Annotated in this window: 52 protein-coding genes and 1 pseudogene (2 of these 53 running past the window's edge); 22 read left to right on the forward strand and 31 right to left on the reverse strand. The window is 70.9% G+C overall.

Features of this window, described 5'->3' with window-relative positions; all coding sequences use genetic code 11:
- The 3 genes in view from ACFKCF_RS22095 to ACFKCF_RS22105 are tightly spaced (at most 52 nt apart) and all read right to left on the reverse strand, a layout consistent with a single transcriptional unit that may run on beyond the window.
- Window positions 1-529, reverse strand: the start of a protein-coding gene (locus ACFKCF_RS22095; RefSeq protein ID WP_394496206.1) for a CHAD domain-containing protein. The gene continues 950 nt to the left of window position 1, outside the view; the window shows 529 of its 1,479 coding nt (coding positions 1-529); the start codon lies at window positions 527-529; its stop codon lies off the left edge, out of view.
- A gap of 52 nt (window positions 530-581) precedes the next feature.
- A complete protein-coding gene (locus ACFKCF_RS22100) occupies window positions 582-920 on the reverse strand; it encodes a glyoxalase (protein ID WP_394496207.1) in 339 nt (112 codons plus the stop codon).
- A complete protein-coding gene (locus tag ACFKCF_RS22105; RefSeq protein WP_394496209.1) occupies window positions 917-1,687 on the reverse strand; it encodes a trans-aconitate 2-methyltransferase in 771 nt (256 codons plus the stop codon). Before ACFKCF_RS22105 ends, ACFKCF_RS22100 begins: the two co-directional genes overlap by 4 nt.
- A gap of 57 nt (window positions 1,688-1,744) precedes the next feature.
- Between ACFKCF_RS22105 and ACFKCF_RS22110 the strand changes: the two genes are divergently transcribed.
- Window positions 1,745-2,251 carry a MarR family winged helix-turn-helix transcriptional regulator gene (locus tag ACFKCF_RS22110; protein WP_394496210.1) on the forward strand — a complete coding sequence of 169 codons (507 nt, stop codon included), beginning with the start codon at window positions 1,745-1,747 and terminating at the stop codon, window positions 2,249-2,251.
- A 247-nt stretch (window positions 2,252-2,498) separates the two neighbouring features.
- Here the strand turns inward: ACFKCF_RS22110 and ACFKCF_RS22115 are convergent, their stop codons facing one another.
- On the reverse strand, window positions 2,499-4,319 hold the full coding sequence (locus ACFKCF_RS22115; RefSeq protein WP_394496212.1) for an ABC-F family ATP-binding cassette domain-containing protein: 1,821 nt from the start codon (window positions 4,317-4,319) through the stop codon (window positions 2,499-2,501).
- Between the two features lie 538 nt (window positions 4,320-4,857).
- Here ACFKCF_RS22115 and ACFKCF_RS22120 point away from each other — a divergent pair.
- Both ACFKCF_RS22120 and ACFKCF_RS22125 read left to right on the forward strand, forming a co-directional pair.
- A complete protein-coding gene (locus tag ACFKCF_RS22120) occupies window positions 4,858-5,760 on the forward strand; it encodes a 4-(cytidine 5'-diphospho)-2-C-methyl-D-erythritol kinase (RefSeq protein ID WP_394496213.1) in 903 nt (300 codons plus the stop codon).
- 388 nt (window positions 5,761-6,148) lie between these two features.
- Complete coding sequence (locus ACFKCF_RS22125) at window positions 6,149-6,988, forward strand: arginase family protein (protein WP_394496215.1); 840 nt, start codon at window positions 6,149-6,151, stop codon at window positions 6,986-6,988.
- Here ACFKCF_RS22125 and ACFKCF_RS22130 read toward each other — a convergent pair.
- The gene (locus tag ACFKCF_RS22130; protein ID WP_394496216.1) at window positions 6,961-7,614 is read right to left on the reverse strand and encodes an NlpC/P60 family protein; all 654 of its coding nucleotides are present in this window, start codon (window positions 7,612-7,614) and stop codon (window positions 6,961-6,963) included. The two genes, ACFKCF_RS22125 and ACFKCF_RS22130, sit on opposite strands and share 28 nt — an antisense overlap.
- Window positions 7,615-8,004: 390 nt before the next feature.
- Complete coding sequence (gene rsmA, locus ACFKCF_RS22135; RefSeq protein WP_394496218.1) at window positions 8,005-8,865, reverse strand: 16S rRNA (adenine(1518)-N(6)/adenine(1519)-N(6))-dimethyltransferase RsmA; 861 nt, start codon at window positions 8,863-8,865, stop codon at window positions 8,005-8,007.
- Between the two features lie 46 nt (window positions 8,866-8,911).
- On the opposite strand from rsmA, the gene ACFKCF_RS22140 reads away from it, so the two are divergent.
- Together ACFKCF_RS22140 and ACFKCF_RS22145 are read left to right on the forward strand one after the other, a co-directional pair.
- Complete coding sequence (locus ACFKCF_RS22140) at window positions 8,912-10,879, forward strand: protein kinase (protein ID WP_394496220.1); 1,968 nt, start codon at window positions 8,912-8,914, stop codon at window positions 10,877-10,879.
- Window positions 10,879-12,066, forward strand: coding sequence for a hypothetical protein (locus tag ACFKCF_RS22145; protein ID WP_394496222.1), 1,188 nt, complete (start codon window positions 10,879-10,881; stop codon window positions 12,064-12,066). Before ACFKCF_RS22140 ends, ACFKCF_RS22145 begins: the two co-directional genes overlap by 1 nt.
- A 4-nt stretch (window positions 12,067-12,070) precedes the next feature.
- On the opposite strand, the gene ACFKCF_RS22150 is transcribed toward ACFKCF_RS22145, so the two are convergent.
- The gene (locus tag ACFKCF_RS22150) at window positions 12,071-12,988 is read right to left on the reverse strand and encodes a ubiquitin-like domain-containing protein (protein ID WP_394496224.1); all 918 of its coding nucleotides are present in this window, start codon (window positions 12,986-12,988) and stop codon (window positions 12,071-12,073) included.
- 109 nt (window positions 12,989-13,097) lie between these two features.
- On the reverse strand, window positions 13,098-13,973 hold the full coding sequence (locus ACFKCF_RS22155) for a TatD family hydrolase (protein ID WP_394496225.1): 876 nt from the start codon (window positions 13,971-13,973) through the stop codon (window positions 13,098-13,100).
- On the opposite strand from ACFKCF_RS22155, the gene ACFKCF_RS22160 reads away from it, so the two are divergent.
- Complete coding sequence (locus tag ACFKCF_RS22160; protein WP_394496226.1) at window positions 13,972-17,271, forward strand: BTAD domain-containing putative transcriptional regulator; 3,300 nt, start codon at window positions 13,972-13,974, stop codon at window positions 17,269-17,271. The two genes, ACFKCF_RS22155 and ACFKCF_RS22160, sit on opposite strands and share 2 nt — an antisense overlap.
- 68 nt (window positions 17,272-17,339) lie before the next feature.
- Window positions 17,340-18,575 (forward strand): FAD-dependent monooxygenase, encoded by a 1,236-nt coding sequence (locus ACFKCF_RS22165; protein WP_394496228.1) that lies wholly within the window; start codon window positions 17,340-17,342, stop codon window positions 18,573-18,575.
- On the opposite strand, the gene metG is transcribed toward ACFKCF_RS22165, so the two are convergent.
- Window positions 18,520-20,301 carry a methionine--tRNA ligase gene (metG, locus tag ACFKCF_RS22170; RefSeq protein WP_394496230.1) on the reverse strand — a complete coding sequence of 594 codons (1,782 nt, stop codon included), beginning with the start codon at window positions 20,299-20,301 and terminating at the stop codon, window positions 18,520-18,522. The two genes, ACFKCF_RS22165 and metG, sit on opposite strands and share 56 nt — an antisense overlap.
- 87 nt (window positions 20,302-20,388) lie before the next feature.
- The gene (locus ACFKCF_RS22175) at window positions 20,389-21,609 is read right to left on the reverse strand and encodes a glycosyltransferase family 2 protein (protein WP_394496232.1); all 1,221 of its coding nucleotides are present in this window, start codon (window positions 21,607-21,609) and stop codon (window positions 20,389-20,391) included.
- Between the two features lie 171 nt (window positions 21,610-21,780).
- Between ACFKCF_RS22175 and ACFKCF_RS22180 the strand changes: the two genes are divergently transcribed.
- Complete coding sequence (locus ACFKCF_RS22180; RefSeq protein WP_394496234.1) at window positions 21,781-23,256, forward strand: hypothetical protein; 1,476 nt, start codon at window positions 21,781-21,783, stop codon at window positions 23,254-23,256.
- Here ACFKCF_RS22180 and ACFKCF_RS22185 read toward each other — a convergent pair.
- Complete coding sequence (locus ACFKCF_RS22185) at window positions 23,192-24,778, reverse strand: dolichyl-phosphate-mannose--protein mannosyltransferase (RefSeq protein ID WP_394496236.1); 1,587 nt, start codon at window positions 24,776-24,778, stop codon at window positions 23,192-23,194. The two genes, ACFKCF_RS22180 and ACFKCF_RS22185, sit on opposite strands and share 65 nt — an antisense overlap.
- Window positions 24,779-24,788: 10 nt before the next feature.
- Window positions 24,789-25,658, reverse strand: a complete 870-nt coding sequence (rsmI, locus tag ACFKCF_RS22190) for a 16S rRNA (cytidine(1402)-2'-O)-methyltransferase (protein ID WP_394496238.1) — start codon at window positions 25,656-25,658, stop codon at window positions 24,789-24,791.
- A gap of 56 nt (window positions 25,659-25,714) precedes the next feature.
- On the opposite strand from rsmI, the gene ACFKCF_RS22195 reads away from it, so the two are divergent.
- Window positions 25,715-27,346 (forward strand): dolichyl-phosphate-mannose--protein mannosyltransferase, encoded by a 1,632-nt coding sequence (locus ACFKCF_RS22195; protein ID WP_394496239.1) that lies wholly within the window; start codon window positions 25,715-25,717, stop codon window positions 27,344-27,346.
- A 113-nt stretch (window positions 27,347-27,459) separates the two neighbouring features.
- Window positions 27,460-28,644 carry a hypothetical protein gene (locus ACFKCF_RS22200; protein ID WP_394496241.1) on the forward strand — a complete coding sequence of 395 codons (1,185 nt, stop codon included), beginning with the start codon at window positions 27,460-27,462 and terminating at the stop codon, window positions 28,642-28,644.
- A 9-nt stretch (window positions 28,645-28,653) separates the two neighbouring features.
- Here the strand turns inward: ACFKCF_RS22200 and ACFKCF_RS22205 are convergent, their stop codons facing one another.
- Window positions 28,654-29,052: a MerR family transcriptional regulator gene (locus tag ACFKCF_RS22205; protein ID WP_394496243.1), complete on the reverse strand. Its 399-nt coding sequence runs from the start codon at window positions 29,050-29,052 to the stop codon at window positions 28,654-28,656.
- 49 nt (window positions 29,053-29,101) lie between these two features.
- Here ACFKCF_RS22205 and ACFKCF_RS22210 point away from each other — a divergent pair, with 49 nt between their 5' ends.
- The gene (locus ACFKCF_RS22210) at window positions 29,102-29,893 is read left to right on the forward strand and encodes an MBL fold metallo-hydrolase (protein WP_394496245.1); all 792 of its coding nucleotides are present in this window, start codon (window positions 29,102-29,104) and stop codon (window positions 29,891-29,893) included.
- Window positions 29,894-29,907: 14 nt separating this feature from the next.
- Window positions 29,908-30,840, forward strand: a complete 933-nt coding sequence (locus ACFKCF_RS22215) for a DUF5996 family protein (RefSeq protein ID WP_394496247.1) — start codon at window positions 29,908-29,910, stop codon at window positions 30,838-30,840.
- A gap of 241 nt (window positions 30,841-31,081) precedes the next feature.
- Here the strand turns inward: ACFKCF_RS22215 and ACFKCF_RS22220 are convergent, their stop codons facing one another.
- Together ACFKCF_RS22220 and ACFKCF_RS22225 are read right to left on the reverse strand one after the other, a co-directional pair.
- Window positions 31,082-31,444, reverse strand: coding sequence for a hypothetical protein (locus tag ACFKCF_RS22220; protein WP_394496249.1), 363 nt, complete (start codon window positions 31,442-31,444; stop codon window positions 31,082-31,084).
- Window positions 31,441-32,127, reverse strand: coding sequence for a TetR/AcrR family transcriptional regulator (locus ACFKCF_RS22225; RefSeq protein WP_394496251.1), 687 nt, complete (start codon window positions 32,125-32,127; stop codon window positions 31,441-31,443). The genes ACFKCF_RS22220 and ACFKCF_RS22225 overlap by 4 nt, the downstream gene beginning before the upstream one ends.
- A gap of 58 nt (window positions 32,128-32,185) precedes the next feature.
- Here ACFKCF_RS22225 and ACFKCF_RS22230 point away from each other — a divergent pair, with 58 nt between their 5' ends.
- Window positions 32,186-32,938, forward strand: coding sequence for a PIG-L deacetylase family protein (locus ACFKCF_RS22230; protein ID WP_394496252.1), 753 nt, complete (start codon window positions 32,186-32,188; stop codon window positions 32,936-32,938).
- Here ACFKCF_RS22230 and ACFKCF_RS22235 read toward each other — a convergent pair.
- Together ACFKCF_RS22235 and ACFKCF_RS22240 are read right to left on the reverse strand one after the other, a co-directional pair.
- Window positions 32,935-34,152: an RNA polymerase sigma factor gene (locus ACFKCF_RS22235; RefSeq protein WP_394496253.1), complete on the reverse strand. Its 1,218-nt coding sequence runs from the start codon at window positions 34,150-34,152 to the stop codon at window positions 32,935-32,937. The genes ACFKCF_RS22230 and ACFKCF_RS22235 overlap by 4 nt on opposite strands.
- 8 nt (window positions 34,153-34,160) lie before the next feature.
- Window positions 34,161-34,580, reverse strand: a complete 420-nt coding sequence (locus tag ACFKCF_RS22240) for a YciI family protein (protein ID WP_394496255.1) — start codon at window positions 34,578-34,580, stop codon at window positions 34,161-34,163.
- 83 nt (window positions 34,581-34,663) lie between these two features.
- Between ACFKCF_RS22240 and ACFKCF_RS22245 the strand changes: the two genes are divergently transcribed.
- On the forward strand, window positions 34,664-35,455 hold the full coding sequence (locus ACFKCF_RS22245) for an alpha/beta fold hydrolase (protein WP_394496257.1): 792 nt from the start codon (window positions 34,664-34,666) through the stop codon (window positions 35,453-35,455).
- Between the two features lie 30 nt (window positions 35,456-35,485).
- Window positions 35,486-35,959: a VOC family protein gene (locus ACFKCF_RS22250; protein ID WP_394496258.1), complete on the forward strand. Its 474-nt coding sequence runs from the start codon at window positions 35,486-35,488 to the stop codon at window positions 35,957-35,959.
- Here the strand turns inward: ACFKCF_RS22250 and ACFKCF_RS22255 are convergent.
- Together ACFKCF_RS22255 and ACFKCF_RS22260 are read right to left on the reverse strand one after the other, a co-directional pair.
- Window positions 35,949-36,599 (reverse strand): haloacid dehalogenase type II, encoded by a 651-nt coding sequence (locus ACFKCF_RS22255; RefSeq protein WP_394496260.1) that lies wholly within the window; start codon window positions 36,597-36,599, stop codon window positions 35,949-35,951. The genes ACFKCF_RS22250 and ACFKCF_RS22255 overlap by 11 nt on opposite strands.
- Window positions 36,596-37,183, reverse strand: coding sequence for a TetR/AcrR family transcriptional regulator (locus ACFKCF_RS22260; RefSeq protein ID WP_394496262.1), 588 nt, complete (start codon window positions 37,181-37,183; stop codon window positions 36,596-36,598). The genes ACFKCF_RS22255 and ACFKCF_RS22260 overlap by 4 nt, the downstream gene beginning before the upstream one ends.
- 265 nt (window positions 37,184-37,448) lie before the next feature.
- Here ACFKCF_RS22260 and ACFKCF_RS22265 point away from each other — a divergent pair, with 265 nt between their 5' ends.
- The 3 genes from ACFKCF_RS22265 to ACFKCF_RS22275 are packed head-to-tail and all read left to right on the forward strand — an operon-like array spanning window position 37,449 to window position 39,609.
- On the forward strand, window positions 37,449-38,639 hold the full coding sequence (locus ACFKCF_RS22265; protein WP_394496263.1) for a Cmx/CmrA family chloramphenicol efflux MFS transporter: 1,191 nt from the start codon (window positions 37,449-37,451) through the stop codon (window positions 38,637-38,639).
- Between the two features lie 5 nt (window positions 38,640-38,644).
- The gene (locus ACFKCF_RS22270) at window positions 38,645-39,445 is read left to right on the forward strand and encodes a maleylpyruvate isomerase family mycothiol-dependent enzyme (protein WP_394496265.1); all 801 of its coding nucleotides are present in this window, start codon (window positions 38,645-38,647) and stop codon (window positions 39,443-39,445) included.
- Between the two features lie 14 nt (window positions 39,446-39,459).
- Complete coding sequence (locus tag ACFKCF_RS22275) at window positions 39,460-39,609, forward strand: helix-turn-helix domain-containing protein (RefSeq protein WP_394496266.1); 150 nt, start codon at window positions 39,460-39,462, stop codon at window positions 39,607-39,609.
- A 280-nt stretch (window positions 39,610-39,889) separates the two neighbouring features.
- On the opposite strand, the gene pip is transcribed toward ACFKCF_RS22275, so the two are convergent.
- Together pip and ACFKCF_RS22285 are read right to left on the reverse strand one after the other, a co-directional pair.
- Window positions 39,890-40,849 carry a prolyl aminopeptidase gene (gene pip / locus ACFKCF_RS22280; protein WP_394496268.1) on the reverse strand — a complete coding sequence of 320 codons (960 nt, stop codon included), beginning with the start codon at window positions 40,847-40,849 and terminating at the stop codon, window positions 39,890-39,892.
- A gap of 56 nt (window positions 40,850-40,905) precedes the next feature.
- Window positions 40,906-41,688, reverse strand: coding sequence for a neutral zinc metallopeptidase (locus ACFKCF_RS22285; RefSeq protein WP_394496269.1), 783 nt, complete (start codon window positions 41,686-41,688; stop codon window positions 40,906-40,908).
- A 118-nt stretch (window positions 41,689-41,806) separates the two neighbouring features.
- Here ACFKCF_RS22285 and ACFKCF_RS22290 point away from each other — a divergent pair, with 118 nt between their 5' ends.
- The gene (locus ACFKCF_RS22290) at window positions 41,807-42,382 is read left to right on the forward strand and encodes a hypothetical protein (protein WP_394496271.1); all 576 of its coding nucleotides are present in this window, start codon (window positions 41,807-41,809) and stop codon (window positions 42,380-42,382) included.
- 180 nt (window positions 42,383-42,562) lie between these two features.
- Here ACFKCF_RS22290 and ACFKCF_RS22295 read toward each other — a convergent pair whose 3' ends face one another.
- Genes ACFKCF_RS22295 through ACFKCF_RS22310 form a run of 4 tightly spaced genes read right to left on the reverse strand, consistent with a single transcriptional unit; the run spans window position 42,563 to window position 45,367 of the window.
- Entirely contained in the window at window positions 42,563-43,408 is an 846-nt protein-coding gene (locus ACFKCF_RS22295; RefSeq protein WP_394496273.1) for an NAD(P)H-binding protein, read from the reverse strand.
- On the reverse strand, window positions 43,405-43,749 hold the full coding sequence (locus ACFKCF_RS22300) for a hypothetical protein (RefSeq protein ID WP_394496274.1): 345 nt from the start codon (window positions 43,747-43,749) through the stop codon (window positions 43,405-43,407). The genes ACFKCF_RS22295 and ACFKCF_RS22300 overlap by 4 nt, the downstream gene beginning before the upstream one ends.
- A gap of 18 nt (window positions 43,750-43,767) precedes the next feature.
- Entirely contained in the window at window positions 43,768-44,835 is a 1,068-nt protein-coding gene (locus ACFKCF_RS22305; RefSeq protein WP_394496276.1) for a CU044_5270 family protein, read from the reverse strand.
- Entirely contained in the window at window positions 44,828-45,367 is a 540-nt protein-coding gene (locus ACFKCF_RS22310) for an RNA polymerase sigma factor (protein ID WP_394496278.1), read from the reverse strand. Before ACFKCF_RS22310 ends, ACFKCF_RS22305 begins: the two co-directional genes overlap by 8 nt.
- Window positions 45,368-45,524: 157 nt before the next feature.
- On the opposite strand from ACFKCF_RS22310, the gene ACFKCF_RS22315 reads away from it, so the two are divergent.
- Window positions 45,525-47,084 (forward strand): carbohydrate-binding protein, encoded by a 1,560-nt coding sequence (locus ACFKCF_RS22315; RefSeq protein WP_394496279.1) that lies wholly within the window; start codon window positions 45,525-45,527, stop codon window positions 47,082-47,084.
- A 62-nt stretch (window positions 47,085-47,146) separates the two neighbouring features.
- On the opposite strand, the pseudogene ACFKCF_RS22320 reads toward ACFKCF_RS22315, so the two are convergent.
- From ACFKCF_RS22320 to ACFKCF_RS22335, 4 genes and pseudogenes are all read right to left on the reverse strand, one after another.
- Window positions 47,147-48,754: pseudogene (locus tag ACFKCF_RS22320) on the reverse strand (TlrC/CarA/OleB/SrmB family ABC-F type ribosomal protection protein); the annotation flags it as partial.
- Between the two features lie 52 nt (window positions 48,755-48,806).
- Window positions 48,807-49,628 carry an SDR family NAD(P)-dependent oxidoreductase gene (locus ACFKCF_RS22325; protein WP_394496280.1) on the reverse strand — a complete coding sequence of 274 codons (822 nt, stop codon included), beginning with the start codon at window positions 49,626-49,628 and terminating at the stop codon, window positions 48,807-48,809.
- A 165-nt stretch (window positions 49,629-49,793) separates the two neighbouring features.
- Window positions 49,794-51,011 carry a S8 family serine peptidase gene (locus tag ACFKCF_RS22330; protein WP_394496282.1) on the reverse strand — a complete coding sequence of 406 codons (1,218 nt, stop codon included), beginning with the start codon at window positions 51,009-51,011 and terminating at the stop codon, window positions 49,794-49,796.
- The gene (locus tag ACFKCF_RS22335) at window positions 51,008-51,877 is read right to left on the reverse strand and encodes a hypothetical protein (RefSeq protein WP_394496283.1); all 870 of its coding nucleotides are present in this window, start codon (window positions 51,875-51,877) and stop codon (window positions 51,008-51,010) included. The genes ACFKCF_RS22330 and ACFKCF_RS22335 overlap by 4 nt, the downstream gene beginning before the upstream one ends.
- Window positions 51,878-52,042: 165 nt before the next feature.
- Between ACFKCF_RS22335 and ACFKCF_RS22340 the strand changes: the two genes are divergently transcribed.
- Window positions 52,043-52,855: an NmrA family NAD(P)-binding protein gene (locus ACFKCF_RS22340; RefSeq protein WP_394496285.1), complete on the forward strand. Its 813-nt coding sequence runs from the start codon at window positions 52,043-52,045 to the stop codon at window positions 52,853-52,855.
- Between the two features lie 141 nt (window positions 52,856-52,996).
- A complete protein-coding gene (locus tag ACFKCF_RS22345; protein ID WP_394496287.1) occupies window positions 52,997-53,881 on the forward strand; it encodes a TIGR03619 family F420-dependent LLM class oxidoreductase in 885 nt (294 codons plus the stop codon).
- On the opposite strand, the gene ACFKCF_RS22350 is transcribed toward ACFKCF_RS22345, so the two are convergent.
- Together ACFKCF_RS22350 and ACFKCF_RS22355 are read right to left on the reverse strand one after the other, a co-directional pair.
- Window positions 53,855-55,060, reverse strand: coding sequence for an FAD-dependent monooxygenase (locus ACFKCF_RS22350; RefSeq protein WP_394496289.1), 1,206 nt, complete (start codon window positions 55,058-55,060; stop codon window positions 53,855-53,857). The two genes, ACFKCF_RS22345 and ACFKCF_RS22350, sit on opposite strands and share 27 nt — an antisense overlap.
- A gap of 16 nt (window positions 55,061-55,076) precedes the next feature.
- On the reverse strand, window positions 55,077-55,107 hold the final stretch of the coding sequence (locus ACFKCF_RS22355; RefSeq protein ID WP_394496291.1) for a TetR/AcrR family transcriptional regulator. The gene runs 539 nt beyond the window's last position; 31 of the gene's 570 nt are visible here — the last part of the coding sequence; the start codon falls outside the window, past its right edge; its stop codon occupies window positions 55,077-55,079.

Consider the following 55,107-nt stretch of genomic DNA (forward strand, 5'->3'; position numbering starts at 1 on the left):
CGGCCTTCCTCAGGCGCTTGCCGACCTTGGCGAGGACGGCCTGGCGATCGGGGGCGAGCAGCTCGGCCTCGACCTCGCGCCACCGTACGATCCTGGGCTCCGCCCCGAACACCGTGCCCTTGACGCGGTCGTCGGCGACCTCGACGAGCTTGACGCCGTCGTCGAGCAGGACGGTGACGCTCCTGCGGGTGTCCAGCTCGGCGACCGGCTGGAGTGGCGCGCCGCGGGTGTAGGCGCGGACGAGTTCGGCCAGTTCCTCGGGCACGACCTTGGTGCTGCGGGTCAGGGGATGAGTGATCTCCTGGCGCACGCCCTTGGCCTTGGGAAGCTTCAGGTGCCAGCCGGCATCGTCGCCACCTCGCCGCCGCCTGAGCGTGACGCCTCGGGCCGCCAGCCGCAGGTCGGCGGTGTCGTAATACAGAGCCACCAGCTGATGGCTCTTCGGGCCCATGACCTCGCCCAGACGGCTCAGGTCCGGAATCGCGTAGTCGGGAGGAACGTCGAACTTGTCCTCGATCTCGATGCCCACCACACCTCGCAAGAGTCCGATTTCGGAACATCATGCCACCCTGAGGTGAACATCACACGGCCTGCAGGAGCTCGATTCTGTTGCCGACGGGGTCCGCGAGATAGATCCGCCGGTAGCCGGGGAAGAGCAGGTCGGGCTCCATGCCGGTGGCGTACGCGTCGAGGTCGTCCACCAGGAAGGCAGGATGCGCCTTGCGCGCGGGCCTGAAGTCGTCCTCGATGCCAAGGTGGACCTCCACACCCTCGCCCCTGAACCATACCCCACCGCGTTTGGCCAGCTCCGGCGGCTTGGGCACCTCCCGCAGCCCCAGCACACCCTCGTAGAAGCGCCTCAACTCCGGTTCGCTGCCCCGGGGCGCGGCGAGCTGGACGTGATGCAGCGCTCTGATCATTTCTGCATCACCACGAAGATCCGCCGGAACAGGAAGGGCGTCCCGTAGCTCCTGGCCGGGTACGCCTCGGCGAGCGACTTGGCGAGGTCCTGCTTGAAGCGCCGCTGCTCGTCCGGGTCGAGCCGGTCGAAGAGCGGGCGCAGGGCGGTGCCGGAGACCCAGTCGAGCACCGGATTCTCACCCTGGAGCACGTGCGTGTAGGTCGTCTCCCACGCGTCCACCTGCGAACCACCGTGGTTGAGCAGGTCCAGATAGTCGAGGGGGTCGTCGACGGGTTGTGTCCTGAGGACGCCGTCGAGCTTGTCGGACCAGGCGCGGGAGGCACACAGCTCCCGGATGACGACGTGGCTGGGCGCGTCGAAGTTGCCCGGCACCTGGAACGCCAGCCAGCCTCCCGGGGCCAGATCTTCGACCCAGTGCTCCAGCACGTCGCGATGCTCCGGCACCCACTGCAGGACGGCGTTCGAGACGATCACGTCCATCGGCCGGTCGGGACGCCACGTGGCCACATCCGCCACCGCGAACCGCACCTTGGACCCCAGCCCGCGGGCCTTGGTGATCATCGCGGGCGAGGAGTCGTAACCCTCCACGGTCGCGCGGGGCCAGCGATTGGCCAGCTCAACGGTGAGTTCACCACTGCCGCAGCCCGCGTCCACGACATAATCGGGGTCCACCGCCCCGACTCTGGAGATCAGCTCGATGAACGGCCGCGACCGCTCGTCGGCGTAGACCGCGTACGTCACCGGGTCCCAAATATCTCTTGACATGAAGATAATTGATATCGAGAGAGATATCTCGATGTCAAGACAGTACACTCTTGTGTCATGACGGAGGATGCTAGAGACGAGGTCGACCGCCTCGTCGCGGCTTGGCGCGCGGAGCGCCCCGACCTCGACGTCGAGCCGCTCCAGGTGCTCTCCAGGGTGTCACGGCTGGCCAAGCATCTCGACCGGGCCAGGCGGGCGGCGTTCGCCGAGCACGACCTGGAGCCGTGGGAGTTCGACGTGCTGACGGCGCTGCGGCGGGCCGGCAAGCCGTACGAGCTCAGCCCCGGTGCCCTGCTGCGGGCCACGCTCGTCACCTCGGGGACGATGACCAACCGCATCGACCGGCTCGCCCAGGCCGGCCTGGTGCGCCGCCGCCCCGACCCCGAGGACCGCCGCGGCGTCCTGGTGTCCTTGACGGACCCGGGTCTCGCCCGCGTGGATGCCGCCTTCGCCGACCTGTTGCGGCGGGAACGCGAACTCCTGTCCGGCCTCGGCCCCGACGATCAGCGCACCCTCTCCAGCCTCCTCCGCACCCTCCTCGCCCCCTTCGACTCCCCCCACTAGCCCCGGCGACCCACCCGAGCAGGCATCACGCCCGCGCCGCGGCCCACCCTCCCTGGAGCCCCGCACACCACACCTCCCATCGGGCGGGTGTGCCGCCAAGCGCGCACCCACCCAAGCGGCCGACCACCATGCGCCGGGCGTGACGCAAAGCGCAGACGGTCGACCACCAAGAGCCACTCCGCCTCGCGTGACGTGAAGCGCCAGTCGCCCAAGCGCCCGACCACCACGCCCCGACGGATGCGAAGCGTCAGTCGCCCAGGCGGTCGGCGGCCTCGAGCCACTCCGCTTCGATCGTGTCCTTCTGGGCGGTGATCTCGCGCAGTTGGGCGTCCAGGGACCCCAGCTTCTCGTAGTCGCTGGCCGCATCGGCCATGGCCGCGTGGAGGCGGGACTCCTGGTCGCTCAGCTTGTCGAGCTGGCGTTCGAGGCGGTTGAGCTCCTTGCGCAGCTCGCGCTCTTCCTTGGCCGACAGCGCCGACAGCGCGTCCTTCCCCTGGTCGGGAACGGACGTGATCGCGACGGCGGCAGCGGACGGCTGCCCCACGGTGCCTACGCGGGCGGTCAGGGCCGTCCCGGCCGCGCGGCGTTCGAGGTATTCGTCCACCCCGCCGGGCAGGAACGAGAGCTTGCCGTCACCGAGCAGCGCCACGCAGCGATCGGTCACCCGCTCCAGGAAGTAGCGGTCGTGGCTCACCAGGACCAGCGTGCCCGGCCAGGCGTCCAGCAGGTCCTCGAGCTCGTTGAGCGTCTCGATGTCGAGGTCGTTGGTGGGCTCGTCGAGCAGCAGGACGTTGGGGTCGTCCATGAGGAGCCTGAGCAGCTGCAGCCGCCGCCGCTCACCGCCGGACAGGTCGCCGACGACCTTCCACTGCGCCTCGCCCTTGAACCCCAGGCGTTCGAGCAGCTGAGAGGCCGTCCACTCCCGCTTGCCGACCTGGAGGTACTTGCGTACCTCCTCCACCGACTCCAGCACCCGCCGCGCCGGATCCACCTCGGCCAGCTCCTGGGACAGGTGCGCCAGGCGTACCGTCTTGCCCTTGATCACGCGCCCGGAGTCGGGCACCACCGTGCCGGCGAGCAGGCGCAGCACCGACGACTTGCCGGAGCCGTTCACCCCGATCAGCCCGATGCGGTCGCCCGGGCCGAACTGCCACGTGAGATCGTCGAGCACCAGCGGCCCGCTGTCCGGCCCGCCAGCGTGCAGGGTGACGTCCTCAAGGTCGTAAACGGTCTTGCCGAGGCGGGCCGCGGCGAACTTCATCAGCTCGACGGTCTCGCGCGCCGGAGGCTCGTTCGCGATCAGGGCCTGGGCGGCCTCGATGCGGAACTTCGGCTTGGACGTGCGGGCCGGCGGACCGCGGCGCAGCCAGGCGATCTCCTTGCGCATGAGATTCTGGCGGCGCTCCTCGGCGGCCTGCGCGATCCGCGCCCGTTCGGCCTTCGCGAGCACATAAGCGGCATAGCCGCCCTCATACCGCTCGACCCGCCCGTCCACGACCTCCCACGTACGGCTCGACACGGCGTCGAGGAACCACCGGTCGTGCGTCACGGCCACCAGGGCGCTCTTCCTGGCGGCCAGATGCCCCGCCAGCCAGGCGATGGCCTCGATGTCGAGGTGGTTCGTGGGCTCGTCCAGCATGATCAGGTCGTGGTCGTCGATGAGCAGCCGCGCCAGCGCCGTACGCCTGCGCTCCCCACCGGACAGATCGCCGGCCCTGGCGTCGAGGTCGAGATCGCCGATCAGGTTGGCGAGGATCTCGCGTACGCCCTGATCGCCGGCCCACTCGTGCTCGGCCCTACCGCCGAGGACGAGCTCGCGCACGGCGGCGCCCGCGTCGAGCGTGTCCTGCTGCGACAGGAACCCGACCCGCAGGCCCCGGTTATGCGTGACCCGCCCCTTGTCGGGCCGCACCGCTCCCGCGATCACGGACAGGAGGGTCGTCTTCCCGCCCCCGTTGCGCCCGACGACACCGATGCGCTCGCCCGCCTCGACGCCCAGGGATACGTCGCTGAGGAGCGGCTTGGGCCCGTACGCATGGGAAACCGACTCAAGATTGACCAGATTCATGACCTCCCCAGGGTATCGGCTCCCCGCCCACCCGACGCCCGTTGGGAGGACTGCTTGCGGGCATCCTCGTAGACGGCGATGACCTCGGCGGGGGTCTCTTTGCCGAGTTTCTTCGGCGGCACACCGGCCTGATCGGGGTGATCATGGCGCACTCCCTGCGGGATGGCATAGCCACGTCCGACCGACAACGACCACACAAGGCTGGTCCGCCGACCTGGGCGGCCCCGAGGCGCTACCGCTCACGAAGGTCAACGAGCTCATCGCGGCCTTGCTGGGCCTGCAGATCAAAGGAGAGAACAGGATGCCAGCCGGGATGCTGCGCTTGTTGAGCCCGCTGACCAGGCCGTTCAACGAGGTCCTCGCCCGGCAGATTTCGAGCGGATGGGGGATTCGGGCAAATCTCTACGAACTTGACTCTGCGTGTTGAGGAGTTGGGCGTTCCCTAGGTCATCTTTCGAGAACCGCATGTCAGGGCGGCGTGCCTCGATAACATCGAGTGTCCTTGACCCCGGCAAGTGATGAGAGTGGCAGAAGATCGATGAGTTCGGTGACCGTACGTGTGCCCGCGAAGGTCAACGTACAGCTTTCTGTCGGCCCGCTCAGGGAAGATGGCTACCACGACCTGGTGAACGTCTTCCACGCAGTCTCGATCTTCGATGAGGTGGTAGCGAAGGAGTCCGAGTCGATCACCGTGGCGGTGAGCGGGAAATGGTCCGACCAGGTGCCGACCGATGAGAGCAACCTGGCGATCCGGGCCGCCCGGGCGCTCGCCAAGCACGCGGGTCGCACGTACGGTGCCGATCTGATCATCCAGAAGGACATCCCCGTGGCGGGCGGGATGGCGGGCGGCAGCGCTGACGCCGCCGGTGCGCTGGTGGCCTGCAACGAGCTGTGGGGTCTGGGGCTGCCGTTCGAAGACCTCATGGAGATCGCCGGAGACCTCGGCAGTGACGTCCCGTTCTCCCTGCTCGGGGGCACGGCGGTCGGCACCGGTCGCGGTGAGCAGCTGAGCGAACTGCCCACCGGGGGCACGTTTCACTGGGTGTTCGCGCTGGCGGACGGCGGGCTCTCCACGCCCAGCGTCTACGCCGAGTGCGACCGTCTCAGGGCAGCCGAAGGGGCCGAGGTGCCCTGGCCTCAGCTGGACAACTCCCTGATGGAGGCGCTGGGCATGGGCGACGCGTACTCCCTGGGCGCCCACCTGAGCAACGACCTGCAGTCGGCGGCGCTCAGCCTGAGGCCGGAACTCGCGCTCACCCTGGACGCCGGCCGCCAGCACGGGGCCCTGGGCGCGATCGTCTCGGGGTCGGGCCCGACGTGCGCCTTCCTGGCCATCGACGCCCTCCACGCCCGCGACCTGGCCCTCAGCCTGACCACCACAGGCGCCGCTCAAACAGCCGTAGCCGCCCACGGCCCGGTCCAGGGCGCCACACTGGCCTGACCTCCCCTTCCGGTGAAGCGGTTCTCGACCCACCACGAAGTGGGCGCTGCGCACACGACCGTAGCCGCCGCCCACTGCGCCACCCAGGGCGCCACACTGGTCTGATCCTCCCGCTCCGGCGAAGTGGTTCTCGACCTACCACGAAGTGGGCGCTGTGCACACGGTCGTAGCCGCCCATGGCCCCGCACAGGACACCGCCATGGCCTGACTGTCGACCTCCCGTGAAGTGGGCGCCGCCCACACGGCCGTAGCCGGCTACGGCCCTGTCCAGGGAGCCGCCCTGGGCTGGCTTTCGTCCTTCCGCGTAGCGTTGGTCTGCGGGGGATCGGTCTGACCAGCCGGTTCCCGAGGAAATGATCAATGAGGCATACGTGATTTGGAGGCCGCGGTGGCGGGAGTGACGGTGGTTGAGGTTGGGCAGTGGCGGGGGTCGGGGGCTTTTACGGCAGAGCGGCTGCGGGAAGGGGCGCGGTTGCTGGCCGGGATGGTGGGGGCGGATCAGCGCTTGCGGGTGGAGGTCGATGACGATCTTCGCTCGACGGCTGGGAAGGTTCGGGCGGCGGTCGGGCAGGTTCAAGGTGGGCTCCTGGTCACCGTGGGCGGGGATTGCGGAGTTGAGCTCGAGCCGGTTGCGGCGGCTCGGGAGCGGTACGGGGATCGGCTCGTTGTGGTCTGGTTCGATGCCCACGGGGATCTGAACACGCCTGAGTCGTCGCCTTCCGGGGCCTATCACGGAATGGTGCTGCGGGCGCTCACCGGGGAAGGGCCCGAGGGGCTCGTGGCTCGGGAGCCGGTGGCACCTGGGCGGATCGTGCTTGTGGGGGTACGGGACCTCGATTCGGGTGAGGCCGCCTTTGTCGAGGACCATGGGGTTCGGCATCTTCCGGTGGTGGACGGGGCGGGGCTTGTCGCGGCGATCGAGGGCTGTGGTGCCGGCGCGTTCGGGGATGACGGCTCTGAGGGGCGCGGGCCTGTGGTCTACGTTCATGTCGATTTCGATGTGCTCGATCCTCTGGTCTTCCGGAGTGTGGGGTGTCCTACGCCCGGTGGGCTGCAGCCTGATCAGTTGCTCTCGCTCGTCGCCGCCGTTGCCGAGCGGTTCGAGGTGGCGGGGTTGGGGCTCATGGAGTACGAGCCGTCCAGGCAGGAAGATCAGGAGTTGCTCACCGGGTTGGTCGAAGAGCTGGTGAAGGTCTGCGCTCAGCCTGGGCGTACGACGCCGCGATAGGTGGAGCGGAAGTATGGCGAGGCCAGGAAGTTCGTCTTTCTGACCACGTCGCCGGTCCTGGGGGCGTGGATCATGAGGCCGTCCTGGAGGAACAGGGCCACGTGGGTCGGGTCGCCCGTGCCGCCGCCGAAGAAGAGCAGGTCGCCTGTGCGTCGCGCGCGGAACGGGATCCTGCGGCCCTGGCGGAACTGGGTGCCGGTGTAGTGGGTGAGGGTGATGCCGGCCTTCGACCAGGCGTAGAGGGTCAGGCCGCTGCAGTCGAAGCCCCTCGTGCCGGCGCCCCTTCCGATGCCGATGGTGGGGCCCTTCGCCGAGCCGCCGCCCCAGGAGAAGGAGACTCCCAGTTGGTTCAGGGCGGCCGAGGCGGCGATCTGGCCTCTGGTCAGGCCCTTGGTCCTGCCGCCTGTGGTGCGCAGGAGTGCTTCGAGTTTGGTCGTGGGATCCGTGATCTTTCCCGCTGAAGTGCGTTGAAGGGGCTCGACTTCGGTCGTGAGGGCCGGGGTTCTGCGTTGGGGCGGGGTCGCCGCGGCTTGGGCGGAGGTTGGGAGGGCGGCCAGGACTGCGATGAGACCGCTGAAGAGGCCGCCGCCGAGGGCGAGCCTGAGGAAGGTGGAGAGGGTGATCACGGTGGCCTCCTGACCGGGTGGTGAGTGGGTGTGGAGGCCAGGATCATTCGGTGGCGGGAGGTGGGGGTGGGCCGAGCGTGATTCTGTGGAGAACGGGAGGCGGGGTGGGTGCGGCTGTGGAAAACGGGAGGCGGATGGGTGCGGCTGTGGAAAACAGGAGGCGGGATGGGTGCGGCTGTAGAAAAGGACATCGAGCTGGCGTCGTGACCCACCGGCCGGAAGGGTGAAATGGGGCGTTGACTACGGGGCGGCGCAGGGTACCGGCCGGGAGGGTGGGTTGAGGTACCGGCCGGGAGGGTGGGTTGAGGTACCGGCCGGGAGGGTGGGTTGAGGTACCGGCCGGGAGGGTGGGTTGAGGTACCGGCGGGGAGGGTGGGTTGGGGTGGTGGGTTAGGGTTTGTGTTCGGCTATGCGGGTGAAGGCCGTGATGTCTAGTTGCTCCCCGCGGACCGACGGGTCCACGTCGGCCGCTCTCAGGGCCTGTTCCGCCTGGGCCGCGCTGCCGGCCCATCCCGCCAGGGCCGCGCGCAGGGTCTTTCTGCGCTGGGCGAAGGCGGCGTCCACCACCGCGAACACCTCCTCGCGCGACGCGCTCGTCGTGGGCGGCTCGCGGCGCGACAAGGAGACGAGGCCGGAATCGACGTTGGGGACGGGCCAGAAGACGGTACGGCCGACCGGGCCGGCGCGGCGTACGTCCGCGTACCAGGCGGCCTTGACCGACGGCACCCCGTACACCTTCGAGCCGGGGCCGGCGGCGAGGCGGTCGGCGACCTCCGATTGGACCATGACCAGGCCCTTGCGCAGGGACGGCAGGACCTCGAGAAGGTGGAGCACCACCGGGACCGCCACGTTGTAGGGGAGGTTGGCGACGAGGGCGGTGGGGGCAAAACCGGACAGATCGTCCGGTGTGATCTTCATGGCGTCGGCGTTCACGACCGTGAGCTTGTCGAGCCCGCCGCGGTCTGCCACCGTGATGGGGAGTTGTCCCGCCAGCACCGGGTCGATCTCGACCGCCACCACGTGCGCAGCGGAGGGCAGGAGGGCGAGGGTGAGCGAGCCGAGGCCCGGCCCCACCTCGATGACCACGTCGTTCTCCGAAAGATCGGCCACGCGGACGATGCGCCGGACGGTCCCTGCGTCGATCACGAAGTTCTGGCCTAGCTTTTTTGTCGGACGAAGATCTAGCTTGTCCGCCAAAATACGTATTTCTGCAGGGCCCAACAGCCTCATCATCCAACCAGTCTCTCGCATCGAAGAACCATCGATGGCGCTTGGGGAGACCAAAGGAGAGGATGGCGTGGAACAGGAAGGGACGTCCCTCATGGAGCCAACGGGCGCCGCGCCGCTCCGCCCGACGGACTTGCGGGAAATCGGACCGTACCGGCTGCTCGGCCGGCTCGGCGAGGGCGGTATGGGGACCGTGTTCCTCGCGCGGGCGCCGACGGGTCGATTCGTCGCGCTCAAGGTCGTCAAGGCGGAGTTCGCCAACCAGGAGGGGTTCGCGGCCAGGTTCCATGCGGAGGTCGAGAACGCTCGCCGGGTGGCCTCGTTCTGCACCGCCCAGGTGCTGGACAACGGCAACACGGGGGACGGACGTCCGTACATGGTGACCGAGTACATCGCGGGCACCCCACTCTCGGACCAGATCGCGAAATACGGGGCTCTGGAACCGGGGCCGCTGCACGGCGTCGCGCTGGGGGTCGCGGCGGCGCTGGCGGCGATCCACGTGGCCGGGCTTGTGCACAGAGACCTGAAACCGGCGAACGTGATCCTGTCGTTGTCGGGGCCCAGAGTGATCGACTTCGGCATCGCCAGGGCGCTCGACCGGGAGACCGGGTTCACGCTCTCCGGCGAACTGCTGGGCAGCCCTGGCTGGTGGGCCCCGGAGCAGGTGCGCGGCGAAGTGGTCAGCCCGGCGGCCGACATCTTCGCCTGGGGCTGCCTGGTGGCGTACGCGGGCAACGGGCGGCACCCGTTCGGCCGCGGCGACCCCATCACGCTGGCCACGCGCGTGCTGAACGCCCCGCCCGAACTGGGCGTGCTGCCCGCGCCGCTCAACGAGTTAGTACGGCGGGCCACCTCCATGGACCCCGCCGTGCGCCCGTCGGCGCAGGATCTCCTGATCGCCCTCGTGGGAGGCAGTACGCCGGCGCGCCCCGCCGATCCGCCCACCCTGGTCGCGACCGAGATGCTCAACGAATGGCAGCCGCCGCAGAATGTCGTGGATGAGCCGGACATCACGGCTACATTTACGACGCCCCCGCCGAGCGATGCCACCGGTAGGAGCACAAGTATCTCCAGTGCCCCGAATGTCTCTGGGGCCCCCAACGTCTCCCATGCTCCCGGCGTCTCGGGCGCTCCGAGCGTCTCGAATGCTCCCCCGGTCTCAGGGGCTGGTGGTGTCTCAGGGGCTGCCGGCGGGCCGGGGGTTGCCCCCAGTGTGCCGGGATCGTTCGGGAGCTCGAGCGCGCCCCCTCAGCCGTCCGTCGAGGAGCTGGCGCGCAGGGAGGAGGAGGCCGCCAAGGAGGAGTTCGCGCGCTGGGAGGCGCAGGCGCGGCAGCGGGAGCAGGCTCAGGCCGAAGCCCTGGCCAGGAGGAAGGAGGAGCAGGCCGAGCAGGAGCGGTCTCGCTCGCGCGGGCCGGACGTCCTGGCGCAGCTGCCTCAAGGCGGCCTGCCCGGCACCGACACCCGGCCGCCCGGGACCCTGGCGGGCAACGACGAGCCCGACACCCTCGGCGGCACCAGGACGAAGGGCACCCGGTGGCTCATCGCCGCCGCGGCTGCCGTGCTGGCCATCGTCGTGACGGTGGCCGTACTGATCGTCACTTCTGCCCGCAACCCGGTCACCACCGCCACCCCCGGCACCCCGTCCCAGACGACCGGCACCACCGGCCCGAACGACGTGGGCCGCCGCTTCGCGCTGGGCGCCAACTTCGACGACCCCGTCGCGATCGTCGCGTCGGCGCCGGAGTGCGGGCTGAAGGAGTACGAGGGCAAGACCGCGACCCAGGGCCAGCTCTGCGTGATCCGCTGGACGATGCTCAACCCCGGCGGCGAGCGCAGGCAGCTGGTCCAGCCCGTCGTCACCATGGTCGACGACCGGGGCGGCGAGCACGACCCGGCCGACCTCACCCTGCCCCCGGCCATCCTGCCGGGCGCGCGGGTGGACGGCGCGTTCGTGTTCGACCTGGCCATGTACCGCAAACCCGTGAAGATGACGGCGACCATGCTCGAGAACGGCAAGCAGATCGAGGTCGCGCTGTGATGATCCGATCCGCGCTCATCGCGCTCATGCTCGCGACGGGGACACCGCTCATGCACGCCGGCGCGGCGGCCTGCGCCGGAGCCGCCGACTTCGACGGCGACGGCGTGGACGACGTCGCCGTGGGCGACCCGTTCGCGGACGACCAGAAGGGCTCGGTGAGCGTGCTGTCGGGCGAGAAGGTCGTCCCCGTCACCGTCCCGGACCTGGCCAGGGGCGACGCCTTCGGCTGGTCCGTTCGACTGGCCAAGGTCGACGCCGACGCCTGCGCCGACCTGGTGATCGGCGCGCCGTACGCGGATGTGGACGGCACCGAGGACGCCGGCGCCGCGTACGTCGTCTACGGCGGCGGCGCCACGCCTCCCCAGCGGCTGACCGCGGCCCAGCCCCAGCGGTTCGCTCACTTCGGCTGGTCGCTGGCCGCGCGCGGCGACCTGCTGGCGATCAGCGCGCCGTACGAGGACGAGGGCCGGCTCCCGGACGTGGGAGCGATCTACGTACGCCAGGGCTCCGGCCAGCTGCGCAGGATCAGCCAGGAGTCCGACGACGTACGGGGCAACAGCGAGGTCGGCGACCAGTTCGGCTGGTCGATGGCGTTCGGGCCGAAGAACGAGCTGGTCGTCGGCGTCCCCTACGAGAACGACGACGGCGCCGGCCGCCAGGTGGAGACCGGCAAGATCGACTCGGGGTCGGTGGTCTTCATCGACGACGTGCTGGCACCCAAGATCACGTCGTTCAAGCTGGACTCCCCGACCGACGCCTCCGGTGACAGGTACGGCTACTCGGTGGTGTACGGCGAGGGCTCCGGGTACGCGGTGAGCTCCCCCGGGCCCGGGTACGTCCAGCTGATCGACCCCGGCAGGAAACCGACGCGGAGGGTGACGCAGGGGGGCAAGCAGGCGTTCGGGTTCTCGATGGCGGCGTCGGCGGACGGCAGGCTGGCCATCGGCGCCCCGTACGGTGGCGGGGTCCGGGTCGTCTCCTGGAAGAACGCGGCCGAGGACCGGCAGCTGGGGACCACCGACGGCCTGTTCGGATGGTCGGTGGCCTTCAGCGGCAACAAGCTGTACGTGGGACAGCCGGACGCGCGGCCGTACGGGAAGGTCGCGGTGGCCGGGCGGAACGCCGAGACGCTCCAGCCGATCCAGCCGCCCAAGGGCGCGGACTTCGGGGTGTCCGTATCGGGCTGAACCCCTACCGGGCCGGGTCGAAGAGGCGGTCGGCGCAGTTCGGCCACTGGCTCTGCCAGCGGCTGCCCATCTGCTGGTAGAGGACCTGCGCCCGGTACGTCTGCTCCTCCGCCGGCCACGTGCTGGGGATCCCCATCCCGCCGGCGGCCTGCCACACGGGCAGGCTGAACTGGTACATCCCGTAGTACGGCCCGTCCGGATTGTAGGCCTGGGGATCGCCCTGGGCCGCGCAGGCAGCCAGGGCCGGCCAGTTGAGCCGCAGGACCTCCGGGCGGATCGGTATGGTGTGCGATGGTGTGACCGTGATGACCGTCCCGTCCTTGGGGAAGCTGCCGAGCGGCGGGCTCACCACGTAGCCGCGGCGCAGCGGGACGCGCTTCTGCCTGAGCACCTCGCGTACCGTCCTGGCGGTGGTGCGCGAGGCGATCCGGCTCGTGCCCGCGACCACGTACACCCTGCGCCTGGTGTAGACGGTGAGCTCCATCCCCGACAGTGGCACCGCGTCGTCCGGCGGCGCGGAGAGCTTGCCGGCCGCCGGGGTGAGGTCGAGCTCGGCGAGGGCGTCGCCGACGTTCGTGGCGGTGACCAGGTGCCGGCTGGTGCGGCCGTCCAGGGTCAGGGTGATCGGGCGGGCGTGGCGTACCTCGATGGTGGATCCGTCGGTGACGTCCTCGTGCGCGGGAGGACGTACGAGGTCGCCGTACCCCACCGAGACCCCGGCCTCGGCGAGCACGTCGTGCACGGTCCCCGCGAACGCGCGGACCTGCGACTGCCTGCCATCGACGATCACGATGACCTCTTTGACCAGGGACGACACCGCCACGAGCGCCCCCAGCGCCACCATGCCCGCCAGGCACACGACCGGCGTCCACGGTGAACGCCACGGGATCGGGGGACGAGGCGCGCGCCTCTTACCTCGCACGAAGCACCTCCGGTAGCGGCCAGGGGCCGCCCGATTCCGCTAGCGGTCAGGACCGCCCGAACGCTAGCGTCGCGCCCGCTCCCGCAGCCGGAGGTTCAGCAAAAGATGGTCACCACTCGCCGAAGACCATGACTCCGTTGGCACTGATCGCCTCGCACAACTGATCCGGATGGACCCCTTTGACCTCCGCCAGACAGCGCAATGTGAGGGGGATGAGGTAGGGCGCGTTGGGCTTGCCGCGGTGCGGGACCGGCGGCAGGTAGGGGGCGTCGGTCTCGATCAGCATGAGCTCCTGAGGGGCGGTCTGGGCGGCCTCACGGAGGTAGGCGGCGTTCTTGTACGTCACCGGGCCAGAAAAAGACATGAAATATCCGGCTTCGACACACTTTTTCGCCATTTCGGCGTCGCCCGAGAAGCTGTGGAAGACGACCTTGTCCGGCGCGCCCTCCTCGGCCAGCACCTTCAGCACGTCGTCATGCGCGTCGCGGTCGTGGATGACCAGCGCCTTGCCGGTGCGCTTGGCGATCTCGATGTGCGCGCGGAAGCTCGCGTGCTGGTCCTCCTTGCTCGCCCAGTCACGGAAGTAGTCGAGCCCGGTCTCCCCCACCGCCCGGACCTCCGGCCGCCGCGCGAGGCTCTCGATCTCGGCCAGGACCTCCGCCGTGGCCTCGTGGGCCTCGTTCGGGTGGATGGCCACCCCGGCGTACACGCCCTCCTGCCCGGCCGCCACCTCCGCGTTCCACCTGGAGGACCTCAGGTCGTAGCCGATCGTGACCAGCCGCGTCACGCCGACCGCCCTGGAGTCCTCCAGGATGCTCCGGACGCTGGCTTCCGACGCCTGCGCCGCCTGTGCCACCGGATCCCCGGATGACGCCTGCCTGTTGCCGACCATGATGTCGAGATGGCAGTGACTGTCGAACACAGGGGCGGAAAGCGGCTCGGGAGCGGCGGGAAGCTTGGTCACGAGTTCTAAAGTAGCGTCCATGCGGTTCGGCATCCTCGGCAGCACCATGGCCTGGCGCGCGGACGGGGGCGAGGTGCCGCTCGGCGGTCCCGCGCGGCGGGCGCTGCTGGCGTTGCTGCTGCTCCGCCCCGGGGAGGTGGTCACCCGGGATCGGCTCGTCGACGTCCTCTACGGGGACCGGGCCCGCGGTGACGCGGTGCACGCGCTGCACTCTCAGGTGTCCCGGCTGCGGCGGGACGGGATCGCGATCGAGCTGACCGAGCTCGGTTACCGGCTGCTCGCGGCGCCCGACGACATCGACGCCCACCGTTTCCTGCGGCTCGCCGAGGCGGGCCGGGACGCCTTCGAGGGCGGCGGGGACCCCGTCCGGGCCGCCGGGCTGCTGCGTGAGGCTCTGGCGCTGTGGCGGGGGCCGGCGGTCGCGGACCTGGACCCCGAGCACGGGGCCTTCCTGGAGGAGCGGCGGCTGGCCGTGCTCGAGGACCGGATCGAGGCAGACCTGCGGCGCGGCGCCCACCGGGAGGTCGCGGCGGAGCTGGGCGAGCTGATCGAACGGCACCCGCTGCGGGAACGGCTGCGCGGCCAGCTCATGCGTGCCCTCCAGGCGGACGGGCGGCCCGCCGAGGCGCTGGTGGTGTTCGAGGAGACCCGGCGGCTGCTGGCGGACGAGCTGGGTACGGATCCGTCGTCCGAGCTGGCCGACCTGCACGGCCGCCTGCTGCGCGGAGAGGCCGTTGTGCCGGTGCGGCGCGCGTTGCCCGCCAGGCTGACGAGCTTCGTCGGACGGGACGCCGACGTGGCGGCGGTGTCCGCGCTGCTCGGCTCCGCACGCCTGGTGACCCTCCTGGGGCCGGGCGGCGCGGGCAAGACCCGGCTGGCGGTCGAGGTCGCCCGGTCGATCGGCGAGCCGCCCGAAGGCGACGACCGCGAGCCGACCGAGGTGGTGCTGGTCGAACTGGCCCCAGTGGGTGCCGTCGCGGCGGGTGCCGGCGCGTCAGGGGCGGATGCCGCGGGCGCGGGGACGGGCACGACGGACGCGGGGACGGGCGCGGCGGGCGCGCCGGGCGCGCCGGGCGCGGGGACGGGCACGACGGACGCGGGGACGGGCGCGGCGGGGGTCGGGGTGGATCTCGCGCAGGTCGTGCTCGGCGCGCTCGGCGTGCGGGAGAGCGGCCTGCTGGGCGGTCGTGCCATCGGCCCGGGAGGCCGGTTCTCGCCGGTGGACCGGCTGGTCGGCGCGCTGGCCGGACGGCCGATGCTGCTGGTCCTCGACAACTGCGAGCACGTCGTCCACGAAGCCGCCGAGCTCGCCGAACGCCTGCTCTCCGCCTGCCCCGCCCTCCGCGTCCTCGCCACCACCCGGGAGCCGCTGGCGATCACGGCCGAGCACCTCTGGCCGGTGCACCCGCTCGCCCCCGCCGACGCCGTCCGGCTCTTCACCGACCGGGCCGCCGCGGCGTGCCCGGGGTTCACCCCGGACGAGTCGGTCGAGCGGATCTGCGCGGCACTCGACGGGCTCCCGCTGGCCATCGAGCTCGCCGCCGCCCGCATGCGTACGCACGAGGCCCACGAGCTGGCCGTACGGCTGGCGGACCAGGATCGCTTCAGCCTGCTGTCGCGCGGCAGCCGTACGGCCGACCCCCGGCACCAGACCCTGCGCGCGGTCGTCGCCTGGAGCTGGGAACTGCTCACCGACCGGGAGAAGACCATGGCCAGGCGCCTGACCGCCTTCTCCGGCGGAGCCACGGCCACGGCCGCCGCCGAGGTGTGCGGGCTGGCGGACGCCGAGGACCTGCTGGACTCCCTGGCCGGCAAGTCGCTCCTCCAGACGGGCGGCGGCCGTTATCGCATGCTGGAGACCATCCGCGCGTTCTGCGCCGAGCAACTGGCCGACGAGGCGCACACCGTGCGGAGGGCCCACGCCGCGTACTTCCTCGACCTGGCCGAACGCTCTGACCCGCACCTGCGCGGCGCCGACCAGCTCCGCCACCTCGACCTGCTCGCCGCCGAGCACGACAACCTGCAGGCGGCGCTGCGCTGGGCGGCGGCGTCCGGGGAGGTGGCGCTCGGCATGCGGCTGCTGGCGGCCCAGTCGTCGTACCTGTGGATGCGCGGCATGCGCGCCGCCGCGACCGCCCCGGCGGTGGCGCTGCTGGAGGCGGCGGGTCCGGCGCCGGATCCAGAGCTGGGCGAGGCGTACGTGCTCTGCCTGCTGTCCGCGCTGGCCGGGAGCACCGGCAGGGATGCCTGGGAGAGCCACAAGAGCTGGGCCGAGACGATGGTCGCCGACGGTTCCGGGGCGCGGCGGTACCCGCTCGTCACGTTCCTGTGGCCGATGATCACGGCGGGTTCGATCGATCCGACGGTGGCGCTCACGGTGCTACGGCGGGCCGCGCTGGACGGGGACCCATGGGAGCAGGCGATAGCCCGGTTCATCTGGGCCTATCCGCAGATGAGCGCCGGGGAGTTCGCTTCGGCCGAGGCCGATCTGACGGCGGCGCTCGACCAGTTCAGGGTGCTCGGCGACCGCTGGGGCATGGCGCTGGCCCTGGACGGGCTCTCGTGGCTGGCGGGCATCTGCGGCGACGCCGCCACGGCGGTGGCGCGCGTGGAGGAGGCGATCGCGCTGGCCGAGCAGCTCGGGGCCGAGGAGGATCTGCCCGACCTGCTGTGCAACCGGGGCGATCACCGCATCGGCACCGATCCGGCCGGGGCGCGGGCGGACTACGAGCGGGCCGCCGAGCTGGCGGGGCGGGTGGGCCTGCCGACGTACCTGGCCTCCGCGCTGCGCGGGCTCGGTGACGTGGCCGTCTCGGAAGGCGATCTGGCACGGGCGCGGGAGCTGTACGAGCGGGCGCTGCGGCAGTCGGACCCCGTATGGGTCAAATCGGCGGGGAACCTGGCCCGGCTCCACGTCGGCCTGGGCCGGGTGGCCGAGGCCGACGGGGATCGGAAGGCGGCCAGAGCGTCCTACGAGCGGGCGGTGGCGGGCGCGGTCGAATCGGGCGCGCTGCCCGAGACCGCCCGGGCGTTCGAGGCGCTGGCCGGGCTGGCGTTCGATGACGGCGCCGCCGAGCCGGCGGCCACGCTGCTGGGAGCCGCCGTCGTCATGCGGGGGATCGAGCTGCCCCAGGAGCCCGAGTTCGCGAGGCGGGTGCGGGCCGCGCTGGGCGAGGCGGCCTACGCGCGGGCGCGGCGGGCGGGAGCCCAGCTCTCGCCCCGGGAGGCGCTGGCGCTCGCCGGGGTGCCCGACGAGGTCATCGACCGCTCACCGCTGAGCGCCATCGCCGTCGTCACCGATCAACCGACCCCGTGGTGAGGGCGCGGTGAGGGCGCGGTGAGGGCGCGGTGAGGGCGCGGTGAGGCCGGGCCGGCAGGGTCTGGGGCATGGACATTTTGATCTCCGGTGCGAGCGTCGCCGGGCCCGCGCTGGCTCTCTGGCTCACCCGGTACGGCCATCGCGCCACCATCGTCGAACGCGCCCCCGCCCTGCGTGAGGGCGGCCACTCCGTGGACTTCCGCGGTGAGGCGCACCTGACCGTCCTGCGCAAGATGGGCATCCTGGACGCCGTCGAACGCGAGCAGACCCACATGGGCGCCATGTGGAACGTCAACGAGGCCGGGAAGAAGATCGTGGCCATGCCCGCCGACCTGTTCGCGGGCGACATCGAGATCCTCCGCGGCGACCTGGCCCGCATCCTGCACGCCGCCACCGAGTCCAGCACCGAGTACGTCTTCGGCGACTCCATCACGGCCCTCGACCAGGACGCGGACGGAGTGACGGTCTCCTTCGAGCGGGGCCGGGCCAGGCGCTTCGACCTCGTGGTGGGCGCGGACGGCCTGCACTCCAACGTGCGCTCCCTGGCCTTCGGCCCCGAGCGGGACTACCTGTCGTACCTGGGCCTCTACGCGGCGGTGTTCCCGGTCGACAACTACCTGGGGCTCGACCACACCGGCCACACCTACAACCCGCCGGGCAAGATGGTCGCGATCTACAGCGCCAGGGGGAACAGCGAGGCCAGGGCGGTGTTCTGGTTCGGCTCGCCGCCGCTCGACTACGACCGGCACGACGTCGGCCGCCAGCGGGAGCTCCTGGCGCGGGCGTACGAGGGCGTCGGCTGGGAGGTCCCGGAGCTGATGCGCAGGATGCGGCAGACCGACGACTTCTACTTCGACTCGATCAGCCAGATCCGCCTGGACTCCTGGTCACGCGGCCGGGTGGTGCTGCTCGGCGACGCCGCCTGCTGCGCCTCCCCGCTGTCCGGCATGGGCACCGGGCTGGCGATGGTGAGCGCGTACGTGCTGGCGGGCGAACTGGCGGGGGCCGGCGGCGACCACCGCGCCGCCTTCGCCCGCTACGAGCAGGAGGTGCGTGCCTATGCCGAGGGGTGCCAGCGGTCGGCCGTGGGCGTCAGCAGGTTCATGGTGCCGGAGAACAGGTTCATGGCCTGGTTCATGAACCAGAACTACCGGCTCCTGCCGTACCTGCCGTGGAAGGGGCTGATGGCGAAGTCGGTCAGGAAGACCGCGAGCGCCATCAGCCTCAAGGACTATGGAGCCTACGAGATCACTCGCCCAGCCGGGCCAGCTCCTCGTCCACGACCTTCGGGTCGAGCTTCTTGAACAGCGGCACGGGCGGCGCGAGCGGCGTGCCCGGCTTGATCGGCCGGTGCTCCCAGCGGGCCGCCCCGTCGTACTCGCCGGTGATCACCGGGTACGGAGTGCCGCCGTCCTCGTCGACCTCGCGGATCTCCGGCATGCCCGACCACACGCCCTCGCCGCCGAGCATGGCGAACACCTTGTTGGACGAGCCGGGCAGGAACGGCGTGAGCATCGTCTTGGCGTCGTCGACGACCTGGAGCGCGACGTGCAGGATCGACTTCTGCCGCTCCGGGTCCTCCTTGAGCTTCCACGGCTCCTGCTCGGCCAGATATTTGTTGGCCTCGCGGACCACGTCGAACGCCTCGTTGATCGCGTTCTTGAAGCGCGACCTGCTCAGCTCCGCGCCCACCGGCGCGAACGCCTTGCGCGAGCGCTCCAGCAGTGCCCGGTCGGCGTCGGTGAGGTCGCCCGCCTCGGGCACCGCCCCGAAGTTCTTCGCCGCCATCGAGATCGACCGGTTGACCAGGTTTCCCCAGGCCGCGACCAGCTCGCCGTTGTTGCGGTTGACGAACTCCTGCCAGGTGAAATCGGTGTCCTGATTTTCCGGTCCGGCCACCGCGATGTAGTAGCGCAGGGCGTCGGCGTCGTAACGCGCCAGGAAATCTCTTACGTAAATTACTACTTGCCTGGAGGAGGAGAACTTCTTGCCCTCCATGGTCAGGAACTCGCTGGAGACCACCTCGGACGGCACCTCGAGCCCGCCGAGCGAGCCCGGCGTGCCGGCGCGCTCGCCCTGCCCGCTGTAGCCGAACAGCATCGCCGGCCAGATCTCGGCGTGGAAGACGATGTTGTCCTTGCCCATGAAGTAGTAGCCGCGGGCGTCGGGGTTTTGCCACCACTCGCGCCACGCGTCGGGGTCGCCCGAGCGCCTGGCCCACTCGATGGAGGCCGACAGGTAGCCGATCACCGCGTCGAACCACACGTAGAGCCGCTTGTTGGGCTGGTCGCGCCAGCCGTCGAGCGGGATCGGCACGCCCCAGTCGAGGTCGCGGCTGATCGCGCGCGGCTGCAGGTCGCCGAGCAGGTTGAGCGCGAACTTCAGCACGTTGGGCCGCCACTCGCCCTGCTTGGACTGCAGGTAGGAGCCGAGCACGCCGGCGAAGGCGGGCAGGTCGAGCATGAAGTGCTCGGTCTCGACGAACACGGGCGTCTCGCCGTTGATGCGGCTCTTGGGGTTGATCAGCTGGATCGGGTCGAGCTGGTTGCCGCAGTTGTCGCACTGGTCGCCGCGCGCGCCGTCGTAGCCGCAGATGGGGCAGGTGCCCTCGATGTAGCGGTCGGGCAGCGTGCGGCCGGTCGAGGGGGAGATCGCCCCCATCGTGGTCTTGGGGAAGATATAGCCGTTGTCGTAGAGGCCCTTGAAGATCTCTTGTGTGACGGCGTAGTGGTTTTTCGTCGTGGTCCTGGTGAACAGGTCGTAGGAGAGCCCGAGGCCGGTGAGGTCCTCGGCGATGACGCGGTTGTAGCGGTCGGCCAGCTCCCTGGCGCTCACGCCCTCCTTGTCGGCCTGCACCTGGATGGGCGTGCCGTGCTCGTCGGTGCCTGACACCATCAGCACCTTGTTGCCCGCCATCCGCTGGTAGCGGCTGAAGACGTCGGACGGCACGCCGAACCCGGAGACGTGCCCGATGTGGCGGGGGCCGTTTGCGTAAGGCCACGCGACGGCGGTCAAGATGTGCTGGGACATAGTCCTTAGCCTACGGGGCTCCCTGTCCCTCTCGGACCGATTCCCCCGTGTCGGCGGGGCCCCTCAGGACCCCGCCGTGCGGAACGGCTATCGCTTGGAGTCCTCGAGGGAAACCGCCTCCGCGGCCTCCTCGGCGGCCTTGGCGGCCACGTCGATGGAGCTCTCGCGCGTACGGCGGATGCCGAGGATGCTGATGAACAGCGCCGCGAAGATCGTCTGGAAGCTCATGATCAGAGCGGTCGCGGAGGGCACGACGATACGCAGCGACTCGCGCGGGTCGAGCTCGCCGAAGCTGCGCACCTGCCAGTGGACCAGCGACATCACCAGGCCGATCAGACCGGCCAGCGCCAGCAGGCCGCCGACCACGAGCCCCTTCTCCAGGCTCACGATGTCGATCAGCCGCCGGATGCGCGGCGACTCGGGCAGGAAGCCCTCCTCGGCCGCGTAGACCTTGGTGAACACGGCGAACAGGGCCGCCTGGAAGCCGATCACGACCAGGGCGGACGACCCGACGAGGGTGTCGACGTCGAAGGCCAGCTCCCCGATCTCCACCGGGCCGAACGTCAGCGCCGTGCCGGCGACGAGGCCGATGATCATCATCAGCACGCCGGGGTAGAAGAACAGCCACTTCGGGCTGTAGAGGAGCAGGAAGCGCAGGTGGCGCCAGCCGTCGCGCCACGAGCGCAGGTGCGGCGGGCGGGAGCGGCCGTCGGGCGAGAGCGTGGTGGGCACCTCGCGCACGTCGAGGCCCGACAGCGTGGAGCGGACCACCATCTCGGAGGCGAACTCCATGCCGCCCGTCTGCAGCTGCAGCTTGAGGATCGAGTCGCGCCGGAATCCGCGCAGCCCGCAGTGGAAGTCACCGATGGCCGAGGGGAAGAACAGCCGGCCGATGAACGACAGCACCGGGTTGCCGAGGTAGCGGTGGAGCGGTGGCATGGCGCCCGGGGCGATGCCGCCCTTGAAGCGGTTTCCCATCACCAGGTCGGCGCCGTCGCGCAACTGCTCGACGAACGGCAGCAGCGCGGTGAAGTCATAGGAGTCGTCGGCGTCGCCCATGATGACGTATTTGCCGCGCGCCGCCCTGATCCCGCCCATGAGGGCGTTGCCATAGCCCTTCTCGTCGACGTGGACCACGCGGGCTCCGGCGTCGCGGGCGAGCTGTTGCGAGCCGTCCGTGCTGCCGTTGTCGGCGATCAGGACCTCGCCCTCGATGCCGTGCTCCTCCATGCACGCCAGCGCCTTGCGTACACAGACTTCCACGGTCTCCGCCTCATTGAGGCAGGGCATGACCACCGTCAGTTCCACGTGTCTACCCTTCAGTTAAGACTCTTCCAGTGAACCATCATGCCCTGTGCCCAACCGTGCTCGGGTCAAGACCCAAAAACGACTGGCATTCTTTACAGCATGGTGAGCGTCGCGGAGATTACCCCTGTGGACCACTCCGCTCCTGGCCGGGCAGCTCGTTGGCTGTCATTCTTGCGCCGGCATCGAGTGTTCGCCGCGGTTTTCGGCGTAGGCGCCGTGCTGCGGCTCATCACCATGCTCGGCTACGGCCCGGCCATGTGGTTCAACGACTCCTACGAGTACGTCTCGGTGGCGCTGCACCCGCGGCCGCACCCGATCAGGCCCGACGGCTACAGCTTCTGGCTCCTGCTGCTCAAGCCGTTCCACAGCTTCGCGCTGGTGATCTTCACGCAGCACCTGATGGGCCTGGCCACGGCCTGCCTGATCTACGCCTTGCTGCGGATCAAGTTCCGGCTGCCGAAGTGGGGCGCCACGCTGGCTGCGGCGCCGGTGCTGCTGGACGCCTACCAGATCCAGCTCGAGCAGCTGGTGATGTCCGACAGCATGTTCACGCTGCTCGTGGTGGGCGTCATCACGCTGGTGCTGTGGAAGCGGCGGCTGTCGTGGCGGGCGGGCGCGGTCGTCGGCCTGCTGCTGGCGCTGACGTGGCTGACCCGCTCGATCGGCCTGCCGATCCTGGCGCTGGTGGTGCTCTACCTGCTGGTCAAGCGGACCGGCTGGCGCCCGATCGTCGCCGTGATCGCGGCCTGCGCGGTGCCGGTGATGGCGTACATGGGCTGGTTCGCCTCCGCGTACGGCAAGTTCGCGATGACCAACAGCGACGGCCTCATCCTCTACATGCGCACGGCCATCTTCGCCGACTGCAACAAGATGAAGATCGACAAGTACAAGGAGGTCCAGCTCCTCCTGCTGTGCATCAACGACCCGGTCAACCAGCGCAAGGACTACGCGCAGTGGTACCTGTGGGGCCAGGGCAACGGCGACGGCACGGGCACCGGCGAGGTGCTGCACCGGTGGGGCATCAACAAGAAGTGGAGCGAGATCACCAACGACGCGGCCAGCGCGTTCGCCACGCGGGCGATCCTGTCGCAGCCCGGCGACTACCTCAAGGTGGTCACGCGTGACTTCTTCCGCTCCTTCCACTGGGGCCGGCCGATGTTCCCCGACCCGTCCACGTACGGGATGTACGAGTTCAAGCCGTACGTCGAGCCGGACGAGAGCGGCCAGCCCAAGCGGCTGCCGAAGTGGTCGTCGTACGCGGGCGGCCGCACCGACACCGACGCCTTCAGCTACGAGCAGGGCCCGCCGGAGACCCGGATCGTGCACCCGTGGGCCGACATCATGAGCGGCTACCAGAAGGTGTTCTACCTGCGCGGCATCATGCTCGGCGGCATCCTGCTGATCGGCCTCTACGGCGTCGCGGTCAGGTGGCGCAAGTTCGGCGGCCCGGTGGTGCTGCCGTGGCTGGGCGCGGTGGGGCTGCTGCTGGCCCCGGCGGCGACGGCGGAGTTCGACTACCGGTACGTGCTCCCGGCCGTCCCGCTGGCCTGCGTAGCCGCGGCGATCACGCTGCGCCGCGGCGTCACTTGGGCGCGGCGGTCACCCAGGAACGCATCAGCATCCGAGCCCACCAGTCTGCGTGTGTGATCGTCTCGGCGGTCAGCACCGGATAGAGCCACCAGAAGTTGACCAGCATGATGAGCGCGAACGCCCCCACCAGCGCGGCCCCGGTCGCCCGCCGGGGCGCGGGGGCGTCCTGTCTGCCCAGCACCAGCCCCGCCACCAGCACGAGCGCCAGCACCATGAACGGCACGACGGGGATCATGTAGAACAGGTACATCGTCCGGTTGTCGGCGAGCGCGTAGTAGAACCACGGCAGCCAGCCGGCCGCGACGCTCAGCAGCACCGCCCCCGCCCGCCAGTCGCGCGTGGCCACGTACCAGGCGACGAGGCCGACCAGCGCCGGCACGGCGGCGTACCACAGGGCCGGGGTGCCGACCCCGAGCACGGCCTGTGAGCACTTGTCGGCCCCGCACGCCGACGGCGGGATGTCCGACGGGTAGTGGAACGAGACCGGCCTGATCAGCAGCGGCCACTGCCACGGCTCCGACATGTACGGGTGGTATTCGTGCAGGTTGCTGTGATAGCCCAGCACCTGCAGCTGGTACTGCAGCCACGACCGCACCGAGTCGACCACGAAGAACACGGGCCCGGACGAGGTGGCCTGCGCCCAGTTGCGCCCCCAGCCGCCGGCGGTGGCGAACCACCCGGTCCACGACGCCACGAAGGTGAGCGCGGGCACGAGCGCCATGGCCCCGAACGCGCCCGGCAGGTCGTACGAGAACGTCCCCCGGTACGGCCGGCGTATCCCGAGCGCCCGCCTGGCCCCCATGTCCCACATGAGGCTCATGACCGCGAACGCGATCAGGAAGAAGATCCCCGACCACTTCACCGCGCACGCCGCCCCTAGGCAGAGCCCGGCTGCGAGCCGCCACGGCCGCCACCCCAGCCGCGGCCCCAGCTCGATGATCGGCCCCCGCTCGTACCGGTCGGCCAGCCGTTGCCGCGCCCAGTCCCGGTCGGTGACCAGGCAGGCGAACCCGGCCAGCACCCAGAACATCAGGAAGATGTCCAGCAGCGCCGTGCGCGACAGCACCAGGTGCAGGCCGTCGAGCGAGAGCAGCAGCCCGGCCAGGCAGCCGAGCAGCGTCGACCGCGTCATCCTGAGCGCCACCCTGGCCATGATCAGGATGGACAGCGTGCCGATCAGCGCGGCGGCGAAGCGCCAGCCGAACGGGTCCATCCCGAACAGCCACTCGCCCACGCCGATCATCCACTTGCCCAGCGGCGGGTGCGCCACGAAGGAGGCGCAGTCGTCGGGCTGCGGACACTGCCGGAAGATGTCCAGGTTGCCGGTGATGAGGCGCTTGTCGGCGATCGGGTCCTTGGCGTCGCCGAGCATGGTCCGCTCGACGCCGTGGGTGATCAGCGAGTACGCGTCCTTGGCGTAGTACGTCTCGTCGAAGACGACGGCCTTGGGCTCGTCGAGCCTGATGAAACGCAGGAGGCCGCCGAACAGCGCGACCAGGATCGGCCCGGCCCAGCCCAGCATGGGTGTCCCCGGCATCGGCGGGACCAGTCGCTGAGCGGAAACCCCCCAGTTCCTCACGATGCGCACCCTATGGCGTAGGGGATCTCCTGTGAACCAGGTCATACAGCTCGCGTTTGGGGATGCCCGCCTGCTTGGCCACGTCGGCGACGGCGATCTTGCGCTGGACGCCCTCGGCGACCCTGCGGTCCACCTCGGCGACCAGCTCGTCCAGGTCCGGCTCGCCCTCCCCCGGCGCGTATCCGGCGACCACGAGCGTGATCTCGCCCTTGACGTCCTTCGCCGCCCATTCGGCCAGCTCGCCGAGCCCGCCCCGCCGTACTTCCTCGTACGTCTTGGTCAGCTCGCGGCACACGGCGGCCTGCCGGTCGGGGCCGAACGCCTCGGCCATGGCCTCCAGGGAGCTCGCCAGCCGCCGCGGCGACTCGAAGAAGACCATCGTGCGCTCCTCGCCCGCCAGGGCGGCCAGGCGGCGGGCCCGCTCGCCCGGCTTGCGCGGCGGGAAGCCCTCGAAGCAGAACCGGTCGCTGGCCAGCCCGGACACGGCCAGCGCGGTCGTGACGGCGCTCGGCCCCGGCAGCGCCGTGACCGTGATGCCCTCGTCGACCGCCAGGCGCGTCAGGCGGTAGCCGGGGTCGGAGACGCCCGGCATGCCCGCGTCCGTGATGACCACGACCGTGCGGCCCTCTTTCAGGGTCTCCAGGAGCTCCTTGGCCCGGGCCACCTCGTTCTGGTCGTAATAGGACACCACCCGGCCCTCGATCTCCACGTCCAGCTCGGTCGCGAGCCTGCGCAGCCGCCGGGTGTCCTCGGCGGCCACCACGTCGGCGCTGCGAAGCAGCTCGCGCAGCCGCGGCGAGACGTCACCCGCCTGGCCGATGGGGGCTCCTGCCAGCACCAACCTGCCGTCTCCTGTCACCCGACCATTGTGGCAGGGCATCCCAAATAACCGTGTTTCTGCGTTTGCTATCGGCTTGGGGCCCGTACGATGTCCGAATGGCGGTGACCGATTCCCCATACCAGGCCAACGAGAGCTCGGAGGTCGGCGACAGCCTTCCCAAGACGATGTCCGTACGCGAACGGCTCGTGCCTCCCATGCACGGCAGCATCCTGTGGGGCTGGATCGGCCCCCTGCTGGTCACCCTTTTCGGCGCCGTCCTGCGCTTCATCAACCTGGGCCACCCCAAGACCGTGGTGTTCGACGAGACGTACTACATGAAGGACGCGTTCTCGCTGATCACCTGGGGCGTCGAGCGGACGACCATCAAGGACGCCGACAAGGCGATCATCGCCGGCAACACCGGCATCTGGCAGTCGTGCACGCCCGAGACGCTCGACAAGTGCGCCTCCTATGTCGTCCACCCGCCGCTGGGCAAGTGGATGATCGGCGCGGGCGAGTGGCTGTTCGGTCTCAACCCGTTCGGCTGGCGCTTCGCCGCCGCGCTGATCGGTTCGCTGTCGATCCTCATCCTGGCCAGGGTGGCCCGCAGGATGACGCGGTCGACGCTGCTGGGCTGCTTCGCCGGCCTGCTGCTGGCCCTCGACGGCCTGCACTACGTGCTCTCGCGCACGGCGCTGCTCGACATCTTCCTGATGTTCTGGGTGCTGGCCGCCTTCGCCTGCCTGGTGGTCGACCGCGACCAGGCGCGCGAACGGCTCGCGACCTGGTACGAGAACTCGCCGCTCTCGCCGCACGGCCCCGCGCTGGGGATCAGGTGGTGGCGGATCGCCGCGGGGGTCTGCCTGGCCTTCGCGATGTCGGTCAAGTGGTCGGGGCTGGCGTTCGCCGTGGCGTTCGCGATCATGTCCGTGATGTGGGACTTCGGTGCGCGCCGGGCCGTCGGGCTGCGGCATCCCTACGTCGGGGCGTTCAACAAGGACGTGCCGCAGGCGTTCCTGGCGTTCGCCGCGGTGCCGTTCGTCACCTACATGGCCACCTGGGTCGGCTGGTTCGTCAACGCGACCGGCTACGGGCGCAACTGGGCCCAGGCGACCTCGTCCGGGCCCGTGTTCTTCGTGGTCGACTCGATGCGGTCGTGGATCAAGTACCAGTGGCAGGTCTACACGTTCCACAGCGGGCTGGAGACCTCGCACCCGTACATGTCGGAGCCCTGGCAGTGGCCGCTGCTGCTGCGCCCGGTCGCCTTCTACTACGAGGGCAAGCAGAACACGTGCGGCGTCAAGGACTGCTCCGAGGCCGTGCTGGGCGTGGGCACGCCGGTGATCTGGTTCGGGGCGGTGGCCGCGCTGGTGGCCCTGATCGCGTGGTACGTCTCCACGCGCGACTGGCGGGCGGGGGCCGTGCTGCTGTCGTACGCCATGGGCCTGGTGCCGTGGATCTACTTCGCCATCGCCGACAACCGTACGATGTTCCTGTTCTACGCCATCCCGATGGTGCCGTTCATGGTGCTGGCCATCACGCTGTGCGCCGGGCTGCTGATCGGGTCGTCGAAACCGACGGCCACGGGGGCGATGCCGGTACGGCGCACCGTCGGGGCCGCCGTGGTCGGCGCGTTCACGCTGCTCGCGCTCATCAACTTCTGGTGGCTGCACCCGATCCTGTCCGCCGAACTCATCCCCTACACCGAGTGGAAGGCCCGCATGTTGTTCGAGAAACGGTGGATATGATCTGCTTACCGTCCGCCAATTAGTGGTTTCTTAGGGCTATCGCTGTGCAAGACCCAATACGCACCGGATTCGGTCATCGTCAGGCCAGGGGTCGATACGGCAAACTTCGAGGCATGAGTGCACCGGATGTCACCGCCCTGCTCGCCGAGTTGGAGCGCTCTCAGCCGGAGCTGGCCGAGGAGGCCAGGACCGCCGTCGAATGGCTGACGGGTGGGGAGCCGCTGGAAACGGTGACCCAGCTCGACGTCTGCGAGTTCCTCTGGTACACGTTGCCGCTCAAGGTGGGCGGCGACCACGAACGTCTGGCACGTTCGCTCGGCCGGCTGCTCCAGCTCGGCGGGATGGAGCGCTATGCCGCTCTGTGCGTGTCACCCACGACCCTCCAGATCCTCCGTACCTACGCCCGCGAGGGTGAGGACGCCGGCACCGGCGCCTATCAGCAGGCGCTCGAGGCCACGGGTGTGCTCCCGCCCGACGTCCCCGAACTGCAGTGGAGCATGATCATGGGGCCCGAGGAGCTGGGCGCGCACATCGCCTGCTCCGCCGCCCTGGAACTGGCGATCGTCGCCGGCGAGACCGTCGACCGCACCGCCCTGACCCGCCGCTGGCTCACCGAGCCCCGCTCCGAGCTGGGCGGCGACAGCTGGCTCAACCGGGTGCACGGCGAACGCCTCAACCGCTGGGTGCTGGGCCGCGGCCCGGCCAGGCGCGAGCTCGCCCAGCCGTTCGAGGTGCGCCTGCACGCGCCCATCACCCCCCAGGCCCTGCCCCCGTTGCACCGACTCCTCACCCTGGCCGCCTCGGAGGAGAGCCTGCCGCTGCGGCTGGCACCCTCGCCCGAGGCGCTCAGGCTGCGCGAGCTGGCCGAGCGGGAGCTGGGCGCGATCAGCCGCGACGGCACGAAGCTGGCCATCACCGACTACGGCCGGCGGCTGCTCAAGTCGAAGTCGGCCATGTGGTCGTCGGTCACGAGGCTGCTGCTGGCCAGGGGCAAGCACGAGTTCGAGGTGTCGGCGCGGGAGGCCGCGCTGATGCTGCTGGCCGACGGCACGCTGATGTCGCCCACCGAGTTGCGCGAGCGGGTGGCGGAAGTGGTCGGCGGCGAGGGCTGGCATCCCACCACGACCGTGGAGGACGTCGCCGCGCCGGTGGCCGACCTGATCTCGCAGCTCACCGCCCTGGGGCTGGCCTTCAGTGACGAGCTGGCGGTGCGGATGGACCGCTCCGGCCAGCTCGCCGCCCTGGCGGCCCTGCGCGCCCATGCCCTGCGACCGAGGAAGTACGTCAACCCGAGCTGACGAGCGTGCTCAGCCCAGCGGCACGCGGCGCACGGCCTGCTTGAACTCGGGACACTCCACGAGCGGGTCGTGGTCGCAGGTCACCGCGTGCCGCAGGCTGTCGCGCAACCGGGTGAGCTGCGCGACCCGCTCGGAGACCTCGCGCTCCTTGGCCGCCATGCGCTCGCGCAGCCTCGCGTCGGACGGCCTGGCGCGCAGGAACTCGGCGATCTCCGACAGCGTGAACCCCGCGTCGCGGGCGCACGTGATCAGCGCCAGGCGCTCCAGCGTCTCGGGCCGGTACGCGCGGCGCAGGCCGTTGCGTCCTTCCGCCTGGATGAGCCCCTTGCGCTCGTAGAACCGCAGCGCCGACGCGGCCAGCCCGCTCTGCCTGGCCACCTCGCCTATGTCGATCAACGTGTCTGCCACGACCTGGCTCCTTGACTTGAACCGCGCTTCAAGTCGCAGTCTAGTGCGCATGCGAATTCACCACCTGAATCTCGGCTCCATGCGCGAGATCGAATCCCTGGACGGACAGCCGGCGGCGCCCGCCGTGTGCCACGCGCTGCTGGTCGAGACGCCCGCCTCCGGGCTCGTCCTGGTCGAGGCCGGGCTGGGCCTCGACGACGTGGCCAAGCCCGAGGAGATGCTGGAGCGCGAGTGGGCGGAGCTCGTCGGGCCGCTGCTCTCGCCCGACGAGACCGCCGTACGGCAGGTCGCCGCGCTCGGCTACGACCCGCTCGACGTACGGCACATCGTGCTGACCCACCTGGACGTGGACCACAGCGGCGGCCTGCCCGACTTCCCGCACGCCCAGGTGCACGTCATGGAGGTCGAGCTGGAGGACGCCATCGCTCAGGCCCCGAACCGCCGCTACCGCCCGGGCCACTGGGCCCACTCACCAAAATGGGTGACTTATCCGGACACGGGCACCCGGTGGCTGGGCGTGGACGGAGTGCGGCCGCTGACGGGGCTGGGCGAGGACTTCCTGCTCGTGCCGCTGGACGGGCACACCCGCGGGCACGCCGGCGTGGCGGTCAACGACGGCGAGCGCTGGCTGCTGCACGCGGGGGACGCGTACTTCTACCACGGCGAGCTGGACCGCGAGCCGCAAGCGCACCCGCTGATGGACATCGTGCAGGTCGGCGCCCAGGTCGACGCCGAGCGCCGGGTGTCGAGCCAGGAACGCCTGCGCTCGCTCGCGCACGACCACGGCGTCACAGTCTTCTCTGCCCATGACCCGTGGGAACTGTCCCATTACATACGGTAGTTACCATTGGTCTCATGGAGTTGTTCCCAGCCATGCCGCTCGCCGAGTGGGCGGAGGCCAAGGAGACCTTTCACAGGTTCGCGCAGATCGTGGGGAAGATCCGGTTGTCGTCGAGCAACCGGCGCAACCACTGGTGGCAGGTGCCCTTCCACCCGACCGGCCGCGGGCTCACCACGCGGCCGATGGGCGGGCTGGGCGAGCAAGCGCTGTTCAGCATCGACTTCGACCTGGTCCGCCACCGGCTGGTGGTGGACGTCCTCGACGGGCGCAGCGCGGAGTTCAGCCTGATCGGGCGGTCGGTGGCGTCGTTCCACGACCGGCTCTTCGAGACGCTCGCGGGGCTGGGGATCCGGCCGGAGATCTGGGCCGTGCCGTTCGACCTGGGCGACGACACGCCGTTCGCCGACGACACCCTGCACGCCCGGTACGACCCCGTCCTGATCAATCGCTACTGGCGGATCCTGTCGCAGGTGGTGCAGCTCCTCGACCGCTTCGCCGCCGACTTCGCCGGCAAGACCTCGCCGGTGCACCACTTCTGGCACACGTTCGACATCGCCGTGACGCGCTTCACCGGCCGCGTGGTCCGGGTCTCGCCCGACGCGGACCCGGTCACGCGGGAGGCGTACAGCTGGGAGGTCATCAGCTCGGGGTTCTGGTTCGGCGACAAGGAGCGGCCGTGGCCGGCCTTCTACTCCTACACCGCGCCGGAGCCCAAGGGCCTCGAACTCGAGCCGCTGCGGCCCGTCGAGGCCGAGTGGCTGCCCGCCCGGGGCAGCCACCTGGCCATCCTCCGGTACGACGACGTGCGCGCGATGGGTGATCCGGTCGCGTCCGTGCTGGAGTTCCTGGACAGCGCCTACCAGGCGGGGGCCCGGCTGACCGGGCTCGACACGGAGGCGCTGAGCTCTCCCGGAGGCGTCACGGACCCGTACTACGGGAAGTATTGAGCGGAAATTATTGAGCGCCCCCCCTCCGGAGAGGGCGGGCGCTCAACGTATGCGAACCGGTGTGCAGGTCGCCTCTCGGCGAAAGGCACAACGCGGCTCCAGCCGAACGGTATTCCGCGAAGGCAATAGGTGAGGCCCGGGGACACTGGACACACCGGCCACGATCTATGTAACCACACCCGCCCGCCGAACATTCCCCACCCCGACACGAATTTCCGAGGCCGCGCCGCCACCCCCTGCCCTAAGGGCGGGCCGGGACCTTGGGCGGGGCCGTGACGGCGGTGTCGCGCATGGCGAGGATGGCCGCGACCGCCGGCACCCCCGCCACCCCGCCGATCCATGCCACCGTCGCCCCCAGACCACCCGCCGTGACCCTGGGCCCGGCGAGCAGGGATTGCGTGCAGGCCAGGCTCAGGGTGCCGCCGAGCTGCGCGGTGACCAGCCACACGTACCACGAGCCCGACCCGCCTAATTGCTCGACGATGCGCGGGAGAGCGGTGCCGACCACGGTGCCGTCCAGCATGCCCAGGAAGGCGCAGCCGAGCAGGGCGTACGTCACCGCCGTGCGGCTGCGGGCCGGGAGGTCCTCGTAGAGGTCCGTCACCCGGCCTCGCCGCCCTTCAGGGCGCCGTGCAGGAACAGGTCGACCAGCTCGGCCGAGGTGAGCGGGGAGGACCCGCCCCGCCCGGAGGCCAGGATCAGGAACTGGAACGCCTCGGCCAGCCGCTCCGGGGGCAGCCTGAGGTCGTCGCGCTCTGGCTCGAACAGCCCGGACAGGACCTCGCGGGTGGCCGCCATCGACGCCTCCCGTCCCGAGAGCGCCCGCCCGGCCCCTCCTTGCGCGCCACGCCCCTCTTCGGGTGCGTCGGAGGTCGCGCCACGGCCCTCCTCTGAGGGGGCGTCCAGGAGGCGGGGGTCGCGGCGGAGGCCGCCCGAGGCGGTCAGGGCGCCCGCGACCGCGCCCATCCGGGCCAGGTAGCCGCGCAGCGTATCGGCGGCCTCGATCAGCCGCTCCTCCAGCGGCACGTCCAGCGCGATCGCCCCCACGTGCGCGAGCGTGTCGTCGGGCCGCGCCGCCTCCGCCATGCAGGCGGCCAGCAGGGTCTCCTTGTCGCCGAAGGCCCGGAAGATCGTGCCTTCGCCGATGCCCGCCGCGCGGGCGACCTGGGCGGTGGTCACGGAGGTGCCGTACTCCACCACCAACGGGAGCGCCGCCCGGACGATCATGTCGCGGCGCTGTTCTGGGCTCATCGCCGGCGCGCGTCGCCGGCCTGTTGTGTTCGTCATGGCTATCAAGTTACGGAGTGAGCACTCACTCCGTCAATGGAATATAGGGTGGCCATCCATGGCGACACTCCTGGCGTTCCACGCTCATCCGGACGACGAGGTGCTCCTGACCGGCGGCACGCTCGCCCGCGCCGCCGACGAGGGCCACCGCGTGATCGTCGTGGTCGCGACCGACGGCGTCATGAAGTCCGTCGCGGAGGGCGGCACGACCAGGATGAACGAGCTGCGCGCCGCCGCTGCCGAGCTGGGCGTGGCGCGCGTCGAGCACCTGGGCTACGCCGACAGCGGGCACGGCAAGGACCTGTATCCCGACCCGCCGGACCGGATGCGGTTCGTGCGCGCGAGCACGGAGGAGGCCGCGGCCAGGCTCGCCGCGATCCTGCGCGAGGAGAAGGTGGACCTCCTGCTCAGCTACGACCCCAACGGCGGGTACGGCCACCGCGACCACGTCAGGGTGCACGAGGTCGGCAAGCGGGCCGCCGAGCTGGCCGGGGTGCCCCGCGTGCTGGAGGCCACGCTCCCGCGCGACGTCGCGGTCCGGCTGGTACGCCTGATCCGCCTGCTCCGGATCCCCCTCCGCTACGACGAACGCGAGCTGGCCGGGAGGTACAGCCCCAGCGAGGCCATCACCCACAGGATCGACGTGCGCCGCTACGCCGCGCGGAAGCAGCGGGCGCTGGCCGCCCACCACTCCCAGATCAGCGGCAGCGGCCGGCTGTCCGCCGTCGCGAGAGTGCTCGTGCGGCTCCCGGCGCCCGTGTTCGGCCTGCTGCTCGGCCGCGAATGGTACGTCGAGGCGAAAAAGGGCTAGAGCCGCGCCGCCCTGCCACGCAGGTAACGCTGCTGCGGGAAGCTGGTCGTACGCCTGGCCGCCTCCTCGTAGGAGTCGCGGGCGGCCGCGTGGTCGCCCGCCATCTCCAGCAGGTGCCCGCGGACCGCGTGCAGCCGGTGGTCGCCCGACAGGTGCTCCTGGAGGGGTTCGAGCAGGCGGAGCCCCGCGAGCGGGCCGCGGGCCATGGCCACGGCGACGGCGTGGTTGAGTGCCACCATGGGGTTGCCCGCGACGCGCATCAGCAGCTCGTACAGCACGACGATCTGCGGCCAGTCGGTCTCCTCCGCGCTCGGCGCCTCGTCGTGCACGGCCGCGATCGCCGCCTGGAGCTGGTAGGGGCCCGGTGTGCCGCGGGTGAGCGCCCGGGTGACCAGGTCGACGCCCTCGGCGACGTAGCCGGCGTGCCACTTGCCGCGGTCCTGCTCGGCCATGGGGATCAGCGCGCCGTCGGGGCCCGTACGCGCCGGACGCCGCGCGTCGGTGAGCAGCATGAGCGCGAGCAGCCCCGCCACCTCGGGGTCGTCGGGCAGCAGCCGGTGCGCCATGCGGGCCAGCCGGATCGCCTCGTCTGTCAGCTCCGCGCGCACCAGGTCGGCCCCCGACGTGCCGGCGTACCCCTCGTTGAAGATCAGGTAGAGTACGTGCAGCACCACGGCGAGGCGCTCGGCCCGCTCCTCCCCCCTGGGCAGCCCGAACGGCAGGCCGCTGTCCTTGACCCGCTGCTTGGCCCGCGTGATGCGGCGCGTCATCGTGCCCTCGGGCACCAGGAACGCGCGGGCGATCTCCGCCGTCGTCAGGCCGCCGACCGCGCGCAGGGTGAGCGCGATCTGCGAGGCCGGCGACAACGACGGGTGGCAGCACATGAACAGCAGGATCAGCGTGTCGTCCGCCCCGGGGACGGGCTGGTCGGCGGCGGGCGCCAGCCAGTCCTCCGGCAGCCTCCAGGCCGCCACGGTGTCCTCGCGGCGCAGGCGCGCCTGCTCGCTGCGGAGCAGGTCGGTCAGCCGGCGCGCGGCGACGGTGATCAGCCATGCCCGCGGATCGTCCGGTACGCCCTCCTTCGGCCACTGCAGCGCGGCCGCCAGCAGCGCCTCCTGGACGGCGTCCTCGGCGGTGGCGAAATGCCCGTAACGCCGCACCACCGCGCCGAGAACCTGCGGCGCCAGCTCGCGCAGCAGGTCCTCGGCCGCCATGCCGTCGATCAGAACCCCAGGTCCGCGGCGCCCTCGGCGATGGGCCGGACGTCGGTCACGCTGCCGTCCCAGACGCCGCCGGGGCTCGGGCACTTCGACAGGCGCCCGGCGATCTCGGTCGCCCGGTCGAAGCTGTCGCACTCGACGATCCAGTAGCCCGCGAGCACCTCCTGCGTCTCCGCGTACGGGCCGTCCGTCACGACCGGGACGCCGTCGCGCAGTTCGAGCCTCCTGGTGTGCACGGGCGCGACCAGGCCCCGCGTCTCGACGAGCTCGCCGGACTCCTCCAGCTCCTTGTTGAACGCCTCCATGAACCGGTGCATCGCCGCGACGTCCTCCGGCGACCAGGCGGGCTGCCCTTCGGCGTCCTTGCCGGACAGGACGTCGTAGTCCTGCTGCGTGCCGTACGACAAGATCATGTACTTCATGGTGACCGAGTCCTCTCTCGTGTGCCTCTCACCAGGTACGTCGGAGCCACCCCCGCTCACCGGACACCCCTACGATGCCAGACATGCCATTTGCGACAGCCGTGGACGGCGTCAAGCTGTCCTACCAGGTCCGCGGCGGCGGGCAGCCCCTCGTCCTCCTGCAGGGACAGGCCAACGAGCACCGCTGGTGGGATCCCGTCCGCCCGGACTTCGAGCAGGAGTTCCGCACCGTCACCTTCGACTACCGCGGCACGGGCGGCAGCGACAAACCCGACGAGCCGTACACCACCCGCGGGTTCGCCGCCGACGTGCTGGCCGTGCTCGACGAGCTGGGCGTGGAGAAGGCGCACGTCTACGGGACGTCGATGGGCGGGCGGGTGGCCCAGTGGCTGGCGGCCGACCATCCCGAGCGGGTCGGGTCGCTGGTGCTCGGCTGCAGCTCGCCGGGCGGCGCCCACGGGTTCGAGCGGGACAACGACGTGCGCAGGTCGCTGGCCCAGCCGGACCGGGCCGCCGCCGAGCGGGCGCTGCTGGAGCTCATGTACACGCCCGCCTGGCTGGCCGGCCACCCCGGCCCGTACCACACGGTCGGCGACCCGGCCATGCCCGCGTACGCGCGCCGCCGCCACCTGGCCGCCAGCGCCGGGCACGACAGCTGGGACGCGCTGCCCTCCATCGCCGCGCCCACGCTGGTGGTGCACGGCACCGACGACGTGTTCAACCCGGCGGCCAACGCCCCGCTGCTGGCCGACCGCATCCTGGGGGCGGAGCTGCGGATGATCGAGGGGGCGCGGCACGCGTACTTCGAGGAGTTCAGGGAGGTCGCGAGCCCTCTGGTGCTGGATTTCTTGCTCGCGGGCGCATCTAGGACATGATCTGGCCTACATCCTGAATAGCCTTCCGGCATGAACATTCCAGAGGGATACACCACCGTCACGCCGTGGATCATCGGCTCCGACACCGCGGGGCTCATCGACTACCTCAAGGCCGCGTTCGACGCCGTCGAGCTGGCCCGCGTGACCGACGACGAGGGGCGCATCGGGCACGCGGAGGTGCGGATCGGGGACGCGGTGGTGATGATGTTCGACTCGGCTCCCGGCTGGCCGCCCACCCCCGCCTTCCTGCGCCTGTACGTCCCCGACGCCGACGCCACCCACCGCCGGGCCGTCGAGGCGGGCGGGACGTCGGTGACCGACGTCACGCACCTGTTCTGGGGCGACCGGGTCGGGCGGGTCCGCGATCCGTTCGGCAACCTGTGGTGGGTCCAGGCGCGCGTCGAGGAGGTCGCGCCCGAGGAGCTGGAGCGCCGCATGACCGACCCCGTCTTCACGAAGGCGATGGAGTACGTCCAGGGCGCGGACTTCTTCCCTAACCGGTGATGCGCCTGGCCAGCGAGACCAGGTCGGGGGTCGACAGGCGCGGGGCGCTCATCACGCCCGGGTACGGCGTGCCGCGCCGCTCCAGCCAGGCCCCCGACAGCCCGGCCCGCTGGGCCCCGTCGATGTCCCATGGGTGCACCGCGACCAGGACCGCCTGGTCGGGCCGTACCCCGGCCTGGCCGGTCGCGTACTCGTAGGCCGCGCGGGCGGGCTTCCACGCACGGGGGCCGCTCACGTCCAGCGTGGCCTCCACCAGATCGAGCAGCCCTTCACGGCGCAGGATCCCCTCGGTCATGGCCGCCGCCCCGTTCGTCATGGTGAACAGGCGGATGCCGCCCTCGCGCAGCAGCCGCATGCCCTCGGGGACGTCGGGATGCACCCGCAGCTCGGTGAACCCCTTCAGCACGTGGCTCACCGCCTCGTCCCCGGCCCCCATCTCCCCGAGCACGTCGGCGGCGATCCGGCCGAACTCGGCGAAACCGCCCGCCGCCGCGAGCGCGAACCCGTCGCGCAGCACGCTCGCTAACCACGTCGCCATCTGCTCGCCGGACAATCCCACCTCCTCGAACCTGCCCCGCATCGGCTCCATGTCGGTCAGCGTCTCGTTCACATCGAAGATCACTACCTGCGGCTTCATCATGCTTCCCTTCTGAGCGAATCGAGTGCGGCGGACGCGCCCTTGCGCAGGGCGGCCGGGTCCGCGCCGGCGCGCGAGCGGAGGTTGACCCCGTAGGCCAGCAGGGTCAGGGACTCCGCGGTCGCGTCGAGGTCGAGGCCGTCGGCGAGCTGCCCCTGGGCGCCGGCCGCCTCCAGGGCCGTGCGCATCGTCGCGCGGAGCCGGTCGTGGTGCTGGTCCAGCACCTGGCGCACGCCCGGGTCCGCGCCTTCGGCGTTGGCGTTGGTCGCCATGCAGCCCCAGCGCGCGTGCTCGCCCGCGCACCTGATCCGGATCAGGCGGTCGAAGAACGCCTCGATGGCGGGCAGCCCGCGCCCGTCGTCGGCCAGCGTCCGGAACATCGGCTGCGAGCGCTGCTCGACGTAGCGGCGCAGCGCCCGCACGTAGAGGTCCTGCTTGCCGCCGTAGGTCGCGTACAGGCTGGAACGGCTGAGGCCGGTCGCCGCGAGCACCTCCGCGATGCCCGTGGTGGCGGCGCCGCGCTGCCAGAACAGGCGCTCCACCTGCTCCAGCACCGCGTCGGGATCGAAATGCTTCACGTCGGGCATCGGCGCCTCCGCACCCTAACTTGGAACGTCTGGTCCAAGATAGCATTTGCGCGGGGCGCGGCGCCTTGCTACGTTCGCCCTCATGTCCAGCCCCGAGGCGTCAAGACGCTAGCCACCGGTCATCCGGTGGCTGTCTCGCGCTGACGCCGGGCTCTCCGCGAGCCGTGCGGTTCTTCGTGATGCGGCCAGTTCCCCAGCGGGGCAGGACCTTTCTCCGGCCTGCCCGCTTCCCTGTCGATCCTCGATACGGTCGCGGAGTTCTCTCATGCCTTTCGCTGTCTACCTGCTCGGACTGGCGGTTTTCGCCCAGGGGACGTCCGAGTTCATGCTGTCCGGGCTCATCCCGGGCATCGCGCGGGACCTGCGGGTGTCCATCCCCGCCGCGGGGCTGCTCACCTCGGCCTTCGCCGTCGGGATGGTGGTCGGGGCGCCGCTCATGGCGGTGCTCAGCCTGCGCTGGTCCCGGCGGTTCGCGCTGCTGGCCTTCCTGGTCACGTTCCTGGTCGTGCACGTGGTGGGCGCGCTCACCACCAGCTACGCCGTGCTGCTCGGCACGCGGGTGATCGCGGCGCTGGCCAACGCCGGCTTCCTGGCGGTGGCCATGGCGACCGCCGTCGCGCTCGCGCCTTCCGACGCCAAGGGGCGCGCCACCTCCGTGCTTCTCGGCGGCGTCACGATCGCCTGCGTCGCGGGCGTGCCGGGCGGCGCGCTGCTGGGCGAGATGTGGGGCTGGCGCTCGGCGTTCTGGGCGGTGGCCGTCGCGCTGCTCCCGGCCGTCGTCGCGGTGCTCAGGTCCGTGCCGGCCGGGGCCCCCGCCCCGGCCGGCACGCGGGCCCGCGGGGAGCTGCGGGCGCTGCGCCGGCCGCGGCTGCTGGTCCTCCTCCTGCTGGCCGCTCTGGTGAACGGCGGCACCTTCTGCACGTTCACCTACCTCGCGCCCCTGCTCACCGGGGACACCGGGATCGGGTCCTCCTGGATGCCCCTGATGCTGGCCCTGTTCGGGCTGGGCTCGTTCGCCGGCGTGAGCGTCAGCGGCCGGGTGGCCGACCGGCGGCCGATCCGGCTCCTGGTGATCTGCGGGCCGGCGCTGGCCGCCGGCTGGGCCCTCTTCGCGCTGACGGCAGGCGCGCCGGTGCCCGCGGTCGTGCTCGTCTTCGTCCAGGGGACGCTCTCGTTCGCCGTGGGCTCCACGCTGATCTCGCAGGTGCTGTACGCGGCCACCGGCGCGCCCACCCTGGCCGGCGGGTTCGCCACGGCCGCGCTCAACGTGGGCGCGACGCTCGGCCCGTGGCTGGGCGGCCTGACCATCGGGGCGGGGCTCGGGCTGCGCTCGCCGCTGTGGGTGAGCGCCCTGCTGGTGGCCGCCGCCCTGGTCACCGCCGCCGTCGCTCACGCCCTCGGGCGGCCGCCATCGGAGAAGTCGGTGGAGAAGGACCAGCCGGCTGAGGCACAGTGAGGGGAATGGAACCCGCTTCGCGCTTTCACCGAGAGGTCCGAACCTTCCAGGACGCCGCCCGGCAGGCGGCGGACACCGGCGCCGCGCCCCCGGTGCCCTCCTGCCCCGGCTGGTCGGTCGCCGATCTGCTGATCCACCTGGGCTCCGTGCACCGGGGTGTGTTCAGCATCATCGAGGACCGGCGCGACGGGCCGCCGGACGGCTCCGACCTGTCCTTCGCCGGGCTGCCGCCGGACCTCACGGGGTGGCCCGACCCGCAGCACGCGCCCAATCTCGGGCCGATCCCGGACGGGGTGCTCGACTGGTTCGAGGAAGGGGCGGCCCGGCTGGAGGCCCTGTTCAACGAGCGCGACGCCGGCGATCCGGCGTGGACGTGGTCGAAGGAGCAGACCGTCGGGTTCTGGGTGCGCATGCAGACCATCGAGGCCGCCGTGCACCGCTGGGACGCCGAGAACGCCCTCGGCGTCCCGCGCCCGATCCACGAGGACGTGGCGGCCGACGCGGTCACGCAGACGTTCGAGGTCATGGTGCCCGCGCGGCGGGAGTGGACGCAGGCGCCCGCCGGAGCGGGCGAGCGGTTCCGCTTCCGGCGCACGGACGGCGAGGGCGACTGGGCGGTCCACTTCGACGGCCCGGACGTACGGCTGTCCTCCGGGGCGGACGGCGGCGATTTCAACGTCGAGCTGGCCGGGAGCGCGTCGGACCTCATGCTGTTCCTCTGGAACCGCATCCCGGCCGACGGCCTCGACGTGCGCGGCGACAAGAGCCGGCTCGACCGCTACTTTGTCCTGGCGCCTCCCGTATGACCTGATCTCGCCGGGTGAGGCCCACGTCCTCCTATGAGCTCCGGGCGAGGAGTCCCATCGACAGGGCCAGGCGCATGCACGCCTCGGGCCGGCACACGGCCGCCGAGATCGCCCGCGCCCTCGGCGTCTCCCGCGCCACCCTCTACCGCCACCTGTCCGCATAATATTGAGACACTATTTGCGACATTTTCGAGACAGCGTCAGGGTGACCGTCGCGGGCACGGCGGGGGAATCCTCCGCGCACGGGCGATTAATTCGGTGGTGTCCAGACAGTCGGCGAAGCTACTGTTGCTGCAGGTCAGCGAGTGGGCATGCGGTTGTCAGCACGCTGTCCCCCGCGGACCCGCGGCTCACCCGTACGGAATCGAACCGACGGCGAGGCGATGGTCACCACTGGCGCCGTCCTGACGCCCCAGACGATCGCGAGCCGCGGGTCCCGCCCTCTCACCGCCCGGCGAAGCCGTCGAGGGCGGCGAGCAGCTCCTTGGAGAGCGTGCCGCTGCCGGTGTGCCCGGAGTCGTCCACGACGACCAGCTTGGCGTCCGGCCATGCCTTCGCCAGCTCCCAGGCCGTCTCCAGCGGGCCGCCGAGATCGAGACGGCCGTGGATCAGCACGCCGGGGATCCCGGCCAGCCGCCCCGCCTCCCGCAGCAGCACCCCCTCCTCCAGCCAGGCGGCGTTGGAGAAGTAGTGGGAGCAGATCCGGACGAGCGCCAGCACCGCCTCGGCCGGGCGGTCGCTGTAGGCGTTCGGCTTGCCGTTGGGCTCCATGGAGATCACCGCGTCCTCCCAGGTGACCCAGTCTCTGGCCGCCTTCGCGCGGACCTCGGGATCGGGGTCGGCCATGAGCCGCGAGTACGCCGCCAGCAGCGCGAAGGTGTCACCGTCGCGATCGGTCTCGGGGACGCCCTGCCTGAAGCGCTCCCACTCCTCCGGGAAGAACCGCCCGACGCCGCGGTAGAGCCAGTCGATCTCGGAGCGGCGCGTGGTCGTGACGGCCACGATGACCATCTCCGACACGCGTTCGGGATGGGCCTCGGCGTAGGCCAGCATCAGCGTCGAGCCCCACGAGCCGCCGTAGAGCAGCCACTTGTCGATGCCGAGGTGCTCGCGCAGCCGCTCCATGTCGGCGACGAGGTGGTGGGTCGTGTTGGTGCTCAGGTCGACGGACGGGTCGCCGGCGTGCGGGCGGCTGCGGCCACAGTTTCGCTGGTCGAACAGGACGACCCGGTAGCGATCCGGGTCGAAGAGGCGGCGCGCCCCCGTCTTGCACCCCGATCCGGGGCCGCCGTGGACCACGAGCGCGGGCTTCCCTTCCGGGTTGCCGCAGACCTCCCAGTAGACGAGGTTGCCGTCACCGGTGTCGAGCATGCCGTGGTCGTACGGCTCGATGGGGGGATACATGGGACGAGCTTATCGAGACGTCCGCGGTGGCCCGGTGGACCACCGCGGACGTGCGGTCAGGCCACCTTGGACGAGGGGGCCGCCCAGGTGTTGCACGAGCCGGGGTCACCGGTGGTGAATCCGCGCTTGAGCCAGTAGCGCACGGAGGCAGGCTTGCCGTAGTCGCGGAACGCATCGGGGTCGTCGCCCTGCAGGAGCTGGACGAGCGCGTTCCAGTCGCTCAGGTTCCTGCCTTCGAGCGGCCAGACGCTCTTGATGAAGGCAGCCCCGAAGCATTCGGTCTGGAGGCTCGCACGGCGGTCCTGCTCGTACATCTCCGCCTTTTTGCCATAGGACAATTTATCGTAAGCCTTGGTGATTCCGGCCAATTTCTGCACGTGGTAGCCGTACATGGAGGCCGCCGTGTCGAACAGCCAGAGGTCGTCGGGCTCGTCGAGCCAGTCCTCGCCGAGCTGGAAGACCAGCGTTTCGGTGCTCTCGCAGTACCAGGCCTGCGAATTCTCTTTTCCTACCTCGAAGCCGCAGTACTTCTTGGGAATCCGGTTCATGTGCCGCACCTTGACCGGCCTGTAGGTCAATCCGGCGTTCGTGAGGTGCTGCTGCCACGTGGTTTCCAGGCAGGCGACGACCGCGTCGAGGTAGTCGCGAGCCTGCTTGAGATTGTTCGGCTTGAGCGACTCCTCCGTACAGGTGCTCGTCGGCAGTGCGCCCGCCGCATAGAGCGAGTTGGCGGTCAATTGGGAGGATTTGACGGGGTATGCAGCCGCCTGAGCGGTAGCTGTACCGGCCAAGGGCATCATGAGGGCGCCCGTCAGCGCCACGGACATGAGAAGTTTCACGAGTCGTGAGAATAGGACCTCTCGGTAAAGAGGGCTAGATACAACTATGAAGTAATTCAACCACCACTAAGGGTAATGATCTCTGCGGATAACCGGATTACCATCCGCAGGGAGCACCATGTACAAGCACGCCATTGCCGCATTCGCCGCGACTTCCGGCCTGCTGCTGGCCGCCGGGCCGGCCGCCGCAGAAGAGGGGGCCGTGGACACCGTCCTGTGCGGCAACAACAACGTCGTCAGCTACAGCACGCAGTCGTCCTGGGCCGAGGACTTCGACGCCCTGACCGAATCGGTCTTCAACGAGTCGCCGCTGGGGCCGCCGTGGTACGGACGCCCGAGCTACGTCGACGGCCGGACCTGGGTCAACCGGACGACGACGTGCGGCCAGAGAGTCCCCATGTACAAGGCCGGCGGCGTCGTCGGCCTGGTCGACGGGCTGCTCGGCCCCGGATACACGGCGCCGTGCACGACGGCGGCCTCGACGCGCTCGTCGCTGCTGGCCTCTCTAGGGATCACGCAGGTCGTCGACTCGGTCTGGCTGGGCGCGGTGCCCTGCAACACGGTCACCACCTGGTCCCCGGCCACCGACACCTGGCTGATCGAGTCACCGACCGATCTCACGGTGGAGAGGCCCTCGTCGTTCCTGGACGCCATCGGGGTCTCGACACTGGTCAACCAGATCCTCGGCAACTGACGCGCCGCTGGTCCTCATCGTCAGGGGCGCTGGGACTTCGACATGGATGGCGGGCACCGAGCCATCCCCCTTCCCATCGCCCCTCGCGGAAGTTCACGATGCTGTGCGCCGACGCGCGCGGCGTACAGCAGGTTCTACCGGCCCTGACCGCTGAGGCGGCGGCGGTGGGCAGGCTCGTGCTCAGCGGAATTCGCCCGCGTGGTCCGCGGCCCATCGCCCGAACGTACGCGGCGGGGTCCCGGTGATCTCCTCCACCGTCGAGGTGATCAGCTCCGACCGCGGCCGCGCCTCCGCACTGGCCAGCAGGGCCTCCACCAGGGCAGGCGGCCTGCCGTCCGCGAGCATCTGCTCACGCGCGGCCTGTACGGGCACCTTCTCGAACCGCAGCGGGCGCCCGACGGCCTCCCCGATCGCGCGCACCTGCTCGGCCCGGCCCACCACCTGCGGCCCGGTCAGCACGTACGTGGCCCCGTCGTGCCCGTCGTCGACCAGCACCCGTACCGCCACATCCGCGACATCGCGCGGGTCGATCACCGCGGTGGCGGCGATCTCAGGCCCCCGTACGACACCGGTGGCACGGATCTGCGCCGCCCATCCCCGGGTGTTGGAGGCGATGGTGTTCGACCGCAGGACGGTCCACCGCAGCCCGGACTTCCCGATCAGCCCCTCCATGTCGGCATGCAACTGGTTGATCGGGTCGCCCTGCCGCTGCGCCTCGTCGTCCACCCCCGACGACGAGAGGTAGACGACCCGGCGGGCCCGGCTCTTGATCACCTCCAGCACGGCGGGGGCGCCCTCGGCGCTGAGGAAGGGCCAGACCAGGAACACCGTCTCCACCCCGGTCAGGGCCCGCTCCAGCGTGCCGGGCACGCCCAGGTCCCCCTCCACGACCTCCACTCCCCCTGGAAGCCGCACCCTCCGGGCATCCCTCACCAACGCCCGCACGGAGCCACCGGCGGACGTCAGCCCGGCCACGACCTGCCGGCCCACGTTCCCGGTCGCCCCGGTCACCATAATCTCGGTCATGACGGGGTCAGCCCGGGCACGGACGGCGATATTCCGGCCGGTCCCGGGCGGGTCGCCCTACGAAGGCGGCCATGACGGCCGGCACCGGCCGAGTACAGGCTGCCCAGCATGGTCTGGGCCGGCGGGAGGTCTCGGCCGGTGACGAGGTTGGGCAACGCGGCCTCGGGGATGGGCCCGGCCACCGCGGCGAACACCGACAGGACGGCCAGGCAACCCAGGGCCGGCGCCACCGAGCCGGTGTGGAAGGCGACCAGCAGCCCGCCCACCGGGACCACCGAGCCCAGGTCGCAGGCGATCCGGAGACGTCGCCGGTCGAAGCGGTCGGTGAGCGGGCCGATCAACGGGAACCGTGGCTGTTCCTACCGGCTGGCCTTGCAGGACTTCGGCAGAGGGGGCCGCTGCGTGGTCCAGCCCGTCTCGGGCGCCCACACGGTGTAGATCAGGAGGTCACCCCCGGAGCTCCCCGGCGCATAGCCGACTCGGGCCAGTTCGGCGCCGGTCCGCGGGTCCAGGAGGTCGTTCGTGTACGCGGGAGACCCCATGTCACGGGTGAAGGTGACGGACAGCGCCTGCCTGCCCAGCGGATCGGTGGCCATACCGTGCACCTTGGTGCCGGGCAGCTCGGCCAGCAGGCGCAGGATCGCGGCACGGAGCTGCGGGCGGATCGGCATGTGCAACAGATTTCCCGCGATCGGGAGGAACTCCTCGAAGGGCTCGTCGAACCCTCGGCTCCCCCATACCCGGTGATACTCGCGAAGCTTGGCGAGCAGGCCGTTCCGGTCGGCGGGGATGGCGGCCAGATCGGCGAGCGTGAAGCTCGCGACCGAGGAGTCCCCCACTTGGGCGTCGCCTCGCTCGCTCCATCCGCAGTCGTAGAGCCGATCGGTGATCCGGACCGGACGGCACTCGTCGGCGGGGTTGCCCTTGGCGCAGCGCGGCCTGACCCGGGCCGGCGCTCCCGCCGCCCGCCAGGCGCGTTCGTCGGCCGAGGAGGCCGGGAGCGCGGTCGGCGCGTAGGACACGATCGTGGACCGCTCCGCGGTGTTCAGGGGAACCCTGCGCTCGATGCGCTGCCGGGTCCGCAGCTTGTAACCCCCCGCCGACACGCGGTCGCCGGTGATCATCACCTCCCGCCAGTAGGCGCCCCTTTGGTCAGGCAGCCGCTCGACGCGGTCGGCCAGCTGCAGCAGCTCCGCGTTCCGCGGCTGGACCAGCACCGGAGCGGGCGCGGAGACCACGCCGGCCAGCACCGTGATCGCCGTGACCACCGCCGCGGTGGCCATGGCCGCGCCGAGCGCCCACACCCACACCCGCGTACGGGAGCGGGTACGGCCGGCGGCGAGGCGGGCCCGGGCGCGGGCCACCACCTCCGGGGAGGGTGGCGGCGCGTCGGGCAGTGCCCGGGCGAGCAGGTCGAGCTCATCCATCGAGGTCCTCCTTCAGCGCGCCGAGCGCCGCGCGCAGTTGCTTGCGCGCCCTGTTGAGCCGGGACGCGACGGTTCCGTAGGGAATGTCCAGGGCGGCGGCGACCTCCGCGTGGCTCAGACCGCCCAGCGCGATCAGCAGCACCACATCGCGGTCGCGCTGTTTCAGCCTGGCCAGCGCCCCCGCGAGCGGGCCGGTGAAACGCGCGGCGTCCACCCGATCGAGCACCCGATCCAGCTCCCCGTGGCCGTCCCGGTCGCGCTCGGCCGCGCGGGCTAGCGCCTTCCACCTCGTGGTCTCGGTACGGCGGTGCCGCGCGACCAGGTTGGTGGCGATGCCGTACAGCCAGGGTCTGACCTCTCCCACGGCCGGGTCGTATCCGCCGCGCAGCGCCACGAGGAAGACCTCGGCGGCCAGGTCGTCGGCGTCGTCCGCGGGCAGGCGACGGGCGAGGTATCGGTGGATCTCGGCGAAGTAGCGGTCGAAGAGATCGGGGACCACCAGCTGATCCGTCCCGTTACGCGTGTTGTACACGATCACACCCGTTCTTGCCGCAACGGGGGAAATGCTTTCACGCTCGGCGGCATGTCCTCCGGGATGAAAGTTTCAGCGACAGTTGACGACCGGAAAGCGCTTTCCTACTGTGGCCTCGTTTTCTCCTGCGTCGCCGTACCAACACCATTGGAGAAGGATGATGCGCCTGAAAGCCGTCCTCGCGTGCGCCGGCCTGTTGGCCGGCGCGTTCGTCGCACTGTCGCAAGCCGCCGCGCACGCCGCACCGACGCGGTACGAGGCAGAGAGTTCGCCCGCGGTCTGTACCGGCACCATAGACAGCAACTGGTCCGGGTACTCGGGCAGCGGATTCTGCAACGGCAACAACGCCACCGGCGCCTCCGCCCAGTTCACCGTCAACGCCGGCGCGGCCGGGACGGCGACGCTGAGCGTGCGGTTCGCGAACGGGACCACGACCGCCCGGCCCGCCGACCTGATCGTCAACGGGTCGACGGTCCAGAACGTCTCGTACGAGGGCACCGGCGCGTGGGACACCTGGGTCACCAAGACGCTCACCGTCTCGGTGCGCTCGGGCAGCAACACCATCCAGCTCAACCCGACCACCTCGAACGGCCTGGCCAACATCGACTACATCGACGTCGACGCGGGCGGCACGACCCCGCCGACGGGCAGCACGCTGTACGTGGCGCCGAACGGCAGGGACAGCGCCACCGGCACGCAGTCGGACCCGACGACCCTCACCTCGGCGATCACCCGCGTCACCGCCGGCGGAACGATCTACGTACGCGGCGGGACCTACAACTTCTCGCAGACGGTCACCATCGCGCCGGGCAACAACGGCACCTCCAGCGCCCGCAAGAAGCTGTCCGCCTACCCGGGTGAGACCCCGATCCTGAACTTCTCGGCCCAGAGCGAGGACCCGGCCAACCGCGGGCTCGCCGTGAACGGGTCGTACTGGCACGTCTACGGCATCGTCGTCGAGCGGGCCGGCGACAACGGCATCTTCGTCGGCGGCAGCAACAACATCTTCGAGCGCACGGTGACGCGGTTCAACCGCGACACGGGGCTGCAGCTCTCGCGGATCGCCTCCGACACTCCCCGCGACCAGTGGCCGTCCAACAACCTCGTCCTGAGCGCGTTGTCGCACGACAACGCCGACTCCGACGGCGAGGACGCCGACGGCTTCGCCGCGAAGCTCACCGTCGGCTCCGGCAACGTCTTCCGCTACTGCGTGTCCCGCAACAACATCGACGACGGCTGGGACCTCTACACCAAGACGGACACGGGAGCCATCGGCCCGGTGACCATCGAGGACTCCCTGTCGTACAACAACGGCACCCTCAGCGACGGCAGCCAGGCCGGCAACGGCGACCGCAACGGCTACAAGCTCGGCGGCGAGGACATCGCGGTCAACCACACCATCCGGCGGAGCATCGCCTACCACAACGGCAAGCACGGCTTCACCTACAACCGCAACCCCGGCACCATGACGGTGTCCGACAACGTCAGCATCGACAACGCCGAGCGCAACTACTCGTTCGACGCCGGCACCTCGGTGTTCCGCAACAACGTCTCGTGCCGCAGCGGCAGCGGGACCAACGACCGGATCGTCGGCAACGCCGACAGCTCGAACCAGTTCTGGTCCGGCTCCAACGGGTCCCGCTGCTCGTCCTACAGCGGCGCCCTGAGGTGGTCCTTCGCCTCGGACGGCCGCCTCGTCGTGACCTTCGGCGGGTGACGCTCTGACAGAGGGGGCGAGTACGCCACCGTACTCGTCCCGCTCCGTCGGCTCGGCGCCACGCCCGCGTCCAGGTGCAGATGGGAGCCGGTGAACGCGGCCCGCAGGCGCCGATCGTGCGTCACGACCACCAGCGCGCCCCGGTAGGCGGCCAGCGCCTCCTCCAGCTGCTCCACGAGCATCGGCGACAGGTGGTTGGTCGGCTCGTCGAGCAGGAGCAGGTCCACGGGCTCGCTCACCAGCCGGGCGAGCTCGATCCGGCGCCGTTGGCCGTAGGAGAGCTCCCCTACGCGCAACCCGAGGTCCGACGGCCGGAACAGCCCCAGGGCCAGCAGCGCGTCCGCGTGCTCGTCCAGGCTGCCTGGACGCCCGTCGGCGTAGGCCCGCAGCACCGTCCGGTCCGCCGGCCCGGCCCTGCCGATGTCCCGCTCGTCCTGCCGGAAGAATCCGACCCGGCCGGCCCGCCGTACCTCGCCCGCGTCGGGACGCAGCTCGCCGGCGAGCACCCGCATCAGCGTGGTCTTGCCCGCCCCGTTCGGGCCGGTGACGAGCAGCCGCTCACCGGCGCGGACGGTCAGTGAGTCAAGGCGAAGCCGGCCCGCCACCACCACACCGTCGAGCGCGGCCACCTCCGCCCCGGAGGCCGTTCCCCCCGCAGCGAGGGCGGCGGTGAAGCGCAGCGGCTCGGGCGGCGGCGGCGCCGGGTGCTCGGTGAGCCGGCGCCGCCGCTGCTGGGACTGCCGGATGCGCCCGGCGGCCCCATGTGTACGCGAGCGCGCCCGCCACGTGCCGGTGCCCATGCCCGCCTTGGGGCTCTTGCGCGGGATCCCGGCCAGCCGGCCCGCGTTGGCCGCCACCAGCGTGGCGTGCCGGTCGAGCTCCGTCTTCCACTCCTCGTGGGCCCGCGCCTGCGCGGCGCGTTCGGCGGCCTTGGCGGCGAGGTATCCGGCGTACCCGTCGCCGTAGCGGCGCACCTTCCCGTCGGAGACCTCCAGGATGGAGGTGGTCACCCGCTCCAGGAACACCCGGTCGTGCGTGATCGCCACGACCGTGCCCCGGTGGGCGCGCAGGCGCTGTTCGAGCCAGGCCACGGCCTGGTCGTCCAGGTCGTTGGTCGGCTCGTCGAGCAGCAGCAGCTCAGGAGCGGACGCCAGCGTGGCGGCCAGGGCGAGCCTGGCGCGTTCGCCACCGGAGAGCGTGCCCAGCGGGCGGCTCCGGTCGAGTCCGGGCAGCCCGAGCCCGTACAGCGCGATCTCCACCCGGACGTCGGCCTCGTAACCGCCCCGCGCTTCGAACTGCGCCACGAGCCCCGCGTACACCTCCGTGTCCGCCTCTTCGAGCGATCGCTCGGCCGCCCGCATCCGGGTCTCGAGCTCTCGCAGGTCGGCCAGCGCCAGGTCGACGGCGTCGGCCACCGTCGCGTGGGGCGGCAGTTCGAGTGACTGCGGCAGATATCCGACGCCGCCGGGTGCGACGGCCAGGAGCTCGCCGTTGTCCGGCCGCTCAGCGCTCGCCATGAGCCTGAGCAGCGTGGACTTGCCTGACCCGTTGTCGCCGATCACGCCGATCCGCTCGCCGGGTCTGACGGTGAGCGACACCCGGTCCAGGACGACGCGGGTGCCGTAACGCTTGGTGAGGTCGGTGAGAACGAGTTGGGCAGCGGTACGCAAAGGGCGCGCCTCCTTTTATTCGAGCATGGACAAGGGGATGGGTGGTCAGCCGTCAGCCCGGCGCCTTCCGGCTGAGGTGCTCCCAGGCCCGGTACTCCTCCGTGCGGGCCACTTCCATCTGCTGGACGATGTCGTACGAGGCGCCGCCGACGATCAGCCGCAGCGGCGGCTCGGCCAGGCCGACCAGCTCCATGATCACCGGTGCGGCGGTGCTCGGGTCGGGACCGGCGTCCTCGCCCCACATCTCGGCCAGCTGGGCGTGCAGCGGCTCGTACTCCGGGCGTCGCCGCGCGATCGTGGTGCCCCGCGTGAACAGGTCCGTGCCGTACCCGCCCGGCTGCACGATCGTCACCTTGACCCCGAACGGCGCCACCTCCATCGCCAGCGCCTGGCTCACCGAGTCAAGCGCGGACTTGCTCGCCGCGTAGAACCCGACGGACGCGAACCCGCCGCCGGACCCCATCGAGGTGACCTGGAGGATGTGGCCGGACCCCTGCGCCCGCAGGTACGGCACCACGGCCTGGGCCACCCAGACCGCGCCGAAGAAGTTGACCTCGAACTGGGCGCGGATCTCCTCTTCCGTGGCCTCCTCCACCATGCCGAGCAGCAGCCCGCCGGCGTTGTTGACCACGATGTCGAGCCGGCCGAACGCCGCCGCGGCCTCGTCCACGACCTTCCGGACGGCCGCGCGGTCGCGGACGTCCAGCGTCAGCCGTACGAGGCTGTCGGGGTGGGCGGCGGCCAGGTCGGCGAGGGGGCCGAGGTCGCGGGCGGCGGCCACGACGCGGTCCCCGGCGGCGAGCGCCGCCTCGGCGAAGGCCCTGCCGAGGCCCCTCGACGCGCCGGTGATGAACCAGACTCGGGCAGTCGTCACGCAGCCTCCTCCTTCTGTTAGACGATACGGTCCGTCTCGTGATGACAAGGTATACCGGCATTCCGGCGCCACGTCAAGACGGACCGTCTCGTCTCACATGAACGGCATGCGGCTGCGCAGCTCAACGCCGCCCTCGCGCGGCCGGGTCCGCCCGGCGGGGCCGGGTCAGGCGCCGCCCATCGGGCGGCCGGGCGCGCGGCGCGCGCGGGGCCGGCGCAGCAGCAGCACCGCGATCAGCAGGAACAGCAGCCCCACCCCGGCGGCCGTGCCGCCGACGGCGATGTAGGTCATGTCGATCGGCGGGTTGGTGGTCGGGGCGGCGACCGGCCCGCCACCGAGGTACTCCTTGCCCTTGTACGGCGCCGCTTCGATCTTGGCGTCCTTGGTGTCGCCCGCCGCCCGCACCGCCGCCGCCGCGTCGATCAGCCCGAAGCCGAGGAACACGTTGTAGCCGGACGGCGGCTTCCTCGCGGTCCGCACCAGGATGTCGCGTACCTGCCGGGGTGTCAGATCGGGATTGCGGGACAGCATCAGCGCCGCGGTGCCCGCCGCGAGCGCGCAGGCGGGGGACGTGCCGTCACCCGCCCGGTAGCCGCCGCGGTTGTCGGCGGCGTAGATGTCCACGCCGGGCGCGGTGATCGTGTTGTACGTGTGCACCTGGGAGAACTCCGCCCGCGCGCCGTCGGGCCCCATCGCCGCCACCGCGATCACTCCGGGGTAGGCGGCCGGGTAGGAGACGACGTTGTTCGCGTCGACCTCCAGCGGGTCGGTGGATCCGCCGTTGCCCGCGCTGGCCAGCAGGATGGCCCCCTTGCCGAGGGCGTAGTCGACGGCCGAGGCCGTGAGGTCGTCGTAGCCGCTGCCGAAGCCCCACTCGTCGGTGCCGAGGGACATGGAGATCACCCGGGCGCCCTTGTCGACGGCGTACCGGATGCCCTTGGCCAGCGCGGTGCCCGCCTTGATGCTCTCCTTGTCGGCGGCCGTGCTGCCGGACTTGGCGGCGGCCTCCGCACGCTTGCGCGCCGGGTCCTCCCGGTCCCAGATCACGCGTACCGAGAGCACCCGGGCCTGCGGGGCGACCCGCAGCACGCTGGAGGCCATGGCGGTGCCGTGCGCGCCCCAGTACGACTGCCCGGGCCGGGCGCCCCCGCCGATGAAGTCGGGGCCGCTCGTCACCCGTCCGCGGAACTCCGGATGGTTCTTCATGACCCCGGTGTCCAGGACCGCGACGGTGACCCCCTTGCCCTGCCCGAGCCGCTGCGCCGCCGGCACCTTCATGACCTGCTGTTCCCAGCCCCGCGGCGCCTCGGCCACGGCCGGCGCGGCGGTGGCCGCGACCAGGCCGGCGACCAGCACGGCCGCGCAGGTCAGCCTGCGAATCATGCCCCCACCTTCCGGGATTCCGCGTACAGCCGGGTGGCCAGGCTCTCCGCCAGCCCCTGCGCGGTGTACGCCCACGCCTCACGGTCCTCCCTCTGCGGGAACTCCCTCCTGCCCCACGGTTCGGGCAGCCGGCCGGGCCTGCGGCCGTCCGCCGGCCCCGTGGTGACCGCCACGAACATGGGCGCGTCCCCGACGGTCCGGCCGCCGTTCCCGGTGCGCGCGGAGTCATTCCACTTGGTGCCGGGCGCGGCGAGGGCGCGCACCGAGTGCTCCGGCTTCCGCTGCGCCTCCCGAACGAGGCCCTCCAGGTCGACGCGGGACTGGGCCTCGCGGAAGGCGACCAGGGCCACGGTGGCGGCCGTTCCCCCGGTGTCGTCCACGTACGTGGCACGCACGGCCGCGACGCAGCCCCGCTCGGCGGCCACCCGGGCCAGCTCGCCGGAGAGCGCCGCGCGGCAGGAGGTGTCGGCGGAGATCGCGGCCCTGGTCCAGCCGCGCTCGTCGTTCGGGGAGGAGTAGCCCTTGTCGGGGTGCTCCCGGCCGAGCCGCGGCGGGAACAGCTTCTCGACGGGCACGTTGCGCCACAGCTCCTTGGAGTACGCCGAGTTGTGGATGACCTGCCGGCTGTTGGAGTAGGCGTGCGCGATGAGCGCGCCACCGCCGAGCACGGCCAGCAGGCCGAAGCCCGCGACGAGCAGCCCCAGGACGACCCGCCAGGCGCTGCGCCGGGGCCGCGCCGGCCCGGGCGGCGGTGGTTGCGGGTGCTGGTAGGGGCCCGGCGGGGGCGCGTACGGGTGGGGATGCCCGGGGGGCGGCTGAGGGGGATGGAACCCCGGCCCGGAGCCGGACGGGGGGTGCATCATCATCTCTCCTGTCGTGCGAACGGGCCGATCAAGGGTCGGAGCACGGTTCCGTTTCATCCCCTCTGATCGATTTGCGCGTTCTGACCCTATCGGTGCTCGACGGACTTCCTTGACCTCAAGTGCGATTCACTTTCTAGCGTCGTCAGCGACGGACGAAAGGAGTCGACTGTGACGACACTTGTCACGGGTGCCACCGGGAACACCGGCCGCCACGTGGTGACGGAGCTGCTGCGCCGAGGAGAGCCCGTTCGGGCGCTGACCCGCGATCCGATCGCGGCCGCGAAGACGTTGCCGGCCGAGGTGGAGCTGGTGGCCGGCACGCACCACGAACCGGCCACGTTGGGCACCGCCCTCGACGGTGCCGACCGATTGCACATCACGGTGACGACGGGACTCGCCGAGGTCGGTCCCGAGCTGGTCCAGCGGGCGGTCGCCGCGGGCGTCCGGCGCATCACCCTGGTGTGGGGCGGCTGGGTGGGACCCGTCGAGCAGGCAGTGGCGGACTCGGGCGTGGAATGGACGCGGCTGGAGCCGCAGGAGTTCATGTCCAACACGTTGACCTGGGCCGAATCCATCCGGTCCGAGGGGGTCGTCCGGGAGCCGTACGACTTTCCCAGCGCGCTGGTCCACGAGGCCGACATCGGGGCCGTGGCGGCCGTCGCGCTGCTCGACGACGGCCATGCGGGACACGCGTACAACCTCACCGGGCCCGAGGCGCTGACCTCGCGCGAACGGATCGCGCTCCTGTCCCGGACCATCCACCGCGACCTCACCTTCGAACCCATCACCCATGAACAGGCCGTCGACAGGTTGATGGCCACCGGGGTCTCGCGCGCGGACGCCGAGTACGTCATCGGCTGGTACGCCGCCCCCACCGATTCCTCCACCACCGTGGACGACACCGTCGAACGGGTGATCGGCCGCCCGGCGCGTACGTTCGCGCAGTGGGTGGCGGAGCACGCCGGACGTTTCACGATTTAGGTCGCCGGTGGACGGCGCGGAACTGCGACGGCGGCATCCCGGCACGAGCACCACCTCGACATCGGGGCCCTTGTCCGGCTTGCCCTGACACTGACGTCAAGGATGTAGCGTGCCCGCGAACTCTGACCATCGAGGATGACGATGAAATTCGCGATCAGCTACTCGACCGCCGACGGGCTCGACCCCGACCGGCTCGTGACCTATGCCCGCCACGCTGAGGACTGCGGCTTCGAGGGGCTGTACCTGCCCGAGCACGTCGTGCTGTATCCCGGCGCCAAGCTCGGCTCTTTCGAGTTCCCGCCGTCCCTGCCCTACCCCGATCCGCTCGACTGCCTGGCCTTCGTCGCGGCGGCCACCCGGCGTATCCTGCTCGGCACCGCCGTGCTGCTGCTGCCGTACCACCACCCCGTGGTCCTGGCCAAGCGCCTGGCGACCGTCGACGTGCTGTCCAAGGGACGGATGCGGCTGCTCACCGTGGGGCTCGGCACGCTGCCCGGCGAGGCCAAGGCGATGGGAGTCGACTTCAGCACCCGCGGACGGCGTACCGACGAGGCCATCGACGTGCTGCGGCTGCTGTGGGGAGGCGACGAGAAGGGCGCCAGCTTCGACGGCGAGTTCTTCGGCTTCGACGACGTGACCAGCTACCCGAAGCCGCACTCAGCCACCCACCTGCCGGTCCACGTCGGCGGTTCGAGCCGGGCGGCCGCGCGACGTGCCGGGCGGCGCGGCGACGGCTATTTCCCCGGCGGCGCGCTCACCCAGGAGGAACGCGCGATCCAGTGGGAGCTGGTCCAGGCCACCGCTGTGGAGGCCGGCCGTGACCCCGGCGCGCTGGAGTACACCCGATGGGGGTCGATCGACATGTCCGCCGAACGGGTCGAGGCCCTCGCCGCCCAAGGCGTGACCCGCCTCGTGGTCAGCCCCACCTCTGCGGAACCGGAGCGGCAGCGTGATGAGATGTCCGCGTTCGCCGAGCGGTTCGCCCTCCTCGGCGCCGGATCACGTGGCGTTGATGAAGGTCTGTGAGCCGGTCGCGCGCAGGTTGGTGATGATGGCGGTGGACTTGCCGGCGAGGGCGGCGGCCACGTACCGGTCTATGACGGGGAGCCGGGCCAGTTTGAGGGCGGCTCGCCGGAGGCGCAGCTGCCGGGTGGTGGCGGGGATGAACCAGCGGGTCCCGTTACGGGCCGTCCGCTGCTTGTCGGTGACCACCGGTCGCAGCGCCTGCTCGTAACGCTCCAGAGCGGTGTCGATGCTGCCGGTACGGGACAGGTGCTCGGCCAGGACGTACGCGCCTGTGATGCCCAAGGAGGCGCCCTGACCGGCGAGAAGGGACACCGCGTAGGCGGCGTCGCCGACGAGCACCACCCGGCCCCGGCTCCAGGCCGGCAGGTCGATCTGGGCGACTTGGTCGTAGTACACCTGCTCCGGCGGTGGGCAGGCGGCCAGGGCGCGTGGCGCGACCCAGCCGAGGGCGCCGTACTCGTGGCGGACCGCCGTGCGTGCATCGGCCGGCAGGGTGGGATCGGGGGCGCGGTGCACGGTGAAGACCGCCACGCGCCGGTCCCGCAGCCCGTAGAAGCCCATCTGCCGGTCGACGGTGTCGGTCAGGCAGAACTGCCGGGCCACCTGGGCGTGGATGGCGGCGTCGTCGAAGGAGTAGGCGGCGGTGTGGAATCCGAGATATCGCAGGAACTCCCGTTCGGGCCCGAAGACGTGGCCACGGACGGTGGAGTGGATGCCGTCGGCGCCCACCAGGAGATCGGCCTCGACGGTGCTGTCGTCGGTGAGGGTGACGGTGACGCCATCGGCGCGGTTGTCGATGCGGGTGAGGGTGGTGGCGTGGCGCACCTCGACCCGGTCGGAGAGGTGTTCGCGCAGAGCGCGTTCCAGGTCGGGGCGCATGATGCTGGTCAGCCGGCCGTTCACGATCTTGGCGAACTGGGCGAACCGCACGCCGGAGCGCCGGCGGCCGCGGTGATCCCGGTAGGTCATCTCGTCGACCTGGTAGCCGAGCTCCCGGATGCGCGGCAGCACGCCCATGGCTTCGGCGGCGTCGTAGCCGGGGCCGAAGAAGTCGATCATGTAGCCCTGGGTACGAAGGCCGGGCGCCTTTTCCAGAACCACGACCTCGGCCCCGAAGCTGTCAAGGCGCTGAGCGAGGGCCAGTCCGGCGATTCCGGCGCCACAGATAACCACTTTCACGACATATCACCATTCCTTACACGGTGGGCGTGATGAGCCGCTCCAGG

The sequence above is a fragment of the Nonomuraea sp. JJY05 genome, from assembly GCF_043496855.1.
In the GTDB taxonomy this organism is placed as follows: domain Bacteria; phylum Actinomycetota; class Actinomycetes; order Streptosporangiales; family Streptosporangiaceae; genus Nonomuraea.

What these genes read in the sequence shown, in the direction of transcription:
- ACFKCF_RS22100 (WP_394496207.1), bottom strand. Translation starts at nt 920, where the DNA reads ATGATCAGAGCGCTGCATCACGTCCAGCTCGCCGCGCCCCGGGGCAGC.
- ACFKCF_RS22105 (WP_394496209.1), bottom strand. Translation starts at nt 1,687, where the DNA reads ATGTCAAGAGATATTTGGGACCCGGTGACGTACGCGGTCTACGCCGAC.
- ACFKCF_RS22110 (WP_394496210.1), top strand. Translation starts at nt 1,745, where the DNA reads ATGACGGAGGATGCTAGAGACGAGGTCGACCGCCTCGTCGCGGCTTGG.
- ACFKCF_RS22115 (WP_394496212.1), bottom strand. Translation starts at nt 4,319, where the DNA reads ATGAATCTGGTCAATCTTGAGTCGGTTTCCCATGCGTACGGGCCCAAG.
- ACFKCF_RS22120 (WP_394496213.1), top strand. Translation starts at nt 4,858, where the DNA reads ATGAGTTCGGTGACCGTACGTGTGCCCGCGAAGGTCAACGTACAGCTT.
- rsmA (WP_394496218.1), bottom strand. Translation starts at nt 8,865, where the DNA reads ATGCGAGAGACTGGTTGGATGATGAGGCTGTTGGGCCCTGCAGAAATA.
- ACFKCF_RS22145 (WP_394496222.1), top strand. Translation starts at nt 10,879, where the DNA reads ATGATCCGATCCGCGCTCATCGCGCTCATGCTCGCGACGGGGACACCG.
- ACFKCF_RS22160 (WP_394496226.1), top strand. Translation starts at nt 13,972, where the DNA reads ATGCGGTTCGGCATCCTCGGCAGCACCATGGCCTGGCGCGCGGACGGG.
- ACFKCF_RS22155 (WP_394496225.1), bottom strand. Translation starts at nt 13,973, where the DNA reads ATGGACGCTACTTTAGAACTCGTGACCAAGCTTCCCGCCGCTCCCGAG.
- ACFKCF_RS22165 (WP_394496228.1), top strand. Translation starts at nt 17,340, where the DNA reads ATGGACATTTTGATCTCCGGTGCGAGCGTCGCCGGGCCCGCGCTGGCT.
- metG (WP_394496230.1), bottom strand. Translation starts at nt 20,301, where the DNA reads ATGTCCCAGCACATCTTGACCGCCGTCGCGTGGCCTTACGCAAACGGC.
- rsmI (WP_394496238.1), bottom strand. Translation starts at nt 25,658, where the DNA reads ATGCCCTGCCACAATGGTCGGGTGACAGGAGACGGCAGGTTGGTGCTG.
- ACFKCF_RS22195 (WP_394496239.1), top strand. Translation starts at nt 25,715, where the DNA reads ATGGCGGTGACCGATTCCCCATACCAGGCCAACGAGAGCTCGGAGGTC.
- ACFKCF_RS22200 (WP_394496241.1), top strand. Translation starts at nt 27,460, where the DNA reads ATGAGTGCACCGGATGTCACCGCCCTGCTCGCCGAGTTGGAGCGCTCT.
- ACFKCF_RS22210 (WP_394496245.1), top strand. Translation starts at nt 29,102, where the DNA reads ATGCGAATTCACCACCTGAATCTCGGCTCCATGCGCGAGATCGAATCC.
- ACFKCF_RS22215 (WP_394496247.1), top strand. Translation starts at nt 29,908, where the DNA reads ATGGAGTTGTTCCCAGCCATGCCGCTCGCCGAGTGGGCGGAGGCCAAG.
- ACFKCF_RS22225 (WP_394496251.1), bottom strand. Translation starts at nt 32,127, where the DNA reads ATGACGAACACAACAGGCCGGCGACGCGCGCCGGCGATGAGCCCAGAA.
- ACFKCF_RS22230 (WP_394496252.1), top strand. Translation starts at nt 32,186, where the DNA reads ATGGCGACACTCCTGGCGTTCCACGCTCATCCGGACGACGAGGTGCTC.
- ACFKCF_RS22235 (WP_394496253.1), bottom strand. Translation starts at nt 34,152, where the DNA reads ATGGCGGCCGAGGACCTGCTGCGCGAGCTGGCGCCGCAGGTTCTCGGC.
- ACFKCF_RS22240 (WP_394496255.1), bottom strand. Translation starts at nt 34,580, where the DNA reads ATGAAGTACATGATCTTGTCGTACGGCACGCAGCAGGACTACGACGTC.
- ACFKCF_RS22245 (WP_394496257.1), top strand. Translation starts at nt 34,664, where the DNA reads ATGCCATTTGCGACAGCCGTGGACGGCGTCAAGCTGTCCTACCAGGTC.
- ACFKCF_RS22250 (WP_394496258.1), top strand. Translation starts at nt 35,486, where the DNA reads ATGAACATTCCAGAGGGATACACCACCGTCACGCCGTGGATCATCGGC.
- ACFKCF_RS22255 (WP_394496260.1), bottom strand. Translation starts at nt 36,599, where the DNA reads ATGATGAAGCCGCAGGTAGTGATCTTCGATGTGAACGAGACGCTGACC.
- ACFKCF_RS22260 (WP_394496262.1), bottom strand. Translation starts at nt 37,183, where the DNA reads ATGCCCGACGTGAAGCATTTCGATCCCGACGCGGTGCTGGAGCAGGTG.
- ACFKCF_RS22265 (WP_394496263.1), top strand. Translation starts at nt 37,449, where the DNA reads ATGCCTTTCGCTGTCTACCTGCTCGGACTGGCGGTTTTCGCCCAGGGG.
- ACFKCF_RS22270 (WP_394496265.1), top strand. Translation starts at nt 38,645, where the DNA reads ATGGAACCCGCTTCGCGCTTTCACCGAGAGGTCCGAACCTTCCAGGAC.
- pip (WP_394496268.1), bottom strand. Translation starts at nt 40,849, where the DNA reads ATGTATCCCCCCATCGAGCCGTACGACCACGGCATGCTCGACACCGGT.
- ACFKCF_RS22290 (WP_394496271.1), top strand. Translation starts at nt 41,807, where the DNA reads ATGTACAAGCACGCCATTGCCGCATTCGCCGCGACTTCCGGCCTGCTG.
- ACFKCF_RS22295 (WP_394496273.1), bottom strand. Translation starts at nt 43,408, where the DNA reads ATGACCGAGATTATGGTGACCGGGGCGACCGGGAACGTGGGCCGGCAG.
- ACFKCF_RS22305 (WP_394496276.1), bottom strand. Translation starts at nt 44,835, where the DNA reads ATGGATGAGCTCGACCTGCTCGCCCGGGCACTGCCCGACGCGCCGCCA.
- ACFKCF_RS22315 (WP_394496279.1), top strand. Translation starts at nt 45,525, where the DNA reads ATGATGCGCCTGAAAGCCGTCCTCGCGTGCGCCGGCCTGTTGGCCGGC.
- ACFKCF_RS22330 (WP_394496282.1), bottom strand. Translation starts at nt 51,011, where the DNA reads ATGATTCGCAGGCTGACCTGCGCGGCCGTGCTGGTCGCCGGCCTGGTC.
- ACFKCF_RS22335 (WP_394496283.1), bottom strand. Translation starts at nt 51,877, where the DNA reads ATGATGATGCACCCCCCGTCCGGCTCCGGGCCGGGGTTCCATCCCCCT.
- ACFKCF_RS22345 (WP_394496287.1), top strand. Translation starts at nt 52,997, where the DNA reads ATGAAATTCGCGATCAGCTACTCGACCGCCGACGGGCTCGACCCCGAC.